This is a genomic window from Ornithinimicrobium avium (assembly GCF_003351765.1).
In the GTDB taxonomy this organism is placed as follows: Bacteria; Actinomycetota; Actinomycetes; order Actinomycetales; family Dermatophilaceae; genus Ornithinicoccus; species Ornithinicoccus avius.
In genome coordinates this window covers 680,959-736,418 of record NZ_CP031229.1, presented here as the reverse complement: position 1 = coordinate 736,418, position 55,460 = coordinate 680,959, and the positions used below count along the sequence as shown (strand labels likewise).

Annotated in this window: 56 protein-coding genes and 4 tRNA genes (2 of these 60 only partly in view); 38 read left to right on the top strand and 22 right to left on the bottom strand. The window is 73.1% G+C overall.

The features are described 5' to 3' along the window. On the bottom strand, window positions 1-248 hold the 5' end (the start) of the coding sequence (gene glgX, locus DV701_RS03530) for a glycogen debranching protein GlgX (RefSeq protein ID WP_114930700.1). 1,879 nt of this gene lie to the left of the window's left edge; the window shows 248 of its 2,127 coding nt (coding positions 1-248); its start codon is at window positions 246-248; its stop codon lies beyond the left edge, outside the window. Between the two features lie 190 nt (window positions 249-438). Here glgX and DV701_RS03525 point away from each other — a divergent pair. The 3 genes from DV701_RS03525 to DV701_RS03515 all read left to right on the top strand — a co-directional run bounded on the left by DV701_RS03525 (window position 439) and on the right by DV701_RS03515 (window position 713). Beyond that, a tRNA-Gly gene (locus tag DV701_RS03525) sits at window positions 439-511 on the top strand. 30 nt (window positions 512-541) lie between these two features. Further along, a tRNA-Cys gene (locus DV701_RS03520) sits at window positions 542-612 on the top strand. Between the two features lie 26 nt (window positions 613-638). Continuing rightward, window positions 639-713, top strand: a tRNA-Val gene (locus DV701_RS03515). Between the two features lie 372 nt (window positions 714-1,085). On the opposite strand, the gene DV701_RS03505 is transcribed toward DV701_RS03515, so the two are convergent. The 7 genes from DV701_RS03505 to DV701_RS03475 all read right to left on the bottom strand — a co-directional run bounded on the left by DV701_RS03505 (window position 1,086) and on the right by DV701_RS03475 (window position 6,612). Next, on the bottom strand, window positions 1,086-1,388 hold the full coding sequence (locus DV701_RS03505; RefSeq protein ID WP_114927092.1) for an alpha/beta hydrolase fold domain-containing protein: 303 nt from the start codon (window positions 1,386-1,388) through the stop codon (window positions 1,086-1,088). 72 nt (window positions 1,389-1,460) lie between these two features. Continuing rightward, window positions 1,461-2,201 (bottom strand): IclR family transcriptional regulator, encoded by a 741-nt coding sequence (locus tag DV701_RS03500; RefSeq protein WP_114927091.1) that lies wholly within the window; start codon window positions 2,199-2,201, stop codon window positions 1,461-1,463. A gap of 25 nt (window positions 2,202-2,226) precedes the next feature. Beyond that, entirely contained in the window at window positions 2,227-2,913 is a 687-nt protein-coding gene (locus DV701_RS03495; RefSeq protein ID WP_162802768.1) for a TMEM175 family protein, read from the bottom strand. 324 nt (window positions 2,914-3,237) lie between these two features. Then, window positions 3,238-3,798, bottom strand: a complete 561-nt coding sequence (locus DV701_RS03490) for a cob(I)yrinic acid a,c-diamide adenosyltransferase (protein ID WP_162802767.1) — start codon at window positions 3,796-3,798, stop codon at window positions 3,238-3,240. Then, entirely contained in the window at window positions 3,795-4,565 is a 771-nt protein-coding gene (locus DV701_RS03485) for a ferredoxin--NADP reductase (protein WP_162802766.1), read from the bottom strand. Before DV701_RS03485 ends, DV701_RS03490 begins: the two co-directional genes overlap by 4 nt. A 14-nt stretch (window positions 4,566-4,579) precedes the next feature. Continuing rightward, window positions 4,580-5,413, bottom strand: a complete 834-nt coding sequence (locus DV701_RS03480; protein WP_114927087.1) for a DsbA family oxidoreductase — start codon at window positions 5,411-5,413, stop codon at window positions 4,580-4,582. Window positions 5,414-5,517: 104 nt separating this feature from the next. Beyond that, entirely contained in the window at window positions 5,518-6,612 is a 1,095-nt protein-coding gene (locus tag DV701_RS03475) for a hypothetical protein (protein ID WP_114927086.1), read from the bottom strand. Between the two features lie 107 nt (window positions 6,613-6,719). On the opposite strand from DV701_RS03475, the gene DV701_RS03470 reads away from it, so the two are divergent. The 3 genes from DV701_RS03470 to galK all read left to right on the top strand — a co-directional run bounded on the left by DV701_RS03470 (window position 6,720) and on the right by galK (window position 9,478). Further along, window positions 6,720-7,523, top strand: a complete 804-nt coding sequence (locus tag DV701_RS03470) for an isocitrate lyase/PEP mutase family protein (RefSeq protein ID WP_114927085.1) — start codon at window positions 6,720-6,722, stop codon at window positions 7,521-7,523. Between the two features lie 103 nt (window positions 7,524-7,626). Continuing rightward, window positions 7,627-8,112, top strand: coding sequence for a CinA family protein (locus tag DV701_RS03465; RefSeq protein WP_114927084.1), 486 nt, complete (start codon window positions 7,627-7,629; stop codon window positions 8,110-8,112). 166 nt (window positions 8,113-8,278) lie between these two features. Next, a complete protein-coding gene (gene galK, locus DV701_RS03460) occupies window positions 8,279-9,478 on the top strand; it encodes a galactokinase (protein WP_228255200.1) in 1,200 nt (399 codons plus the stop codon). 41 nt (window positions 9,479-9,519) lie between these two features. Here galK and DV701_RS03455 read toward each other — a convergent pair whose 3' ends face one another. Together DV701_RS03455 and pta are read right to left on the bottom strand one after the other, a co-directional pair. Further along, window positions 9,520-10,713 carry an acetate/propionate family kinase gene (locus DV701_RS03455; protein WP_114927082.1) on the bottom strand — a complete coding sequence of 398 codons (1,194 nt, stop codon included), beginning with the start codon at window positions 10,711-10,713 and terminating at the stop codon, window positions 9,520-9,522. A 5-nt stretch (window positions 10,714-10,718) separates the two neighbouring features. Next, window positions 10,719-12,836, bottom strand: a complete 2,118-nt coding sequence (gene pta / locus DV701_RS03450) for a phosphate acetyltransferase (protein ID WP_114927081.1) — start codon at window positions 12,834-12,836, stop codon at window positions 10,719-10,721. A gap of 66 nt (window positions 12,837-12,902) precedes the next feature. Between pta and DV701_RS03445 the strand changes: the two genes are divergently transcribed. The 3 genes from DV701_RS03445 (at window position 12,903) to DV701_RS03435 (ending at window position 14,812) form a co-directional block, all read left to right on the top strand. Next, the gene (locus DV701_RS03445) at window positions 12,903-13,838 is read left to right on the top strand and encodes an aminotransferase class IV (RefSeq protein ID WP_228255199.1); all 936 of its coding nucleotides are present in this window, start codon (window positions 12,903-12,905) and stop codon (window positions 13,836-13,838) included. Between the two features lie 77 nt (window positions 13,839-13,915). Further along, a complete protein-coding gene (locus tag DV701_RS03440) occupies window positions 13,916-14,662 on the top strand; it encodes a trypsin-like serine peptidase (RefSeq protein ID WP_228255198.1) in 747 nt (248 codons plus the stop codon). Between the two features lie 76 nt (window positions 14,663-14,738). Continuing rightward, a tRNA-Val gene (locus tag DV701_RS03435) sits at window positions 14,739-14,812 on the top strand. Between the two features lie 51 nt (window positions 14,813-14,863). On the opposite strand, the gene DV701_RS18090 is transcribed toward DV701_RS03435, so the two are convergent. The 8 genes from DV701_RS18090 to DV701_RS03400 form a co-directional block, all read right to left on the bottom strand. Then, window positions 14,864-15,019, bottom strand: coding sequence for a hypothetical protein (locus DV701_RS18090; RefSeq protein WP_162802722.1), 156 nt, complete (start codon window positions 15,017-15,019; stop codon window positions 14,864-14,866). Window positions 15,020-15,161: 142 nt separating this feature from the next. Then, complete coding sequence (locus tag DV701_RS03430) at window positions 15,162-16,265, bottom strand: enolase C-terminal domain-like protein (protein ID WP_202863618.1); 1,104 nt, start codon at window positions 16,263-16,265, stop codon at window positions 15,162-15,164. Between the two features lie 7 nt (window positions 16,266-16,272). Continuing rightward, window positions 16,273-18,093: a thiamine pyrophosphate-requiring protein gene (locus DV701_RS03425; protein WP_114927080.1), complete on the bottom strand. Its 1,821-nt coding sequence runs from the start codon at window positions 18,091-18,093 to the stop codon at window positions 16,273-16,275. Continuing rightward, a complete protein-coding gene (locus DV701_RS03420) occupies window positions 18,090-19,859 on the bottom strand; it encodes a GMC family oxidoreductase (RefSeq protein WP_114927079.1) in 1,770 nt (589 codons plus the stop codon). The genes DV701_RS03425 and DV701_RS03420 overlap by 4 nt, the downstream gene beginning before the upstream one ends. Further along, window positions 19,856-20,629 (bottom strand): gluconate 2-dehydrogenase subunit 3 family protein, encoded by a 774-nt coding sequence (locus DV701_RS03415; RefSeq protein WP_114927078.1) that lies wholly within the window; start codon window positions 20,627-20,629, stop codon window positions 19,856-19,858. Before DV701_RS03415 ends, DV701_RS03420 begins: the two co-directional genes overlap by 4 nt. Beyond that, the gene (locus DV701_RS03410) at window positions 20,629-21,093 is read right to left on the bottom strand and encodes a hypothetical protein (RefSeq protein WP_114927077.1); all 465 of its coding nucleotides are present in this window, start codon (window positions 21,091-21,093) and stop codon (window positions 20,629-20,631) included. Before DV701_RS03410 ends, DV701_RS03415 begins: the two co-directional genes overlap by 1 nt. A 168-nt stretch (window positions 21,094-21,261) precedes the next feature. Continuing rightward, window positions 21,262-22,686 carry an MFS transporter gene (locus DV701_RS03405; RefSeq protein ID WP_228255197.1) on the bottom strand — a complete coding sequence of 475 codons (1,425 nt, stop codon included), beginning with the start codon at window positions 22,684-22,686 and terminating at the stop codon, window positions 21,262-21,264. Beyond that, window positions 22,683-23,240, bottom strand: a complete 558-nt coding sequence (locus DV701_RS03400; protein WP_202863617.1) for an NUDIX hydrolase — start codon at window positions 23,238-23,240, stop codon at window positions 22,683-22,685. The genes DV701_RS03405 and DV701_RS03400 overlap by 4 nt, the downstream gene beginning before the upstream one ends. A gap of 96 nt (window positions 23,241-23,336) precedes the next feature. Between DV701_RS03400 and thrS the strand changes: the two genes are divergently transcribed. The 3 genes from thrS to DV701_RS03385 are packed head-to-tail and all read left to right on the top strand — an operon-like array spanning window position 23,337 to window position 26,960. Next, on the top strand, window positions 23,337-25,322 hold the full coding sequence (gene thrS, locus DV701_RS03395; protein WP_114927076.1) for a threonine--tRNA ligase: 1,986 nt from the start codon (window positions 23,337-23,339) through the stop codon (window positions 25,320-25,322). Window positions 25,323-25,324: 2 nt separating this feature from the next. Next, window positions 25,325-25,795, top strand: a complete 471-nt coding sequence (locus DV701_RS03390) for a hypothetical protein (RefSeq protein WP_114927075.1) — start codon at window positions 25,325-25,327, stop codon at window positions 25,793-25,795. Between the two features lie 22 nt (window positions 25,796-25,817). Beyond that, the gene (locus DV701_RS03385) at window positions 25,818-26,960 is read left to right on the top strand and encodes an alpha/beta hydrolase (RefSeq protein ID WP_114927074.1); all 1,143 of its coding nucleotides are present in this window, start codon (window positions 25,818-25,820) and stop codon (window positions 26,958-26,960) included. 15 nt (window positions 26,961-26,975) lie between these two features. On the opposite strand, the gene DV701_RS03380 is transcribed toward DV701_RS03385, so the two are convergent. Then, window positions 26,976-27,422 (bottom strand): nitroreductase family deazaflavin-dependent oxidoreductase, encoded by a 447-nt coding sequence (locus DV701_RS03380; RefSeq protein WP_228255196.1) that lies wholly within the window; start codon window positions 27,420-27,422, stop codon window positions 26,976-26,978. A gap of 65 nt (window positions 27,423-27,487) precedes the next feature. Between DV701_RS03380 and DV701_RS03375 the strand changes: the two genes are divergently transcribed. The 15 genes from DV701_RS03375 to DV701_RS03305 all read left to right on the top strand — a co-directional run bounded on the left by DV701_RS03375 (window position 27,488) and on the right by DV701_RS03305 (window position 42,246). Beyond that, window positions 27,488-28,045, top strand: a complete 558-nt coding sequence (locus DV701_RS03375) for an HIT family protein (protein WP_114927072.1) — start codon at window positions 27,488-27,490, stop codon at window positions 28,043-28,045. Window positions 28,046-28,053: 8 nt separating this feature from the next. Next, window positions 28,054-28,662 carry a phosphatidylinositol phosphate synthase gene (gene pgsA / locus DV701_RS03370; protein ID WP_114927071.1) on the top strand — a complete coding sequence of 203 codons (609 nt, stop codon included), beginning with the start codon at window positions 28,054-28,056 and terminating at the stop codon, window positions 28,660-28,662. Continuing rightward, a complete protein-coding gene (locus DV701_RS03365; RefSeq protein ID WP_162802765.1) occupies window positions 28,659-29,450 on the top strand; it encodes an LpxL/LpxP family acyltransferase in 792 nt (263 codons plus the stop codon). The genes pgsA and DV701_RS03365 overlap by 4 nt, the downstream gene beginning before the upstream one ends. Beyond that, window positions 29,450-30,559: a glycosyltransferase family 4 protein gene (locus DV701_RS03360; protein ID WP_114927069.1), complete on the top strand. Its 1,110-nt coding sequence runs from the start codon at window positions 29,450-29,452 to the stop codon at window positions 30,557-30,559. Before DV701_RS03365 ends, DV701_RS03360 begins: the two co-directional genes overlap by 1 nt. Before the next feature lie 110 nt (window positions 30,560-30,669). Beyond that, window positions 30,670-31,569 carry a pyridoxal 5'-phosphate synthase lyase subunit PdxS gene (gene pdxS, locus DV701_RS03355; protein WP_114927068.1) on the top strand — a complete coding sequence of 300 codons (900 nt, stop codon included), beginning with the start codon at window positions 30,670-30,672 and terminating at the stop codon, window positions 31,567-31,569. Continuing rightward, window positions 31,563-32,201, top strand: a complete 639-nt coding sequence (gene pdxT / locus DV701_RS03350; RefSeq protein WP_114927067.1) for a pyridoxal 5'-phosphate synthase glutaminase subunit PdxT — start codon at window positions 31,563-31,565, stop codon at window positions 32,199-32,201. The genes pdxS and pdxT overlap by 7 nt, the downstream gene beginning before the upstream one ends. 59 nt (window positions 32,202-32,260) lie before the next feature. Further along, on the top strand, window positions 32,261-33,028 hold the full coding sequence (locus DV701_RS03345) for a YebC/PmpR family DNA-binding transcriptional regulator (RefSeq protein ID WP_114927066.1): 768 nt from the start codon (window positions 32,261-32,263) through the stop codon (window positions 33,026-33,028). A 137-nt stretch (window positions 33,029-33,165) separates the two neighbouring features. Then, window positions 33,166-33,822, top strand: a complete 657-nt coding sequence (gene ruvC, locus DV701_RS03340; protein WP_114927065.1) for a crossover junction endodeoxyribonuclease RuvC — start codon at window positions 33,166-33,168, stop codon at window positions 33,820-33,822. Then, entirely contained in the window at window positions 33,819-34,427 is a 609-nt protein-coding gene (gene ruvA, locus DV701_RS03335; protein WP_114927064.1) for a Holliday junction branch migration protein RuvA, read from the top strand. Before ruvC ends, ruvA begins: the two co-directional genes overlap by 4 nt. A gap of 41 nt (window positions 34,428-34,468) precedes the next feature. After that, window positions 34,469-35,608 (top strand): Holliday junction branch migration DNA helicase RuvB, encoded by a 1,140-nt coding sequence (ruvB, locus tag DV701_RS03330; protein ID WP_114930687.1) that lies wholly within the window; start codon window positions 34,469-34,471, stop codon window positions 35,606-35,608. A gap of 148 nt (window positions 35,609-35,756) precedes the next feature. Continuing rightward, a complete protein-coding gene (gene yajC, locus DV701_RS03325; RefSeq protein WP_114927063.1) occupies window positions 35,757-36,083 on the top strand; it encodes a preprotein translocase subunit YajC in 327 nt (108 codons plus the stop codon). Beyond that, complete coding sequence (gene secD, locus DV701_RS03320; RefSeq protein ID WP_114927062.1) at window positions 36,083-38,026, top strand: protein translocase subunit SecD; 1,944 nt, start codon at window positions 36,083-36,085, stop codon at window positions 38,024-38,026. The genes yajC and secD overlap by 1 nt, the downstream gene beginning before the upstream one ends. Further along, window positions 38,026-39,243, top strand: a complete 1,218-nt coding sequence (gene secF, locus DV701_RS03315; protein WP_114927061.1) for a protein translocase subunit SecF — start codon at window positions 38,026-38,028, stop codon at window positions 39,241-39,243. Before secD ends, secF begins: the two co-directional genes overlap by 1 nt. A gap of 17 nt (window positions 39,244-39,260) precedes the next feature. Then, on the top strand, window positions 39,261-39,827 hold the full coding sequence (locus tag DV701_RS03310) for an adenine phosphoribosyltransferase (RefSeq protein WP_114927060.1): 567 nt from the start codon (window positions 39,261-39,263) through the stop codon (window positions 39,825-39,827). Window positions 39,828-39,888: 61 nt separating this feature from the next. Continuing rightward, a complete protein-coding gene (locus DV701_RS03305) occupies window positions 39,889-42,246 on the top strand; it encodes a RelA/SpoT family protein (protein WP_114927059.1) in 2,358 nt (785 codons plus the stop codon). Between the two features lie 63 nt (window positions 42,247-42,309). Here DV701_RS03305 and DV701_RS03300 read toward each other — a convergent pair whose 3' ends face one another. Both DV701_RS03300 and DV701_RS03295 read right to left on the bottom strand, forming a co-directional pair. Then, complete coding sequence (locus tag DV701_RS03300) at window positions 42,310-43,638, bottom strand: M18 family aminopeptidase (protein ID WP_114927058.1); 1,329 nt, start codon at window positions 43,636-43,638, stop codon at window positions 42,310-42,312. Then, a complete protein-coding gene (locus DV701_RS03295; protein ID WP_228255195.1) occupies window positions 43,635-44,918 on the bottom strand; it encodes a DUF349 domain-containing protein in 1,284 nt (427 codons plus the stop codon). Before DV701_RS03295 ends, DV701_RS03300 begins: the two co-directional genes overlap by 4 nt. 264 nt (window positions 44,919-45,182) lie before the next feature. Between DV701_RS03295 and DV701_RS03290 the strand changes: the two genes are divergently transcribed. Next, entirely contained in the window at window positions 45,183-45,875 is a 693-nt protein-coding gene (locus DV701_RS03290) for an MBL fold metallo-hydrolase (RefSeq protein ID WP_114927057.1), read from the top strand. 29 nt (window positions 45,876-45,904) lie between these two features. Further along, window positions 45,905-47,323 carry a histidine--tRNA ligase gene (gene hisS, locus DV701_RS03285; protein WP_114927056.1) on the top strand — a complete coding sequence of 473 codons (1,419 nt, stop codon included), beginning with the start codon at window positions 45,905-45,907 and terminating at the stop codon, window positions 47,321-47,323. 10 nt (window positions 47,324-47,333) lie between these two features. On the opposite strand, the gene DV701_RS03280 is transcribed toward hisS, so the two are convergent. Next, complete coding sequence (locus DV701_RS03280) at window positions 47,334-48,041, bottom strand: peptidylprolyl isomerase (protein ID WP_114927055.1); 708 nt, start codon at window positions 48,039-48,041, stop codon at window positions 47,334-47,336. A gap of 120 nt (window positions 48,042-48,161) precedes the next feature. Here DV701_RS03280 and DV701_RS03275 point away from each other — a divergent pair, with 120 nt between their 5' ends. The 9 genes in view from DV701_RS03275 to hisIE are tightly spaced (at most 47 nt apart) and all read left to right on the top strand, a layout consistent with a single transcriptional unit that may run on beyond the window. Continuing rightward, window positions 48,162-48,479 carry a YerC/YecD family TrpR-related protein gene (locus tag DV701_RS03275; RefSeq protein ID WP_228255194.1) on the top strand — a complete coding sequence of 106 codons (318 nt, stop codon included), beginning with the start codon at window positions 48,162-48,164 and terminating at the stop codon, window positions 48,477-48,479. Between the two features lie 47 nt (window positions 48,480-48,526). Further along, the gene (gene hisG, locus DV701_RS03270) at window positions 48,527-49,435 is read left to right on the top strand and encodes an ATP phosphoribosyltransferase (protein WP_114927053.1); all 909 of its coding nucleotides are present in this window, start codon (window positions 48,527-48,529) and stop codon (window positions 49,433-49,435) included. After that, window positions 49,432-50,745, top strand: a complete 1,314-nt coding sequence (gene hisD / locus DV701_RS03265; protein WP_114927052.1) for a histidinol dehydrogenase — start codon at window positions 49,432-49,434, stop codon at window positions 50,743-50,745. Before hisG ends, hisD begins: the two co-directional genes overlap by 4 nt. After that, a complete protein-coding gene (gene hisC / locus DV701_RS03260; RefSeq protein WP_114927051.1) occupies window positions 50,742-51,827 on the top strand; it encodes a histidinol-phosphate transaminase in 1,086 nt (361 codons plus the stop codon). Before hisD ends, hisC begins: the two co-directional genes overlap by 4 nt. Then, on the top strand, window positions 51,824-52,924 hold the full coding sequence (hisB, locus tag DV701_RS03255; protein WP_114927050.1) for a bifunctional histidinol-phosphatase/imidazoleglycerol-phosphate dehydratase HisB: 1,101 nt from the start codon (window positions 51,824-51,826) through the stop codon (window positions 52,922-52,924). The genes hisC and hisB overlap by 4 nt, the downstream gene beginning before the upstream one ends. Window positions 52,925-52,946: 22 nt before the next feature. Further along, complete coding sequence (gene hisH, locus DV701_RS03250; protein ID WP_114927049.1) at window positions 52,947-53,561, top strand: imidazole glycerol phosphate synthase subunit HisH; 615 nt, start codon at window positions 52,947-52,949, stop codon at window positions 53,559-53,561. Between the two features lie 45 nt (window positions 53,562-53,606). Beyond that, the gene (locus DV701_RS03245; RefSeq protein WP_114927048.1) at window positions 53,607-54,365 is read left to right on the top strand and encodes a 1-(5-phosphoribosyl)-5-[(5-phosphoribosylamino)methylideneamino]imidazole-4-carboxamide isomerase; all 759 of its coding nucleotides are present in this window, start codon (window positions 53,607-53,609) and stop codon (window positions 54,363-54,365) included. Then, window positions 54,362-55,153 carry an imidazole glycerol phosphate synthase subunit HisF gene (hisF, locus tag DV701_RS03240; RefSeq protein ID WP_114927047.1) on the top strand — a complete coding sequence of 264 codons (792 nt, stop codon included), beginning with the start codon at window positions 54,362-54,364 and terminating at the stop codon, window positions 55,151-55,153. The genes DV701_RS03245 and hisF overlap by 4 nt, the downstream gene beginning before the upstream one ends. Next, window positions 55,150-55,460: the start of a bifunctional phosphoribosyl-AMP cyclohydrolase/phosphoribosyl-ATP diphosphatase HisIE gene (gene hisIE / locus DV701_RS03235; protein WP_114927046.1), read on the top strand. The gene runs 313 nt beyond the window's last position; 311 of the gene's 624 nt are visible here — the first part of the coding sequence; it begins with the start codon at window positions 55,150-55,152; its stop codon lies off the right edge, out of view. The genes hisF and hisIE overlap by 4 nt, the downstream gene beginning before the upstream one ends.

The following is a 55,460-nucleotide window of genomic DNA, read 5'->3' as shown; positions in this document are numbered from 1 at the left end:
TGGCCGCGGTGGGGGTCGTAGGGGCCGTGGACGCGGTAGCCGTAGCGCTGGCCCGGCTGGCAGTTGGGGATGTAGCCGTGCCAGACGTAGCCGTCGACCTCGGTGAGGGGGACGCGCACCTCCTTGGCGCGCTCTCCGACGAGGCACAGCTCGACGGCGGTGGCGTGCTCGGAGAAGATCGCGAAGTTGACGCCGCTGCCGTCGTAGGTCGCGCCGAGCGGATAGGCGTTGCCGGGCCATAGGTCCATCAGGTGGTGTGCCTCCGAGTCGGGACGGGATGAACGGTGGTCGACCCCGTCGTCGTGCTCCATTGTGGGGCAGAACCGTAGGGTCGCGGGCCTCCGGGATGGGCCCACGGCGCGTCGGAGGGCCGGATTTGGCGGTGGCCGGTACGTCGGCTAGTGTTTTCTCTCGCGCCACCGGAGACGGTGGAGCAGCGCGGACGTAGCTCAGTTGGTAGAGCGCAACCTTGCCAAGGTTGAGGTCGCCGGTTCGAGGCCGGTCGTCCGCTCGGAGGCACCACCACCTTGTTGCCTCATCTGGTGGCGTGGCCGAGAGGCGAGGCAACGGCCTGCAAAGCCGTCCACACGGGTTCAAATCCCGTCGCCACCTCGCAGCAGTGCAGACGTCACGACCGAGGGCGATTGGCGCAGCGGTAGCGCGCTTCCTTGACACGGAAGAGGTCACTGGTTCGATCCCAGTATCGCCCACCAGCAGCAAACAGCCCCTGATCAGCGGAAACGCGGTCAGGGGCTTCGTCGTCTCCGGCGTCGATCACCAGGTATTCACCCGGGGACCAGGACGCCGGCCGGCGGGTCCGGCCGTGCTCGGCCGCCAGGCCTTCGCCTCCTGAGCTACCAGGCGGCGGAAGTTGCGGCCCGAGCCGGTGTACCGGCCGCGCGGGCCAACGGCAGCAGTCGCTTGGCGCTGATGCGGCCCCGCGTGTCCTCCACGTCCCGGGCCACGAGTGCGCGCACGCCTCGTAGTTGGCCGGGCGCGGGTCCCGGGGGACTGCCGGCCCCTTGCCGTGAGTGGCCGCCAATTGCAGCCGAGGCCGACGGGTGGCGGCCCGAAGGGTGGGAGGCTCAGGCAAGCCCTCTCTTGAGCGCGTCGATCCGCATCGCCCAAATCCGCTGAGAGAGCGCTGCTTCAGGTGCGAATGTCTCCGACGCGTGGTAACTGCCCGGGTTGATGTGCAGCTCGGTAGGGACGCCGGCCTGCATCAGGCGCTGGGCGAAGGCGATGTCTTCGTCGCGAAACAAGTCCACGGTGCCGACATCGATGAAGGCAGGCGGCAGACCGGATAGGTCTTCCGCGCGGCTAGGAGCCGCGTACTGATCCGGTTGCTGCCCGCCGAGGTACCACGCCCAGGCCTCGAGCGCATCCATGCGCTGCCGGAGGCTCTGGTGCCGGGACAGGAAGATGTCGCAGCGGTGTTCCGCTACTGACCGCCCTCGCGCTCAGCCCAGCTTGTGCAGGGCCCGGCCCAGCCGCTCGGCCTGGTCGAGCACGAGGGCGCCGATCTCGTCCAGCTGGCTCTCCAGCCGGAATGTCGGTCCGGAGACGCCGATCGCGGCCACGACCACGTCGTCGGCGCCGAGCACCGGCGCCGCCACCGCGTCCAGTCCTTCCTCGAACTCCTCGGACGCCACCGCGAACCCGGCATCGCGCGCCCGGGCCAGCTCTGCCTGCATCTGGTCCGGGTCCACGACGGTCCGCGACGTGCAGCGCTCCAGCTGCCCGACGGGCAGCTGGAGCGCGCCGGCGGCGTAGAGCGCCTTGCCCAGCGCCGAGCAGTGCGGCGGCACGTCGATGCCCATCCAGCTGGTTGCTCCCACGACGAAACGCGAGTCGATCTGGGCAGCGTGCACCACCGAGTCGCCGCGGGGCACACCGAGGTTGACGGTCTCCCCGGTGCGATCGGCGATCCGCTCCAGGTAGGGCTGGGCGACCGTGACAAGCGCCTCGGTCCGGTCGAAACGGGTCGCATAGTGGGCGAACAGCGCGCCGCCCCGGAAGGCACCCTCCGGGTCCCGCTCCAGCAGCCCGTTGCGCTCCAGCGCCATGAGCAGACGGGACACCGTGGAGCGGGCCAGGCCACTGCTCTCCATCAGTTCGCCGGCGGTGACCGGCTCGGGCGCATGGATGACGAGCGACAGCAGGCTCGCGGCCCGGTCCACGGCCTGTGCTCCCTGACTCACGCCTCCGACCCTATAGGCGGGCCCCCTACCCCTCGGTGCTCGGGCTCGTCGGGCGCGCCTCCGCCTCCCCGCTCGACCGTGGAGCGAGGAGGTAGAAGGTGCCCAGCAGCGCGCAGACGGCCAGGGTGAGGTACGGCGTCACCAGGCCTGCGGCGCCGGCGACCAGGTAGGCGGGAGGCGCGAGCCCGGCCCGGAACAGGATTGCGCGGACCTGGGCACGGGAAAGGGGCTCGCGCAGCAGGTGCGGCCGCCGCACCAGCAGGTGCCGCTCGAGCGCCAGGAAGACCGCGGAGATCACCAGCAACGACCCTGCGTAGACGGCGGCGGCGACGTGTCCGCCGCTCGGCGCGACCAGGTAGGTCGACATCAGCGCGGTCGTGAAGGGGAGGACCACGATGCTCATCAGGAGGAGCAGGTTGAGCACGTGGACGGAGTGGTCCACGGCCGCCAGCCGGTGCACCATCGCGTGGTGGTTGATCCACATGATGCCGATCGCCGCTAAGGAGACGACGTAGGCCACGGCATGGGGCCACAGTGCCACCAGCGCGTGCCCCAGGCCCGCGGCGCCGCCGGGCTCGGGCACGCGCAGGTCGAGGACCAGCAGGGTGATCGCGACGGCCAGGACGCCGTCGGAGAAGGCCTCCATCCTGCCGGGGGAGGCGGGGACGTCCCCGCCGACGACGCGGCTGTGGCCGTCCCCGGGCCGCCTCACGGACACGGCCACCTCTCAGGACTCGCTTCCGCACGCGAGGGGGACGGCGACCAGCAAGCCGTGCTCCGAGCACGAGCCGCCGGACCGTCCGAGCCGGGGGAGCCGGGCAGGTGAGCGTTCACCACGGCATACCCCCGGGCGAGGACGCGGGGCAGCGCTCCCGGACGGTGCCAGGGCCGGTCCAGGACCGGGCGGACACGTCGCGACCCATGCGACTCCTCCATGCCTAGAGCGCCACTCAAGTGCTCTGGAGCGTCACTCTAGACCTGGCTCCAGGAGCTTTTCGCCGAGCGCGGCCACCACGCCGCATCGCCGCAGGCCCGATCAGCCGGCGGCGTCGTGGCTGAGCGGCTCGTCCGCCGGCGCGGCCCGTCTGGCCAGCACGTAGAGCAGGTCGGAGGCGCGGTTGAGGTAGACGAGCGCCGGCCCGGGAACCCCGTCGTCCCGCCACCGGCCCACGCTCACCAGCCGTCGTTCCGCACGGCGCACGGCGGTCCGGGCCAGGTCGAGGGTGGCCGAGGCGAGGTTCTCACCGGGCACGACGAAGGCCGGGCGCAGCGGGCGCTCCGCCGTGAGGGTGTCGATGGCGCTCTCGAGCTCGGCGACCATGTCGGCGGTGACGACGGAGACGCCCGGCTCGAGCCGGTCCCGTGCACCCGGGGCGCTCACCACGTCGGCACCGACCACGAACAGCCCCCGCTGCAGGGCCAGGAGGTATGACGCGAGCCGCTCGTCGCCATCGTTGAGGGCACGGGCCACGCCGAGGGCGGACACGGCCTCGTCCACGGCCCCCATCAGCTCGACCACGGGGTCGTCCTTGCCCACCCGGCCACCGAGGAGCGTGCCGGTGCTGCCGTCGTCGCCCAGGCCCGTCCAGATCCTCACGCGGCACCGTCCGCGACACCCTGGGCGAGCACGCGCCCTGCCGGTCGGGGCGCCGGGTCGGCGAAGAACTCCTCGGTCCGCACCATCGCGGGTGCGGCGCCGAGGGCCAGGGCCGCGGCCCGGCAGTCACGCACGAACCCCTCCCGCCCGGCGACGAAGACCTCCCAGCCGGCCAGCCGGCCGACGAGGTCGCCGAGCATCGCGGGCAGCCTGCCGTGCAACGGGGCGTCCGGCTCGCGGGTCAGGACGCACAGGTAGCGCAGCTGCCAGTGCGCGCCGGCGAGCTCCTCGAGCCGGTCGCCGTCCAGCGCGTCCGCACGGGTGCGCCCGGCGAAGCACAGCACGACCGGCCGGTGCGGCTGCTCGGTGACCAGGGTCTGGGCCAGCGCCTCGAGCGGAGCGAGCCCCGAGCCGGCGGCCAGGAGCAGGACGGGACCCTCCTGGCGGGCTCCCAGGGTCATCGTGCCGAACGGCCCGGTCAGCGAGGCCTGGTCGCCCTCCCGCATGCCGTCGTGCACCCAGCCGCTGGTCGGGCCGGCCGGGTAGCGGGTGACGAGCAGCCGCACCCGGCCGTCGCGCCGCGGCGCGTCGGCCAGGGAGTAGGCGCGCTCTGGCGCCCAGGGCTGCTGGACGTCGAGCATCACGTACTGCCCCGACCGGTAGGGCATGGGCCGCCGGGTCGGGGTGAGGACCAGCTCGTGCACGACCGGGCTGACGGCCCGCAGCCGCTCGACCCGGTGGTCGTAGGTGTCCCAGGAGGCCCTCATGCCGCCCCGGCCGTTCACGCTGCGTGCAGGGGCGGCGCGGACGGGCCGGCGGGCAGCGCCGCGGCACCGGTCCGGGTCCCGGCTGCCTCGACGAGCGCCAGCGGCTCGGGACGGCCCAGCTCGTCCCAGCGCTGCTGCCACCGACGCAGCAGGTGGTAGGCGGCGTCCGAGAGCGGCTCGCGGGCGGGAGTGACGACATACCCGAACTCGCGGCGCGGGTCCCCGTCGCAGATGTGGTCGTCGGCGACCAGGACGGGGGGCAGGATCCGGCGGAGCACCTCGGGGTCGCCGATGTCACGTCCCTCCACCCAGTAGGCGTGCAGGAGGGCGGCGCGCACCTGCGGGCCGCGCCCGAGGTCGACGCCCTCGGCATAGGCCGCCGCGACGGCGCGGGGGTGGGGCAGGACGGGGGGTATGTCGTGCGGCAGCTCCTCCCCGTCCAGCGCGAGGGCGCGGACGGCCGCGAGCTCCTCCCGGACCCGGTCCTGCTCGGGCCCGGGGCCCCGCAGGCCGGCGACCGGGCGCCCGTGGTCGGTCTGGACGGCGCACCAGCGGGCGGCGACGTCCGGGCCGGTTCCCTGCAGCCGCAGGTGCGCCAGGTAGGCCCAGGGCGAGGTGAGGTCGACGTAGAGCTCGGGCAGGTCCTCGGCGGGGCCAGCACCCGCCCGCAGCATCTCGCGGTCGGCCCGCACCAGGCCCCCGAGCCCCGCGACGAGGGCGAGGTCGCCCCCGCGACCGCTGCCGCGCGGGCGGGCCGGCGTCAGGAAGCGGGGGAACGTGTTGTGGCGGCGGTAGAACGCCTGCGGCGTGCCGACCTCGGTGGGCCGGTCCAGGGATGTCGTGGTCATGTGGTCCTCCTCCCTTCTATTCCTACTAGACAAGTTGGAGAAATGGAAGAGGGTGTGACGTGTTCCACCTGCACCGGTGCTGACCGTGCGGGACCGCTGCGCCCTCAGGCCGGGTCCGGGTCCGGGTCGATCACCGCGACCCGACTGGTGAAGACCTCGACGCTGTCGCGGACGGTCAGCGCGAGAGCACCGAGGAGCAGCCCGTCCGGACCGTCGCCGGCGTGCGGGGAGCGGGCGCGCCGCAGGGTGTCCTCGACCGCGTCCTGGACCTGGTCCACCAGCGCGGGGTCCGTGCGGAGGAGCCCGGGGTCCTCGAAGATGTCCGCCGCCGTGCGCAGCACCCGGACGGCCGAGCGCCGGGTCTGCCCCTCCTCCTCCTGGGGCCCCGGCGCCGACTGCCCGATGACGACCCCGACCGCCAGGAGGGTGGCCGCGCACCTCTCCGTCGCTCGCGCCCGATCGAGGGCGTCCTGCTCGGCGCGTCGCACCGCCCACGCACGGGGGTTACCCCGACGTGCCCGCGCGGCCCTCTCCACCTCCTCGCTCAGGCGCGCGCGGGCGTGCGCCATGTCCGACTCGTTGGCACGCACGAGCTCGTCGCGCTCCACGGCGTCCGGCGGGTCGTCCCCGTCGACGCGGCCCAGCAGGTCGGCATAGCTGCGCATCTGCTCGACCATCAGCTGGTGGACGCGCGTGGTCGCGCCGTGCAGCTCGGTGCTGCCCAGCGGGGGCAGCACCAGCAGGTTGACCACGACACCCACGAGGGCCCCGAGCGGGAGCTGGAACAGATACCCCAGGACCATCGGCTCGGGGTCCGGTCCGCCGGCCGCGAGCACGAACAGCGCCGCCAGGGGGGCCCAGGTGCGCTGGTCGCCGAGCAGGGGCAGCGCCATCAGCAGGGACCCGACCAGGACCGCGACCCCGACGGTCAGGAAGTTGGTCCAGGAGATGCTCTGCACGAGCAGCGCGACGACGACGCCGATGACCACGGCTCCGAAGACGCGCAGCGACTCCTTGAGCGAGTCGACGACGACCAGGCCGACGACGGTGAAGGCACCCAGCGCGGCGTAGTACTTGTAGTCGTCCACCGGCGCAGGAAGCAGCGAACCGAGGTAGAAGGCCAGGCCGCAGGCGACACCGGCCTTGACGGCGACGACCACGTCGTCGCGGCTGAGAAAGCGGGACAGGAGCCGGCGCACCCGTCCACGGTACGTGCGCACCGGGGCTCCGGCGCTCCGGACAGCTCCGCGCTGCGCCCCCCGAGGGCGTGCGCGGTGCCTGGCTGCGTAGGTCTACCGTCGGGTCCATGACCACTGCCACCACCTTCCTCTCGCTGCACCGCCCCGGGGACCCGCTCCTGCTGCCGAACGCGTGGGACCGCGGGTCGGTGCGTCTCTTCGCCGGGATGGGCTTCCGGGCGATCGCCACCACGAGCAGCGGGTATGCCGCCTCCCGCGGCCTGCTCGACGGCCACGTCGGCCGGGACGAGACGCTCGCGCACGCCGCCGACCTCGTGGCCGCCACCGGGCTGCCGGTCAGCGCCGACCTCGAGGACTGCTACGCGCCGGACTCCGACGGCGTGGCCGAGACCGTGCGGCTCGCGGCCGCGACCGGCCTGGCCGGGGGCTCGGTGGAGGACTGGGCCTCCGGCCCGGGCGGTCGCATCTATCCCTTCGAGGAGGCGCTCGAGCGGGTCGTGGCCGCCGTGGGCGCCGCCCGCTCCGCCCCGGACGGGTTCGTCCTGACCGCGCGCGCCGAGAACCACATCCGCGGGGTCGACGACCTGGAGGACACCCTGCGCCGCCTGCGCGCCTACGCCGAGGCGGGCGCGGACGTGGTCTACGCGCCGGGGCTGACCGATCTCGACCAGATCCGCCGGGTGGTGCAGGAGGTCGGCGTGCCGGTCAACGTCCTGGCCCGCCGGGGCGGACCGGGCGTGGCCGAGCTGGCCGGCGCCGGCGTCGCCCGCATCTCGGTCGGGGGCTCCTTCGCCTTCGCCGGTCTCGCCGCCGTGGGGCAGGCCGCGCGCGAGCTGCTTGAGGACGGCACGGTCGGGTATGCCGAAGAGGCCGCTGCAGGTAGCCAGCTCGCCGGCCGCTACTTCTGCTGACCCGGTGTCCGGATCCACGCCGGACACCGAGGGGGTTCCGGGTGCGCAGCGCGGCCGCCGGCGCGACGATGTCTGGACGGTCGGACTATCGAGGAGGTGGGTCATGACGCGCACGCAGGACCTGGCGAGCCGGGTCGGGGCCAGCGCGAGGAGGTCGGGACTGACCGTGGGGACCGCGGAGTCGCTGACCGGGGGAACCGTGGCGACCGCGCTGGCCGCCGCCCCGCAGGCGAGCGAGTGGTTTCAGGGGTCGGTCGTGGCCTACTCGCCACGCGTCAAGCAGGATGTGCTGGGGGTCACGCCGGGTCCCGTCCTCACCGAACGCTGTGCCCTGGAGATGGCGCGTGGCGCCGCCCGGCTGCTGGAGGTGGACGCGGCGGTGTCCGCGACCGGCGTGGGCGGGCCGGACCCGGAGGAGGGGGAGCCGCCGGGAACGGTCTGGGTCGCGGTCGTCGCCCCGGCCGGTGAGACCTGCCACCGGCTCGCGCTGCGGGGATCCCCGGCAGAGGTCGTCGAGCTGGCCGCCGAGCATGCCCTGGAGCTGCTGCTCGGGTCGCTGGCCGTGGAGGACGGCTTTTCCGAGGAGTGACCGGCGGACCGTCCGGCGACGATGCTGGTGGTGGGCCCTCTGGTCCGGGGGTCGCTGGTCGCGCGGTGGCGACACGGGGCCGGGGTCGTGCTCGCCGGGCACGGGCTCCCTATGCTTTCCCTGCTGCCCGGTCACGGGCACCTCGTGCACGCCCAGGAGGTATGACGTGGAGCAACCGGTCTGGTCGGCGCCCGCCGACGACGCGGCGACCGCCGCCGCGCTGCAGGACCGCTTCGCGGCGCTGCTCGGCCAGGAGCCTGACGGGGTCTGGGCCGCGCCGGGGCGGGTCAACGTGATCGGCGAGCACACCGACTACAACGGCGGCTTCGCGCTGCCGATGGCCCTGCCGCACCGGACCTACGCAGCCGTCCGCCGTCGGGAGGACGGGGTGCTGCGCCTGGCCTCGGCGCAGCGCCGCGGCCTGTGGGAGGGACGGGTCGAGGACGTGCGCAGGGACGGCGTGTGCGGGTGGCCGGCCTACGTCGCCGGCGTGGCGGCCGTGCTGGCCGAGCGGGTCGGGGCGGAGGCGGTCGGGGTGGACGTGCTCGTCGACGGGCACGTCCCGGTCGGAGCGGGTCTGAGCTCCTCGGCGGCGCTCTCCTGCTCGCTGGCGGTGGCGCTGCGCGATCTCGTGCCGGGGCTGTCGCAGATGTCCGTGGAGGATCTCGTCACCGCCTGCGTGCGCGCCGAGAACGAGGTCGCGGGTGCGGCCACCGGCGGGATGGACCAGACCGTCTCGCTGCGGGCCGTCGACGGCCACCTGCTGCTGCTCGACGCGCGCGACTTCACCGTCGTGCCCGTCGCGTGGACCCTGCCGCAGCACGAGGTGCTCGTCGTCGACACCCGCGCCCATCACTCCCTGGCCGACGGACAGTACGAGCGCCGCCGGCGCACCTGCGAGGCCGCCGCGGCAGCGCTTCGGCTGACGAGCCTGCGCGAGCTCAGCGCCGACCGGCTCGACGACGCGGACGTGCGGTCCGTGCTCGCGGGCATCCCGGACGCGCCAGCCCGGGTCCGGCACGTCGTCACCGAGAACGACCGGGTCCTCGACCTGGTCGCAGGTCTGCGCGAGCAGGACGCCTCCCGCGTCGGCGCGCTGATGACGGCTTCGCACGTGTCGCTGCGGGACGACTACGAGGTCTCCGCCGTCGAGCTCGACGTGGCGGTCGAGGCCGCTCTCGGGGCCGGGGCGGAGGGTGCACGGATGACCGGGGGAGGCTTCGGCGGGTCGGCGATCGCGCTGGTCCGCAGGGAGGAGGTGGACGTCGTCGCCGCCGCCGTGCTGGCGGCGTTCGTCACGGCGGGCCTGACCCCGCCGGTGTTCCTCGAGGCGGCCCCGAGCCGCCCGGCGGGGCGCGTGCTCTAACGCCGGCCGCGCCCACACCTCACGAGGACCCGAGCCCTCCCTCAGCCCCCGCTGACGACCTGGGCGACCTGGCGGGCGATCTCCCACTCCTCGTTGGTGGGGACGACGAGCACCGCCACCCGGCTGGCGGCCGTGCTGATCCGGCGTTCCCCGGAGCCCTCGGTGTTGGCGGCGGGGTCCAGCTCGAGGCCGAAGCCGCCCAGCCGTGCGACCACGGCCTCCCGCAGCTCGGCGTCGTTCTCCCCGATCCCGGCGGTGAAGACGAGGGCGTCGAGGCGACCCAGCACGGCGGCATACGCGCCGACATAGTGCAGGAGGCGGTGGACCACCACCTCGAGGGCGAGCGCGGCGTCCGGGTCCCCCGCGGCGCGCAGCTCCTGGACCTGACGCATGTCCGCGGAGCCGGCGAGCGCGAGCAGGCCGCTCTCCTTGGACAGGGCCCGGTCGAAGTCCTCCGCCGACAGGCCGGCGCGGTCGGCCAGGTGCCCCGCGAGACCGGGGTCCACGTCGCCGGGGCGGGTGCCCATCACCAGGCCCTCGAGCGGGGTCAGACCCATCGAGGTGTCGACCGAGCGCCCACCGTCGACGGCCGTCGCGCTGGCACCGTTGCCCAGGTGCAGGATGACGCTGGCCACCTCCTCCAGGGGGCGTCCGAGCAGCGCCGCGGCCCGTCGGGAGACGTAGGCGTGGGACGTCCCGTGGAAGCCGTAGCGGCGGACCTTGTGCTCCTCGCGCCAGGATCGCGGCACCGCGTACGTGGACGCGGCCGGCGGCATCGTCTGGTGGAAGGCCGTGTCGAACACCGCGACCTGCGGCACGTCGGGAAACTGCTCCTGGGTGGCCCGGATGCCCTGGAGGTTGCCCGGGTTGTGCAGCGGTGCGAGAGGGACCAGCCGCTCCACGGCGGCGAGGACCTCCTGGGTGATCAGCGCGGGGTCGGCGAAGTCGTCGCCGCCGTGCACCACGCGGTGGCCGACGGCGAGCAGGTCGACACCGCCCAGGTCCGGCCCGTGGGTCGCGAAGGCCCGGCTCACGAGGGCGACCGCCGTCGTGTGGTCGGGCACGTCGACCTGCCGGTCGTGGGTGGTGCCGTCGACCGTGTGGTGCAGCAGACCCCCGTCCAGCCCGATGCGCTCGACGAAGCCCCTGGCGTAGGAGTGCCCGGTGCCGGGGTCGACGAGCTGGTACTTGACCGAGGAGGACCCGGCGTTGATGACGAGGACGGCGGGCTCCATACCCCTCAGCCCCTCGCCTGGATCGCGGTGATGGCCACGGTGTTGACGATGTCGCGCACGGTCGCTCCTCGGGACAGGTCGTTGACGGGGGCGTTGAGACCCTGGAGCACGGGGCCGACGGCGACGGCTCCGGCGCTGCGCTGCACCGCCTTGTAGGTGTTGTTGCCGGTGTTGAGGTCGGGGAAGATCAGGACCGTCGCCCGCCCCGCGACGGTGGAGTCCTTGAGCTTGGTGGCGGCGACGGCGGGGTCCACGGCTGCGTCGTACTGCAGCGGACCTTCGACCGGCAGCTGCGGGGCGCGCTCGCGGACCAGGGCGGTCGCGGCGCGGACCTTGTCGACGTCGGCGCCGGTGCCCGAGCCGCCGGTGGAGTAGGACAGCATCGCGACCCTGGGCTCGACCCCGAAGCGCTCGGCGGTCACGGCCGAGGAGATCGCGATGTCGGCCAGCTGCTCGGAGGTGGGGTCGGGATTGATCGCGCAGTCGCCGTAGACGAGGACGCGGTCGGCCAGGCACATGAAGAAGACGCTGGAGACGACCGAGACGCCCGGGGCGGTACGGATCACCTCCAGGGCCGGGCGCACCGTGTGCGCGGTGGAGGTGATCGCGCCGGACACCATGCCGTCGGCGTGGCCGAGGTGGACCATCAGCGTGCCGAAGTAGGCGGGGTCGGCCACGATGTCGCGCGCCTGCTCGGCGGTGACGCCCTTGTGGGCGCGCAGCCGGGCGTACTCGGTGGCGAAGTCCGCGCGCCGCACGTCGGTCTGCGGGTCGAGGACCTCCGCGGCGTCGAGGTGGAGGCCCAGGGTGGCCGCGCGGGCCCGGACCTGTCCCACGTCGCCGAGCAGCGTGAGCCGGGCGGTGCCGCGGGACAGGATCGTCTCGGCGGCGCGCAGGATCCGGTCCTCGGCGCCCTCGGGCAGCACGACGTGGGCGTCGGCGGTGCGCGCGCGGGCCGAGAGCTCGTGCTCGAACATCAGCGGTGTGACGACCCGGCCCCAGGGCGGAGGCTGGTGGTGCCCGGCGGCGGTCATCAGGACGTCCATGTCCAGGTGCTGGTGGACCAGCGCGCGGGCACGCTCGATCTTGCGGGTCGACCCCGGCCCGATGCGCGCCTGCACCCGTGAGATCGCCGCCGCGGTGTCCATCGTGCCGGTGTCGCAGCTGACGATCGGCAGCTCGACCCCCACACCCTCGACGAGGCGGAAGACCTGCTCGCCGGGCAGGAAGCCGCCGTTGAGCACAACACCGGACAGGGAGGGGAAGGTGGAGGCGCGGTGCGCCATCAGGCTGGCCAGCAGCACGTCCTCCCGGTCGCCCGCGCAGATCAGCGCACAGTCGTCGTGCAGGCGGTCGAGCACGTGCGGCATGGTCATGCCCGCCACCACCATGCCGGTGACCTCCCGGTCGAGCAGCTGCTCGTTCCCCAGGAGCAGGTGACCGTCGACGGCGTCCATCAGGTCGCGGACCGTAGGTGCGGCCAGGAGCGCGTCGGCCGGGACCGGGAAGACCGGGACCGGGCCGGACACCCTGCCCCGGCGCTTGCCGGTGGGCGTCGTGTCCGCCCTGAGCCGCTCGACGATGCCGGCGCTCAGCGCCTCGCCCTCACCGGCGGGCACACGGTTGGCCACGACGGCGGCGACGTCGGCGTGGCGGCTGCGCGCCTCGTCCACGATCAGCTGCGCCGCGGTGACGCTCTCCTCGACGGAGCGGTCGAAGCACGGCACGACCAGCACCATCGGTGCGCCGATGTGGGCCGCGATCGCGGCGTTGACGGAGAACTCGGTGGGGGCCGGCACTCCGGTGAAGTCGGAGCCGACGACCAGGACGCTGTCGTGCTCGGCGGCGTAGGCGTGGAAGCGCTCGACCGCGGTGCCGACCGCCGTGTCGTAGCGCCGGTGCACGTCGTCGTAGGTGACGCCGACCGCCTCCTCGATCCCCACCGGCGAGGTGGACAGGGGATGCAGCAGCTGCAGCAGCCGGTCCTGCGCGGTGTCGAGCACGATGGGCCGGAAGACGCCGACGCGCCCGCCGCGCCCGCACAGCTCGGCCAGCAGGCCGACGGCGAGGGCGGACTTGCCCGACTGGATCTCGGCCGAGGAGAGGTAGAGGCTCGTCGTCACACGACCCAGCGTAGTTGTGCAAGGTCCCGGTCTCGTCCACGACCTCCAGGTGGCACAGTGGGGCCCATGACGGACGGCACGGCGAGGAGCACGACCGGAGGTATGCCGCAGGTGCGGGTATGGGTGGACGGCCGCCTGGTGGGGGACGAGCCGTCCTTCAGCGCGCTCGACCACGGCATCACCGTCGGCGACGGGGTCTTCGAGACCGGCAAGGTGGAGGACGGGGTGCTCTTCGCCGCCGACCGCCACCACGAGCGGATGGACCGCTCGCTCGCGGGCCTGGGGCTGCCGCCGCTGGACCGGGCGAGGCTGCAGGAGGGGATCGACGCGGTCCTGTCGGTGGGGCCGATGCCGTTCGGGCGCCTGCGCTACACCGTCACCGCCGGCCCCGGACCCCTGGGGAGCGAGCGGGTGCCCGGCGCCACGACATACCTCGTCACCGCCCAGCAGCAGCAGCGGCCGGCGGCGACGACGGAGGTCGCGGTGGTCCCGTGGGCCCGCAACGACGTCGGTGCGCTGGCCGGGCTGAAGACGACCTCCTACGCCGACAACGTGGTGGCGCTGGCTGCGGCGAAGCAGGTGGGGGCGAGCGAGGCGATCCTGCCGAACACGGCCGGGCTGCTGTGCGAGGGGACCGGCTCCAACGTCTTCGTGGTGGTCGGCGGGGTGGTGCGCACGCCGTCGCTGCGCAGCGGTCCGCTGGCGGGGGTGACCCGTGCGCTGACGATCGAGTGGTTGCAGGCCGAAGGTCTTGAGGTGGTGGAGGAGGACCTGCCGATGTCGGTGCTCGACGAGGCCGAGGAGGTCTGGATCACCTCGAGCACCCGCGACGTGTGCGCGGTGGGCAGGCTGCACGTCACCGGCCCTGCGACCACGCTCGGCGGCCGTGAGCTGGCGGCCCCGCCGGTGAGGCCGCGGTCGCTCGGGGAAGGGCCCGGACCGGTCGGCCGCCTCGCCCGGGAGGTCTTCGCCCGGCGGGCTGCCGCGGACCCGAACCCGTAGCGGCGGACTGCACGGTCGGGGACGATTCTTTACCGAACCCATACGAGGCGGCGAGGACCAAGGCCGAGCGGGCGGCCGTGCGCGCCTACTGGACGACCGAGCGGATGGAGGCGGCCATCCCGATGGAGCTGGGCGGGCCTCGTGCGACCAAGGGCAAGCCGGGCAGCGGAGGCGGCTCGGCCAAGGCGGTCAAGGTGGACGAGCAACCGCAGTTCGGCAAGGTGTTCTTCACCATGGGCGGGTCGAACTACGTCTGCTCGGGGACGGCCACGACCAGCAGCAACCAGGACGTGGTGACCACGGCCGACCACTGCGTCAACGAGGGGCCGGGCGGCTTCGCCACCAACTTCGCCTTCGTGCCGGCCTACGACCACGGCGCGGCTCCCTACGGCACGTGGGTCGCCGAGAGCCTCTTCACGACCGGCGCCTGGGCGAACGGGGGAGACTTCAACCACGACGTGGGCTTCGCGGTGATGGCGGAGCAGGGTGGGCAGAGCCTGACGGACGTGACCGGGTGCTACCCGATCGCCTTCAACCAGGGCTACGGGCTGACGTTCGACGCCTACGGCTACCCGGCGGCCAAGCCCTACGACGGCCAGGACCTGTGGAGGTGCTCCGGGGTCGCCGGCAGGGACACCCGCGGCACCACCGACCACCGGCTGCCGTGCTCGATGACCGGCGGCTCCAGCGGCGGCGGCTGGATCACCGGCGGCAGGCTCAACTCGGTCAACTCCTTCGGCTACCGCGGCGAGAAGGACGTCATGTACGGCCCGTACTTCGGCACGACCGAGCAGTCGGTCTACTCCACGGCGGCCAGCAGCTGACCCGACGCGCGGCGCCGATTTCGTCCGGCGGGTGCGCACCGGCTAAAGTGTGTCCTCGCGCCCGTCGGGCGTGTCCGGACGTGTAGCTCAGTTGGTTAGAGCGTTCGCTTCACACGCGAGAGGTCAGGGGTTCGAGTCCCTTCACGTCCACCCTCATCGATCGCGGCGTGTCGATGTCCCGAGACTTCTCACCCGTGCGCATCATTTCTCTGCAGAGGTGCCCTCCGCCTGGGGCGCAGGCGCCGTCTCCTCGTCCACGGGCGGACGGTCGGCGTCGGCGATGGCCTCTTCGGGGCGCGGCGGGACGGTCTGGTCCTCCTCGAGGACCTCGAGCTCATGGTCGGGCTGAACAGTCATGGCTGCCTCCTGTGCAGAGTTTAAGGGATCCCCTCACGGCTATGTGATCTTCCGCATCAGCAGATTCGGCCAGCGGTGGGACCGGCTCCCCACATCCGAACAGGCGCCACGGCGCTCCGAGCGCGTGCCTCGCGGTGCCAGCTCAGCCCAGGAGGTGGTCGGCGATGTCGGCCTCGCGCACGGTCAGTCCCATCCCGGGACGGGAGCGGTCCGGGACCAGCCGGCCCGAGGTGGGAACGAGCACCCCGTCGAAGACCTTTGCCTCGATGCGGACGTGGTCGTGGAAGTACTCCAGGTGGCGCAGGTGCCAGACCGCCGCCGCTACGTGCGCCCCGGCCTGCGGCGCGCAGTGCAGGGACAGATCCATGCTGCGGGCGTCGCAGAGCGCCGCGACGCGCAACAGGCCGCTGACGCCCAGTGCCCGGGTCACGTCCGCCTGCAGGCAGTCGACCGCCCCGGCGGTCAGCATGCGGTGGAAGTAGGGCAGGTCGAAGCCGTACTCGCCGGCGGCGACGTCCAACCACCCCGGCCCGCGGTCGCGCAGCAGGCGCAGGCCCTCCAGGTCCTCGGAGCTGACCGGCTCCTCGAACCAGCGCACCCCGAGGTCGGCGTACACCCCGGCCCAGCCCAGCGCCTGCTTGCGCGAGTAGGCGCCGTTGGCGTCGACGAAGAGCTCGGTCCCGGGCCCGACCGCCTCACGAGCCACCTGCACCCGGTGCCGGTCCCGGTCCGGGTCCCGGCCGACCTTCATCTTCACCCGGGGGATGCCTTCGCCGACCCAGCCGGACAGCTGGTCGCCCAGCTGCTGGTCGTCGTAGGAGGTGAACCCGCCGGAGCCGTAGACCGGCACGCTCTCGCGGACCGCCCCGACCGCTAGCGACAGCGGCTGGTCGGTGAGCCGGGCCGACAGGTCCCACAGGGCGATGTCCACCGCCGAGACGGCCTGGGCCACGAGACCCGGTCTGCCGAGGTTGCGCACGGCGTGCTGCATCGCGGCCCAGGACGCGGTCGGGGTCAGGGCGTCGCGGCCCTGCACGACCTGGGACAGCGTCTCGTTGACGACGGCCGCCGCAGGAGCTCCGCAGTAGGTGTAACCCACCCCGGTCCTGCCCCCGGCAGAGGCCCGGACCAGGATCATCGTCGTGGAGTCCCAGCTCAGGGTCCCGTCGGACTCGGGGGCGTCGGTCGGGAACCGGTATGCCGCCGCCTCCACCCGCTGCACCGGGACCGTGCTGTCGGTGAGCACCAGGACCCTACTTCCCCTCGTCGCTGCTCAGCCTGCTCCGGGCGCCCGCGAACAGCTCGGCGCCCACCGCCCGCAGCGAGTTGGCGATGACCCGGACCTCCGCCGGGTCACCCTTGAGCAGCGTCTTCAGCACGCCCTTGGCCTCCTCGTAGGACACGTGGGCGGGCAGGGGCGGGACGTTGCGGTCGGTGCGGACGTCGAGGATGACCGGCCGGTCCGCGGCGAACGCGGCGTCCCAGGCGTCCGCCACCTGGTCCGGCCGCTCCACCCGGATGCCGCGCAGCCCGAGCAGCTCGCCGTAGGCCGCGTAGTCCATGTCCTCCACCAGCTGGGAGGTGTCGTAGCGCGGGTCGCCGGCCTCCCTCATCTCCCAGGAGACCTGGTTGAGGTCGTCGTTGTGCAGCACCAGCACGATGAACCGCGGGTCAGCCCACTCCTGCCAGTGCCGCTTGACGGTGAGGATCTCGTTCATGCCCAGCATCTGGAAGGCGCCGTCGCCGATCGTGCAGATCACCGGACGGTCCGGGTGGGCGAACTTGGCGGCCACCGCATACGGCATGGCCGCGAGCATCGAGGCCAGTCGTCCGGAGAGGTTGCCGCTCATGCCGCGGCCGAGCTTGAGGTGGTGGCCGTACCAGTCGGCGGTCGAGCCGGCGTCGGCGGTGACGATGCTGTTGTGCGGCAACCGCTCGTTGAGCAGCTGGTAGACCAGGCGCGGGTTGATGGGGTCGGCCTCGGTGCGGGCCTCCTGCTCCAGGACCGCGTCCCAGTCCTGCATGCCGCTGATCACCCCTTCCTGCCAGCTGCGGTCGGTCTGCTCCTCCAGCAGCGGCAGCAGGGCGGCCAGGGTGGCTCTGGCGTCCCCGGCCAGGTTGACCTCCATCGGGTAGCGCAGGCTCAGGTGGGCCGAGGACAGGTCGATCTGCACGCCGCGGGCCTGGCCCGTCGCGGGCAGGAACTCGGCGTACGGGTAGTTGCTGCCCACGACCAGCAGCGTGTCGCAGTCCTGCATCATGTCGTAGCTGGGGCGCGACCCGAGCAGGCCCAGCTGCTGGGTGTGGTAGGGCAGGTCCCCGGGCACGACGTCCTTGCCCAGCAGCGCGGTGACGATGCCCGCGCCCAGCCGGTCGGCCACCGCGATGACCTCGTCGGTCGCGCCGCGGGCGCCCTCGCCGACGAGCATCGCCACCTTCCTGCCGGCGTTGAGCACCTCCGCCGCGCGGCGCAGCTCGTCCCGGGGCGGGGTCAGCGCGGTCGAGGCGTGCCCCACCCCCGTGCGGGAGACCCAGTGCTCCACCTGCGGTGCCTCCATCGGCAGGTTCTGGACGTCGGCCGGCAGGATGACCACGGCGGGACAGCGCCAGGCGTGGGCGATCCGCACCGCGCGGTCGACGACCATCTGGGCCTGCATCGGCGTCGTCACCGTCTGGACGAAGCCGGCGACGTCGGCGAAGAGCCGTTCGAGGTTCATCTCCTGCTGGGCCTCGCTGCCCAGGGAGACCCGGCCCTGCTGCCCCACGACGGCGACCACCGGCTGGTTGTCCATCTTCGCGTCGTACAGGCCGTTGAGCAGGTGCACCGCCCCGGGTCCCGAGGTCGCGATGCAGACGCCGACCTGACCGGTGAACTTGGCGTGGGCGCAGGCCATGAACGCCGCGATCTCCTCATGGGTGGGCCTGATGTAGCGGAAGTTCTTGCCAGCACGCTCGGCGCGCTCCAGGGCGCCGTCGAACCCGCCGATGCCGTCGCCGGGGAAGCCGTACCACTGGTGCAGGTCCCATTCGATCAACCGGTCGATCACGAAGTCGCTGACGGTCTCGTTGCTCATCTGTTCGTCCCTTTCCGTGGTCCTCGTGCGGCGGGCCCGGGAGCTCGTGCGCGCTGTGCGCGACCGACCGGCGTGCTGCCGGCGCGAGCCTGGGGGTCCTCGTCCATGGCGCTGCCGTCCGCCATCCGCTCGGCGAGCCGGGAGGCCAGCGCCATGATGGTCAGCGCCGGGTTGGCGGCGCCCTGGGTGGGGCACACCGAGCCGTCGGCGATGAACAGGTTGGGCACCGCCCAGGCACGCTGGTTGGCGTCCACCACGCTGTGCTGCGGGGAGCTGCCCATCCGGGCGCCGCCGATGAGGTGCGCGTAGCGCTGGATCGTCAGGGTGTCCTGGGCGCCGGCAGCATCCAGCAGTCCGAGGATGACGTCGCCGGAGTAGGCGATGTTCGCCTTGTCGTTGTCGGTCAGCGTGTAGTCCATCCGAGCCACCGGCAGGCCGTACCGGTCCCGCTCCTCGGCCAGCGTGACCCGGTTGTCGGGGTGGGCGATCAGCTCGTTGAGCACCCCGACCGTGGCCCAGTGGTTGTAGTCGCGCATGTACTCCCGCAGCGCCTTGCCCCAGTGCCCGGCGGCCAGGACGTGCTCGGCCCAGCCGATGGGCAGCGGGGAGACCGTCTGGATGGAGAAACCGCGCTTGAACCCCCGCGAGTCGTCGGTCTCGTAGAAGTCCTCGCTGGACACCTCCGGCGGCGGCGCCTTATACATGCGCAGCTCCTCGGGCCAGCGGCCCGCGGTCTGGGTGGCCCCTTGCACCATGACGTAGCGGCCGACCTGGTCGTGGTCGTTGCACAGGCCGTGCGGGAACCGCTTGCTGGTGGAGTTCAGCAGCAGCCGGGGTGTCTCGATGGAGTAGCCCGCCACGGCCACGAAGGAGGCACGCTGCAGGTGCTCGGTCCCGTCCTGCTCACAGCGGTAGACGACCCCGCTCGCCTGACCGCGCTCGTCCAGCTCGATGCGCGTGGCCATCGAGCCGGACCGGATCTCCACGTCGTGCGCCAGAGCGTCGGGCAGGTGGGTGACGTAGGGGCTGGCCTTGGCGTTGACCTTGCACCCCTGCAGGCAGTAGCCGCGGTAGATGCAGTGCGGCCGGTTGCCGAACGTCCCGTTGACGATGCCGACCGGCCCCACCCGCATCCCGATCCCCTGCGCGAGCGCACCGCGCCAGATCTTGCCGGCGGCCTCGGAGACCGGGTGCGGGCTGAACGGGTAGCTGTGCGGGTACCCCCAGGGCCAGTCCTGGCCGGCGACCGGCAGCTCGGCCTCGACGCGCTCGTAGTGCGGCAGCAGGTCGCGGTAGCGGATCGGCCAGTCCGCGCCGACGCCGTCGCGGGTCCAGGTCTCGAAGTCGGAGGGGTGGAACCGCGGGGTGTAGCCCGCGTAGTGCACCATCGAGCCACCCACGCCACGGCCGGAGTTGTTCTTGCCCAGCTCGATCGGGTCCTGCCCGCCGATGATCCGCTTCTGCGTCCAGTACAACGCGTGGGACCCGGCCTCGTCGGAGACCCAGTCCTCGTCGGGGTCCCAGAACGGCCCGGCCTCGATGATGACCACCCGCCAGCCGTGCCGGGCCAGCCGCTGGGCCAGCACCGAGCCGCCGGCGCCGGCGCCGACGACCACCAGGTCGACCGTGTCGCCCTCGTCGTAGCGGCGCATCGTCGCCCGTCCGGGCAGGGCACGGGAGTGCACGTCCAGGAGGAAGCGGGAGTCGTTGTCCGCAGGGCCCACCGAGCCCTTCGCCAGCGTGCGCACACGGTCACCGAGGGTCATCCGGGGAACTCCTGCGGGTGCTCCTCGACCGCCCTTCCGGGCCGTTCGGAGGTGGCCCCCGGCCGTTCGAACGGCTCCAGGGTGCTGAGCGGGCCGATCCGCATGTACCCGCGCGGGTAGGCCGGGCCACCGAACCCGATCTCGTTCCACGCCCAGGGGTGGGCGTAGAAGCAGGACAGGACCGCCCGCATGCACACCGACCAGGCGCGAGCGACGTTGAGATCCTCCCAGCCGCCGCCGGCGAGGCTGCCCCGGGACAGGTCTTCGACGATCGACTCCTGCTGCTGCGGCGTGCAGCCGGCGAAGACGGCCCCGTGCCGCTCCCGGCCGGTGCGGTCCAGACCGGCGAGCACCCTGACCCACACCTGCTCGTCCGGCGGCATGTCGGCGTACTGGAACCCGTCCAGCATCCCGTCCGCCAGCTTGGCGTCCACCATCTCGGCCACCGGCACCCGCGGCTCCCGGTCCTGCCCGGTGCACACGTCGCAGAACGCCCGCAGGGCGGGCTCCTGCTCGGCGGTGAAGAACCGCAACGGCCCGGGCGTGTCCAACCGGCGCAGCACGACCCTGCGGGTCGCCTCGTCCCAGGTGTCGGCCTGGCTCAGCACGTCGTAGTCCGGGTAGCGACCGATCATCTGCGGCGTCGTGCCGACCCGCTGCCGCGGCAGCCAGGAGGGGTCGGGGGGCCGACCGTCGGCGCGCAGCTGCGGCAGGTGCTCGCCGCGGTCCTTGTCGGGCTGCTCGGGGCGGACAGGGTCGCCGCGCGGCATCACTTCTCCCGCCGCAGCAGCGCGGCGAGCAGGCCCATCCCGCCGACGACGCACATCAGGCCGGGTGCCGCGATCGGCGGCCCCATCGGCACGTTGTACGTCGCCAGCGACCAGCCGCCCGGTTTGCGGGCCACCCCCCGGGCGTGGAAGTACTCACCGGCCAGACCGTCGAGGGCGTAGATGCCGGCGGCGACCGGCAGGACGGTCTTGGCCCAGCGCCGGCTGAAGACGCCGGCGATCCCGGCCACCACGACCGGCGGGGTGACCAGGATCGGGGACCACATCCACTTGTTGCCGAAGCTGGCCTTGTAGTGCTCGAAGTACACCTCTGCGGTGGTGATCACCGCAGCCACAGCGGTCAGCCCCGACAGCGAGCGCTCGAAGCGGCCATGCTCGATGTTGGCGACCATCCGGTCCAGGACGTGGTCGTCGGGCCGGCTCGGAGACCTCCGCGGAAGGAACATGGAAGCACTGCCTTTCTTCGTCACGGACCAGCACCCTGGACGGGCTGAAGGGGGTGGCCGACCCGGTGGGTACCTTCACGTTCCACACCTACTCCTGTTGTCCGCCCGGCGCCACTCGAAGCTCGGGTACGGCAGTGGCCACCGCGGCGCCCGCCCGGCGAGCGCCGGTCAGGCAGGACGGTCCGGGTCCCCCGGCGGCTCGCCGGGCGGGCCTTCCGGCGGTGCCGACGGGTCCTGCGGGGCTGCCGGGGGGAACGACAGCCCGGGCAGGAGCGCCTGGCCGCCGCGCAGCGCCTCGAGCGCGCCGGGGTGCTCGGCGATCATGGCGCGCCCCTTGGTGCGGTAGCGGAGCAGTTGGAGCACGCCGACCGCCCAGAACGGGAACTGCACCGACATCGCGATGCGGAAGTCGGTGAGGGTGTAGGTCCCCGGCCCCCCGGGCGCCAGCTGGTCCAGGACCAGTCCGATGAGCCCGATCGTCATCAGGGAGGCGAGGAAGCCGCCGATGTTGATCATGCCGTTGGCCCGGCCGTAGCGCTCCGAGGGGTGGAAGGTGCGGGCCAGGTCGAAGCTCACCATCGACCCCGGACCGCCGACGGCGGTGATCATCACCATCACCACCAGCAGCCAGAAGGGTGCCGGCCCGGGCCACAGCAGCACGACGGCCCACACCCCCGCGATGGTCGTGACCAGGACGAGGACCAGCGTCGAGCGGTGGTAGGGGATCCGGCTGGTCAGCAGGCCCACCACAGGTCCGGCGGCGATCGCGGTCACCGTCATCACGATGAGCATCCCGCTGGCGGCCGTCGAGGACAGACCCTCGGCCATGAGGAAGGGGTAGCCCCACAGCATGGTGAAGACGGTCGGCCCGAACTGGGAGGAGAAGTGGACCCACAGGCCGAGCCGCGTGCCGGGGTTGCCCCAGACCTCGGCCATCGTCCTGGCCAGCGCGCGGATCTTGATCCGCTCCACGACCTCGCCGGTGTAGGGCGAGTCGCGCACGAGGACGAGAAGCGCGACGCCCAGGACGATCCCGGAACCGGCCGCGACGCCGTAGGACCACTCCCAGCCGAACCGCGCGAGCGCCGCGGCCAGGGGAGTGGCAGCCGCCACCGCGCCGAGCTGGCCGACCATGCTGGTCAGCTGGGTGACCATCGGCGCCTGCTTGACGTGGAACCACAGCGCGATGAGGCGGAGCAGGCTGGTGAAGATCATCGCGTCGCCGACGCCCAGCAGGACGCGCGAGACGACGCCGGCCTCGAAGGTGCCGGCGAAGGCGAAGCCGAACTGGCCGATCGTCATCAGCGTCAGGCCGACGAGCATCAGCCGCTTGGAGCCGTAGCGGTCGAGCAGCACCCCCACCGGGATCTGCATCGCCGCGTAGACGCTGAGCTGGAGGACCGTGAAGATCGAGAGCTGCCCGGCCGAGATGTCGAAGCGCTCGGCGGCGATGATGCCCGCGACCGCCAGGGAGGTGCGGTGAAAGACGGCGAGGGTGTAGACGGACAGGCCGACCAGCCAGATGATCCACGCCCGGCGCCGCCCGATGTTGTGCACCTGGCGCCGAGGCTCAAGACCCGTGCGTGCCGTCAACAGCGGTCCCTTCCCATCCCGTGCACTCGCCGGTGCCCCGACCTCTTGTGCTGGATCCGGCGCGGCACCTCCCTCAGCGCCAGCCGGGCCCACGTCCTTACCTCCTCGGTCACCGTCCGGGTGCGCAGGCCCTCCTCGTCGACCCACTCCATACCCTCCTCCTGGCCACGGGGGCGGGGGAGCGGGCGGTCGCCCGGGTGCCCTTCGGGCACGGCGAAGTAGATGAGGTCGATGTGCTGGTGCGGCGGGTCCTTGGAGATGTCCTCGACCTGCACGCCCTCGGGCCGGAGGAGCTGACGGGGGGAGCCGTCGGCGTCGTGGTCGATCCCGGGGGAGCCCACGAGCCGCACCGCCAGCCCGGTCTCCTCGAGCGTCTCCCGCCTGGCCGCGTCGTCGGGCAGCTCGTGCGGCTCGATGTGCCCGCCCGGCGGCAGCCACAGGCCGAGCTTGCGGTGCGGGTGCAGCAGCACGTGCCCGCGGTGCACCACGAACGTGGCGACGGTGAAGTGCTTGGTGATGCCGTCCGGCGGCTCCCGGTCCTCGACGTGTCCCACGCGGGCGACGATAACCGGGCGGGTATGCGGTGCCGCGGACGGTAGGGTTGGGCGGCACCACCGATGCCAGAGCCACGCACCCCGAGGAGCACGCACGTGTCCAGCCAGATCACCGTCCACGTCGCAGGCAGCGAGCGAACGGTGGACCAGGGCACGACCGCGGCCGCCCTCTTCGCCGAGGACCGCCGGGTGGTGGTCGCCCGGGTCGGCGGGGAGCTGGTCGACCTGGCCCACGTCCTGCAGGAGGGCGAGTCCGTCGAGCCGGTGCTGATCACCGAGGACGAGGGGCTGGCCGTGCTGCGGCACTCCTGCGCGCACGTGCTGGCGCAGGCGGTCCAGCAGGCCTTCCCGGACGCCAGGCTGGGGATCGGCCCGCCCATCCGCGACGGCTTCTACTACGACTTCGACGTCGAGGAGCCGTTCACCCCGGAGGACCTGAAGCGCCTGGAGAAGGCGATGCAGAAGATCGTCAACCAGGGTCAGACCTTCCGCCGCCGGGCGGTCTCCGACGACGAGGCGCGCCACGAGCTGGCCGCCGAGCCCTACAAGCTCGAGCTGATCGGCCTCAAGGGCGGCTCTGCGGAGGACGCCGCCGAGGGTGCGTCGGTCGAGGTCGGTGGCTCGCAGCTGACGGTCTACGACAACCTCGACCGCACCGGCCAGGTGGTCTGGGGCGACCTGTGCCGCGGCCCGCACGTGCCGACCACCAAGCTCATCGCCAACGGCTTCAAGCTCATGCGCAGCGCGGCGGCCTACTGGCGCGGCTCGGAGAAGAACCCCCAGCTGCAGCGCATCTACGGCACGGCGTGGGCGAGCAAGGAGGACCTGAAGGCCTACCTGGACCGGCTGGCCGAGGCAGAGCGGCGCGACCACCGCAGGCTGGGCGCGGAGTTGGACCTCTACTCCTTCCCGGAGGAGGTAGGTCCCGGCCTGCCGGTCTTCCACCCCAAGGGCGCCATCCTTCGACGGACCATGGAGGACTACGTCTGGCAGCGGCACGTCGACTCAGGCTTCTCCTACGTCACCACGCCGCACCTGGCCAAGGAGGGGCTCTTCCACACCTCCGGGCACCTGCCCTACTACGCCGAGGGCATGATGCCCCCGCTGGACGACGACGGCCAGCTCTACCGCGTCAAGGCGATGAACTGCCCGATGCACAATCTCATCTACCGCTCCCAGCAGCGTTCCTACCGCGAGCTTCCGCTGCGCTACTTCGAGTTCGGGACGGTCTACCGCAACGAGAAGTCCGGGGTGCTCCAGGGCCTGACCCGGGTGCGGATGATCACCCAGGACGACAGCCACTCCTACGTGACCAAGGAGCAGGCGCCCGCCGAGATCAAGCACCTGCTCGACTTCGTCCTGGGGCTGCTGCGCGACTTCGGACTGGACGACTACTACCTGGAGCTGTCCACCCGCGAGGAGGCCGGGGAGAAGAAGGACAAGTTCATCGGCTCCGAGGAGCAGTGGGCCGAGGCGACCGCGATCCTGGAGCAGGTGGCGGTGGAGTCCGGCCTGGAGCTCGTGGCCGACCCGGGCGGCGCCGCCTACTACGGCCCGAAGATCTCGGTGCAGGCCCGCGACGCCATCGGCCGGACCTGGCAGATGTCGACGATCCAGTACGACTTCAACCAGCCCGAGCGCTTCGGCCTGGAGTACTCCGCGGCCGACGGCACGCGTCAGCAGCCGGTGATGATCCACTCGGCCAAGTTCGGCTCGATCGAGCGCTTCATCGGGGTGCTCGTGGAGCACTACGCCGGGATGTTCCCGCCGTGGCTGGCGCCGGTCCAGGTGGTGGGCGTGCCGGTCGCCGAGGACTTCGACGGCTACCTGCGGGAGGTGGCCGACCAGCTGCGCGCGGCGGGCATCCGGGTCGAGCTGGACCTCTCGGACGACCGGTTCCCCAAGAAGATCCGCAACGCCAGCAGGAGCAAGGCGCCGTTCATCCTCATCGCCGGCGGCGAGGACCGCGACGCCGGGGCGGTGTCCTTCCGCTACCGCGACGGCTCCCAGAAGAACGGCGTGCCGGTGGCCGAGGCGGTCGCCGAGATCACCACCGCCGTGCGGGACCGCGTCCAGGTCTGAGCGTGCCTTCCTCCCTGGGTGAGCGCGCCGCGCGCGTCCGCGTGCGCCGGCTCGCCCGGGACGAGACCTTCCTGCTCGCGGCGCTGCACCTGCAGGGCCTGCGCCGCCGCGCGGTGGAAGCGCCCGACCACGTGCAGCGGCTGGGACAGGCCTGGCACCGCCGGGCGGAGGACCACCCCGCCTGGGTCGCCGAGTGCGACGAGGAGCACGTGGGTATGGCGATCTGCCGGGTCCCGGTCCTCCCTCAGGTCGGCAGCGGCGTGCCGGTGCTCCTCGCGCTGGAGGCACTCGGAGAGCCGGGCCCGGAGGCGGTGACGCTGGCACTCGTGCGGACCATCGTTGACTGGGCCGGGTGCGATGGACATCCGGGAGTGGACGTGGACGGTGCGGTGACCCTTCCTGGCCCCGTCCTCGACGCCGTCCGAGCCGACGTGCGCGTGCGGCGACACCTGCGGCTGCCGACCGGTCCGTGAGGGCGACGGGTGAGGAGAGGACATGGTCGGAGCACTGTCCACGACCTTGCTGGTCGCCCTCTTCGCGGTGACTGCGCTGCACCCGCATCGACCAGCTCGCAGCACGCCGTTCAACTTGCAGTTCGCGATCTCGTGGTGGATCAACGAGGCGCCTGTCATCGCCCTGTGGTGGTTGGCGCTGGGCACTGGGGTGACCCTGGTGGGTCCGCGGGACAGTCCCTGGTGGTGGGTGGTCGTGGGACTCGTCGTCGCCGACGTCGTGCTCCTGGTCTGGCTGCTGCTGCGTGCCCGCGCGGCGCGGCCCGCCCTGGGTGCGGCGCTCATCGAGGAGTATGGCGCCCGGGGCCGGCCTGGGCGCACGCCGACGCCGTGGTGGCGGATCCTGGTGCTCCCGGTCATGTCGTGGCGGCCCGACGTCCGGCGCATCCGTGACCGTCGCTACGGGCCGGCGGGACGCGCGCACCTGCTGGACGTCTACGTCTCCCGGCGGAGCCCTACGACAGGGGGCCCGGTGCTGGTGTATCTGCACGGGGGTGGCTTCGTCATGGGGTCCAAGAGGCTCGGAGGTCGCCCTCTGCTCGAACGGCTGGCGTCCCGCGGCTGGGTGTGCGTCAGCGCCAACTACCGGCTACGAGGCGCGTCCTACGCCGAACGGCTCGACGACACCCGCGCCGCGCTGGACTGGGTACGCGGCCACGCCGAGGACCTCGGGGGTGAGCCTGCCGCCGTCTTTCTGGCCGGTGGCTCGGCGGGCGCGCACCTGGCCGCGACGACCGCGCTGGTGGGCAAGGAGGTGCGCGGCGTGGCGATCGTAGGAGTGGTGGGGATGTACGGCTTCTACGGTCAGGTCGACAACTCCCTGCCGGGCGGCACTGTCGTGGCGGACCATGCCCGTCCGGACGCACCGCCGTTCCTGATCCTGCACGGCGCCCTCGACACGCTCGTGCGGCGCGAAGACGTACGGGAGACCGCCCAGCGCCTGGCCGCGGTCTCCCGGTCCCCTGTCGTGCACGTCGAGATGCCCTGGGCCAACCACAACTTCGACTTCTTCCCCTCGCTGCGCCTCGGCGCGGTGTGCGACGCGGTGATCCGGTTCGCCGAGCTCACGCTGGATCGCCCGGGCCGGGGTGTCGGACCGACGGGCCCAGAAGCAGGATCCGGATGAGCGGGTGGGGACGTCTCAGCCTGTGCGCTCGAGGATGAAGACCGGGATCTGGCGGTCGGTCTTCTCCTGGTAGTCGGCGTAGGACGGGAAGGCCTCCACGGCCCGGCTCCACCAGGCGTCACGCTCGGCGCCGTCCTCGAGCAGCCGGGCGCGACGCACCTGCTGGTCGGTGCCGTCCTGCACCAGGACCTCGCTGTCGGCGCGCAGGTTGTGCACCCACACCGGGTCCTTCGGGGAGCCGCCCTTGCTGGCGACGGCCAGGTAGGTGCCCTCGTGCTCGACCCGCATCAGCGGGACCCTGCGCAGCTGGCCGGAGCGCGCCCCCCGCATGGTCACCACGACGACGGGCCGACCCTGCACGGACACGGCCCCGGTGTCGCCGGCCGCGTCGATGCTCGCCAGCTGGCGGGCGACCCATCCGCTCTTCTCGGTCATGTAGCTCTCCCGTGTCGTGTCTGTCATGTCCGGTCCAACCACGACGGCGCGGGGCCTCTTCCCGCGTGCAGCCACGACGTAGGATCCGGAGCATGACCGAGGGACCCATCACGACCCCGGACGACGACGGCCTGCCCGGTGTGGCCGACGGCTTCCAGCGGCTCTGGACGCCCCACCGGATGGTCTACGTGGCGGGGGACCGGCCCAGCCCGCACCGGGGGAGCGGGTGCCCCTTCTGCGCCGCGCCCGGGCTGCCGGACGAGGACTCGCTCGTCGTGCACCGCGGCACGACCTGCTACGCGGTGCTCAACCTGTTCCCCTACAACCCGGGCCACCTGCTGATCTGCCCCTACCGGCACGTGCCGCTCTACCTGGACCTGACGGCTGAGGAGACGGCCGAGTTCAGCGCGCTGACCAAGGCCTCGATCCGCGCGGTGGACGCCGCCAGCGGCGGACCCTCCGGCTACAACATCGGGATGAACCAGGGTGAGGCCGCCGGCGCCGGCGTCGCCGCGCACCTGCACCAGCACGTCGTCCCGCGCTGGGAGGGCGACGCCAACTTCCTGCCGATCGTGGGGCAGACCAAGGCTCTCCCGCAGCTGCTCGACGACACCCGCCGGCAGCTGGTCGCAGCCTGGCCCGAGGACTGATCCGGCCGATGCTGATGCGCCGCGGACGCGGGGCGGCCACCACGGTCCTCGCCCCGGTAGCCGCTGTCCTGCTCCGCCTGGGTGTGCGGCCCGACGCCGTGACCGTGGTGGGCACCGTCGGTGTCGTCGCCGGCGCCCTCCTCCTCTTCCCCCGCGGCGAGCTGTGGTGGGGCTCGGTGGTCGTCGGCCTCTTCGCGCTCTGCGACGTGGTGGACGGGGTGATGGCCCGCCTGTCCGGCACCGCCGGTCCCTGGGGCGGCTACCTCGACTCGACCCTGGACCGCGTCGCCGACGGCGCCGTCCTCGGCGGGCTCGCGGTGTGGTTCCTCGGCACCGGCGGCCGGCCGCTGGACGGCTACCTCGCACTGGGCTGCCTCGTCGTCGGCTCCGTGGTCTCCTACGCCAGGGCGCGCGCCGGTTCCTTCGGCTGGGAGGTGACGGGGGGGTTGGCCGAGCGCGCCGACCGGCTGGTGTGGGTGCTGGTGGCCACCGGCCTGACGGGACTTTTCCTCCCCGCCTGGGTGCTCACCGCCGTCCTGGCGCTCGTGCTGGCGGCCTCGACCGTCACCGTGGCCCAGCGGATGACCGCCGCGCGCCGTCAGGCCCTCCTCGGGTGATCCTGCGCGACCTCGGCCGGACCTACCGCGCGGTCCGCCCCGACCTCCGCGGGCCCGCGCTCCTGGGTCTGACCGTCCGTGGCACCCTCGCCTACGGCGCCTACTGGGCACGCCTGGGCACCCTGCCGTGGCTGGGGCGGGCGCAGATCGACCGGCTCGTGCACGGGGTCGGCCTGGATGACGTCCTGGAGGGTATGGCGTCGCGCCGCGGCCAGGTGCTCGTCCTCCTCCACCTGGGTCACTTCGAGCTGGCCGGCGCCTGGGCGGCCCCGCGTCTGGGCGGGCTGACGACGGTGGCCGAGGAGCTGCCCCCCGGCCCGGCCGCGGTCCTGACCGCCCGGGCCCGCGCCGCGGCCGGGCTCGAGGTGGTGCCCGCCGGGTCCGGCAGCGCCGGCGCGCGAAGGCTCCTGTCGGTGCTGCACGCGGGCGGGGCTGTGGCCCTCCTCGTGGACCGCGACCTGGCCGACCGCGGCATGCGGTCGCGACGGGTCCCGGTGCAGATCGGCGGCCTCGCGACGACCTTCGCCGCCGGCCCCGCCGAGCTCGCCCTGGCGACCGGCGCCGACCTGCGCCCGGTGAGCGTCACGACCTCCGGGCGAGGCGCACCCCGGCATCAGGTGCGTTTCGGAGCTGCTGTCCCCGTCGGGTCCGGGCCGCGAGCGGAGCAGGTGGAGCAGATGACCAGGGCCTGCGCGGAGGTGCTCGGGGAGGCGGTGCTCCGGCGCACCCAGGACTGGCACCTGACGAGACTGCCCGCGGTGGCGCCACCGGCCGGGGTGAGGCCCTGATGCGGGTCGGGCTGGTCTGCCCCTACGACCTCGGCCACCCCGGCGGTGTCCAGGGGCAGGTGCTCGGGCTCGCCGGCCACCTGGCGGAGCGGGGCCACACGGTCTCGGTGATGGCGCCGGGCCGGCCGGCCACCGGGACGCTGCCGGGCGCAGCGGTCCGCAGCGCGGGGCGCGGCCATCCGGTCCCGGCCAACGGCTCCGTGGCCCGGCTCGCCCTGGGTCCCGCCGTGACCGCCCGGGTCGCCGCCTGGCTCGAGCTGCTGTCGCCCGACGTGCTGCACGTCCACGAGCCCGGCACGCCGGGGCTGGGCACGTCCGCGGTGCGCCGGGCGCGACAGGCGGGCGTCCCGACGGTCACGACCTTCCACGCGGCGCGTCCCGGGTGCGGCGCGGACCGCGTGCTCGGGCCGGTCCTGCGCCGCAGGCTCGGGCCGCTTCCGGTCACCACCGCCGTCTCCGAGTCCGCGGCGCAGCTGGCGAGGTCGCTCTACGGGGTCGACCCGGAGGTGCTGCCCAACGCGATCGACGTCGCCGCCCACGCCCGCGCCGACGCCCTCCTCCCACGACCGCCGGGGATGGTCGCCGGAGCACCGACCGTCCTGTTCCTCGGTCGTCGGGACGAGCCGCGCAAAGGCCTCGACGTGCTCGCGGCTGCCCTGCCGCTGCTGCGGCAGCTGGTCCCCGGGGTCCAGGTCGTGCTGGCCGGTCCGGGCCGCACCCGCGTGGACGGCACCGTCGACCTGGGGGAGGTGGACGGCCCCACCAGGCTGGCGCTGCTGCATACCTGTGAGGTGCTGGTGGCCCCGCACACCGGGCGCGAGAGCTTCGGGATCGTGCTGGCCGAGGCGATGGCGGCGGGGACCCCGGTCGTGGCCTCCTCGCTGCCTGCCTTCGCCGAGGTGGTCGGGGACGCCGGACTGCTGGTCCCCGTCGGCGACCCCGACGTCCTGGCACGTGCGGTGGCGACGGTCCTGACCGACAGGCGCCTCGCGCTCGAGCTGGGGGAGCGGGGCGCGGCCCGCGCCCGACGCTGGGACTGGGCAGAGGTGGTCGAGCGGTGGGAGCAGGTCTACGACCGCGCGTGCGGAGCAGGGGGCCCGGCCTCGTAGAATGGTGCGGTGCCGCCTGCGCGGCCACCCCGACCCACCCGGCACCGAGCCGCCCACCCCTCGCCGTGCGCCACCGCGAGGTGCGTGGGCACCGTCCTTGAGAGGCAACGATGAGCGAGCCCACCACGTCCAGCACCGGCACCACCCGCGTCAAGCGCGGCATGGCCGACATGCTCAAGGGCGGCGTCATCATGGACGTCGTCACCGCCGAGCAGGCGAAGATCGCCGAGGACGCCGGCGCGGTCGCGGTCATGGCGCTGGAGCGCGTGCCCGCCGACATCCGGGCCCAGGGCGGGGTGTCGCGGATGAGCGACCCCGACATGATCGACAGCATCATCGAGGCCGTCTCCATCCCGGTCATGGCCAAGGCTCGGATCGGTCACTTCGTCGAGGCCCAGGTCCTGCAGAGCCTCGGCGTGGACTACGTGGACGAGTCCGAGGTGCTGACCCCGGCCGACTACGCCAACCACATCGACAAGTGGGCCTTCACCGTCCCCTTCGTCTGCGGCGCGACCAACCTGGGCGAGGCGCTGCGGCGGATCACCGAGGGCGCGGCGATGATCCGCTCCAAGGGCGAGGCCGGCACCGGTGACGTGTCCAACGCGACCACGCACATGCGCTCCATCCGTGGCGAGATCCAGCGGCTCACCTCGATGGCCGAGGACGAGCTCTACGTCGCGGCCAAGGAGCTGCAGGCGCCCGTCGAGCTGGTCAAGGAGGTCGCCCGGAGCGGCAGGCTGCCCGTGGTGCTCTTCACCGCGGGCGGCATCGCCACGCCGGCGGACGCCGCGATGATGATGCAGCTGGGCGCCGAGGGCGTCTTCGTCGGCTCCGGCATCTTCAAGTCCGGCAACCCGGCCCAGCGCGCCGCCGCCATCGTCAAGGCCACCACCTTCCACGACGACCCCGACACGATCGCGCAGGTCTCCCGCGGCCTGGGCGAGGCGATGGTCGGGATCAACGTGGACGACATCCCGCAGCCGCACCGCCTCGCCGAGCGGGGCTGGTGACCACGGCCCCGGTCCTCGTGGGCGTCCTGGCCGTCCAGGGCGACGTGCGCGAGCACGTCGCGGCCCTGGAGCGGTCCGGGGCGGCGGTGCGCAGGGTACGTCGCCCGGAGGAGCTCGAGGGCCTGGACGGTCTCGTCGTGCCGGGCGGGGAGTCGACCACGATCGACCGGCTCGCCCGCATCTTCGGGCTGCACGAGCCGGTGCGCGCCCTCGTGCGTGCGGGCCTGCCCGTCTACGGGTCCTGCGCGGGCATGATCCAGCTCGCCGACCAGATCCTGGACGGCCACGCGGAGCAGCAGACCTTCGGCGGCATCGACATGACCGTTCGGCGCAACGCCTTCGGGCGGCAGGTCGACTCCTTCGAGGCCGGTCTGGTGGTGCCGGCGCTGCTGGAGCCGGAGCGGCCCTTCCCCGCCGTGTTCATCCGGGCACCGCGGGTCGAGCACCACGGCCCCGGGGTCCAGGTCCTGGCACGCGTCGACGACGCTGTGGTCGCGGTGCGCCAGGGCAACCTGCTGGCGACCTCCTTCCACCCCGAGGTCAGCGGCGACGACCGCGTGCACCAGCTCTTCGTGCGCATCTGCTGCGCGCACCACGCGGCCGTGCGTCCCACGGTCGCTACCGCGTCCTGACCCGCGCCTAGTAGCATCGTGGGTTGTTCACGTCAGCTGCGGCGAGCGAAGGAGAGCGGATGAGCGGCCACTCCAAGTGGGCGACGACGAAGCACAAGAAGGCGGTCATCGACGCCAAGCGGGGCAAGCTCTTCGCCAAGCTGATCAAGAACGTCGAGGTCGCGGCCCGGATGGGCGGCGGCGACCCGGCCGGCAACCCGACGCTGTTCGACGCCATCCAGAAGGCGAAGAAGTCCTCGGTGCCCAACGACAACATCGACCGCGCCGTCAAGCGCGGGTCCGGCGCGGAGGCCGGTGGGGCGAGCTACGAGGCGCTGACCTACGAGGGCTACGCGCCCGGCGGCGTGGCGCTCTACATCGAGTGCCTGACCGACAACAAGAACCGTGCGGTCATGGAGGTGCGCACCGCCCTGACGCGCAACGGCGGCACGATGGCCGACAGCGGCTCGGTGGCCTACCTGTTCAACCGCAAGGGCCAGGTCGTGGTCCCCAAGGAGCAGGACTCCGGGGAGCTCACCGAGGACACCCTGCTGGAGTCCGTGCTCGAGGCCGGCGTCGAGGAGGTCTCCGACCTCGACGACGTCTTCGAGGTCATCAGCGACGCGGCCGACGTGGTGCAGGTGCGGACCGCGCTGCAGGAGGCCGGCCTGGACTACGACTCCGCCGAGGTGACCTTCGTGCCCAGCATGGAGGTCACGATGGACGCAGACGGCGCGCGCAAGGTGATGCGGGTGATCGACGCCCTGGAGGACTGCGACGACGTGCAGAACGTCTACTCCAACGCGGACATCCCCGACGTGGTCCTCGAGGCGCTCGAGGAGGACTGACCGCCCCGGGAGCGTGTCGCGGTCCCGCGGCGGCGCCACCGTGGACTAGCGTGGGGTGCGAACACCTGTCCGCACCGCGCGCCGCGCGGGTCGCGTCCTCACGAGGGTCGTGGCGACACCGAACCAGGAGGTCGATCGTGCGCGTGCTCGGAGTCGACCCCGGGCTGACCCGGTGCGGGATCGGCGTCGTCGAGGGCCTGCCCGGCCGTCGGCTGCGGATGGTCGCGGTCGGGGTCGTCCGCACCCCCGTGGACCAGGAGCCGCAGGACCGGCTCCTGTCGGTCCAGACCGAGATCGACCAGTGGATCGCCGACTGGGCGCCGGACGCCGTGGCGGTGGAGCGGGTCTTCGCCAAGGCGAACATCAAGGGGATCATGGGCACCGCCCAGGCCTCGGCGATCCCGATGCTCGCGGCCGCGCGGCTCGGCCTGGCCCTGGGCATGCATACGCCCTCGGAGGTCAAGGCGGCCGTCACCGGCAACGGTCGCGCCGACAAGGCGCAGGTGACGAACATGGTGACCCGGATCCTGGGGCTGCAGGTCGCCCCGCGACCGGCGGACGCCGCCGACGCCCTGGCCCTGGCCATCTGCCACCTGTGGCGCAGCGGGGCCGACGAGCGCCTGGTGGGCGGCACCGAGGCCGGCAACCTCATCCAGCAGGCAGAGCTGCGTGCCCAGGACGCCGCGCCCAACCGGCTGGCGCAGCTGCACGCCCAGCACCGGGCCGCCACCCGGTCGGCGTCCGCCCGCTCGGGCGCCCGAACGTCCCTGACCACCAGGAGGATCGTCCCGTGATCGCTTCCGTGCGCGGAGCCGTCCGCCACGTCGGCCTGGACCACGTCGTCGTCGAGGTCGGCGGCGTCGGGCTGCTCGTCCACACCACGCCCGCCACCGCGGCCGACCACCGCCCCGGGCAGGAGGCCGACCTGGAGACCAGCCTGGTCGTGCGCGAGGAGTCCCTGACGCTCTACGGCTTCGCCGGGGCCGACGCCAAGGCCCTCTTCCAGCAGCTGCAGACGGTCTCGGGGGTCGGGCCGCGCCTCGCCCTGGCGATGCTGGCGGTGCACGCCCCCGACGAGGTCCGGCGGGCACTGGCCCAGGGTGACCTGGCGGCGCTGACCAAGGTGCCGGGCATCGGGCGCAAGTCGGCCGAGCGGCTCGTGCTCGAGCTCAAGGACAAGATCCTCGCCACCGGCGCGGGAGCGGCCGACCTCACGGCCCGGCCCGCGGCCGCCGGTGCGGGCGGGGCCGTGCACGGCCAGGTCAGGGAGGCGCTCGAGGGCCTGGGCTGGTCCGCCAAGCAGTCCACCGACGCCGTGACGACCGTCACGCGCGGCGCCGACGCACCCACCGAGGTCTCCGAGATCCTGCGTGCCGCCCTCAGGGAGCTGGGCCGGTGAGCCTGGAGGACTCCCCCGGCTGGGCCGACGGCTCGCGGGAGATCGGCGTCGACGACGGTGGGGAAGCGGTCGCCGGCCGGGTCGTGGACGTCGGCTCCAACGAGGAGGAGCGGCGTGTCGAGGCGGCGCTGCGCCCGCGCCGGCTCGCGGACTTCCCCGGCCAGCACCGGGTGCGCGACCAGCTGGGCCTGGTCCTGGAGGCGGCGCGGCGGCGCGGCTCGCCGCCCGACCACGTGCTGCTCTCCGGACCGCCCGGTCTGGGCAAGACGACGCTGGCCCTGATCGTCGCCGCCGAGATGGAGCAGCCGATCCGCATCACCTCCGGCCCGGCCATCCAGCACGCCGGCGACCTGGCGGCCGTCCTGTCCTCGCTCGTCGAGGGGGAGGTGCTCTTCCTCGACGAGATCCACCGGATGTCGCGGCCGGCCGAGGAGATGCTCTACCTGGCGATGGAGGACTTCCGGGTCGACGTCATCGTCGGCAAGGGCCCCGGCGCCACCGCGATCCCGCTCGAGCTGCCACCCTTCACCGTCGTCGGTGCCACGACCCGGGCGGGGCTGCTCCCCGCACCGCTGCGCGACCGCTTCGGCTTCACCGGCCACCTGGACTACTACGCCACCAGGGACCTGGTGACGATCCTCACCCGCAACGCCGAGCTGCTGGGCATCGAGGCGGACGTGCCCGGCATCGAGGAGATCGCCTCCCGTTCCCGCGGCACGCCCCGGATCGCCAACCGGCTGCTGCGCCGCGTGCGCGACTGGGCGCAGGTGCACGGCGACGCCCGGGTCGACGACGCCGCGGCGCACGCCGCGCTGAAGCTCTTCGACGTCGACGAGCTCGGCCTGGACCGGTTGGACAGGGCCGTGCTGGAAGCGCTGTGCACCCGGTTCGGCGGCGGACCCGTCGGGCTGTCCACGCTCGCTGTCGCGGTCGGGGAGGAGCCGGACACGGTGGAGACGGTGGCCGAGCCCTACCTGGTGCGCGAAGGCTTCATGGTGCGCACGCCGCGAGGACGGGCGGCCAGCCCCGCCGCCTGGCGGCACCTGGGGCTGAGCGCCCCTCGCGACGCCGCTACCTTCGCTCCCGGGGCCGCCGGTGGCGGCCGGCTCGCCGACGGTCAGGACCTGCTGCCGCTGGAGACCGACGAGACCGCCGGAGCCGACGACGGGGCGGACCGCTGACCCCCGCTGCCCCGGACCCGGACACGGCACCCCGGGTCTTTGGTGCCGTCAGGAGCCTCACCTAGACTGCCCCGGGTGCCTGCGTCGTCGACGGCACAGGCCGGTGCCCCACGGGCACACGTCGCGCTCCACACGTAAAGGGTCCCTCATGACGCCACTGATCGCCGCTGCTCCCGCCACGGGAGGAGGGACGGGCACGCTGCTGCTCCTCGCGCTCCCGTTCGGGCTGCTGATCTTCCTCATGTTCTCCCAGCGGCGGCGCGCCAAGGCCGTGGCCACCGCGCAGGCCGAGCTGGCGGTCGGCCAGCAGGTGATGGCCGCGGCCGGCATCTACGGCACCATCTCTGCGCTGGACGGCGACGTCGTGCACCTCGAGATCGCCCCGGGCGTCAGGATCCGTGTCGCTCGCCGGGCCATCGTCCCCGACCCCCAGGACCAGCAGAGCACCCACCGGCCCGCGGAGGACGACGCCTGATGTCGTTCACGACCCGAGGCTCGCGCCGTGAGGAGGACCTCCCGGGGCTGGGCAGCACCACCTCCCGCCGGCAGCGCTCCGGCGGCAGCCGGCGGCGGCGGCGCCCGCCGCGACGCAACGCGCGCACCCGTGGCCCCTTCCGCACCCTGATCAGCCTGCTCGTCGTGACCCTCGCTCTCTTCGCCGGCCTCGGCGCCGCCCACCTGTGGGGCAGCCCCCCGGCCCAGCTCTCCCCGCAGCTCGGCCTGGACCTCGCCGGCGGACGTCAGGTCGTCCTGGCGCCCAAGATCGAGGGGGGCGGGTCGGTGGGCACCCAGCAGCTGGAGCAGGCCATCGACATCATCCGCCGCCGCGTCGACGCGTCCGGCACCGCGGAGGCCGAGGTCTCCCGCCTCGGGCAGAACATCTCCGTGGCCATCCCCGGCAACCCGACCCCGGACCAGCTCGAGGCGCTGAGCCGCTCCTCGCAGATGTTCTTCCGGCCGGTCCTCGTGGCCCAACCGGTCATGCCGGCCGGCGAGCAGCCGCAGGCCCCGCGCGAGCTGCCGCTGCCCTCCGAGCAGCGCCAGGACATGGTCCAGCAGCTCGCGCCCCCGCAGACGCCGGCCCCCAGCGAGGACCAGGCCACCTCGACCGAGGAGAACCGCGGCGGCGAGCGGCTCTCGGCGCAGGGCACCGACGACGCCGCGCAGAGCGCCCCGGCCGGTGCCGACGACGCGGAGCAGACCACGGCGCCCGGGCAGGAGGCACCCCCGGCGAGCAACCCCTCCGACCTCTCCCAGATCACCCCCGAGCTGCAGCAGCAGTTCCTCGGGGCGACCTGCACCCAGGAGCTGTCCGACGCCGCGGCCAACGCCCCCCAGGGGCAGCCGCTGGTCGTCTGCAACAGCGAGGGCACCGAGAAGTACATCCTCGGCCCGGCCGAGATCTCCGGCGCCGAGCTGACCGACGCCACAGCCGGTATGGAACAGGTGCAGGGCGGGGCGGTCACCGGCCGCTGGCAGGTCTCCCTGACCTTCGACGACGAGGGCGCCCGGCAGTTCGCGGCGGTCACCTCCCGGCTGATGGGCTATCCGCAGAACTCGGCGCAGAACCGTTTCGCGATGGTGCTGGACGGAGAGGTCATCTCCGCTCCGACCGTCAACAGCGTCATCCCCAACGGTCAGGCGCAGATCACCGGCGACTTCACCGTGGAGGAGGCCCAGACGCTGGCCAACCAGCTCAAGTTCGGCGCTCTCCCGCTGAGCTTCGAGGTGCAGACCTCCGAGCAGATCAGCCCCACCCTCGGTGGTGAGCAGCTGCGCTGGGGTCTGATCGCCGGTGCGATCGGTCTGCTGCTGGTGTTCGTCTACATGCTGCTCCAGTACCACGCCCTGGGCTTCGTGGCCATCGCCTCCCTCGTCGTGGCCGGGCTCCTCGCGTACGGTTCGGTCACCCTGCTGGGCTGGGCGATCAACTTCCGCCTGACGATGGCCGGCGTGACCGGGCTGATCGTGGCCATCGGTGTGACCGCGGACAGCTTCATCGTCTACTTCGAACGCATCCGGGACGAGGTGCGCGACGGCAGGCCGCTGAGGTATGCGGTGGACACCGGCTGGGCGCGCGCGCGGCAGACGATCATCATCTCCGACGTGGTCAACCTCATCGCCGCAGGAGTGCTGTACATGCTCTCCGAGGCCGGCGTGAAGGCCTTCGCATTCACGCTCGGGCTGACCACGGTCATGGACCTCGTGGTGGTCATCATGTTCACCCACCCCCTCGTCAGCATCCTGGCCAACACCTCCTTCTTCGGCCAGGGCCGCAAGTGGTCCGGCATGGAGCCCGAGCGCCTGGGCGCCAAGCGGTCCACCTACCTGGGGCGCGGCCAGATCCGCGAACCGGCCCCGGTGGGCCCGGGGAGCAGGCGCCATACCCGCGAGGAACTGGAAGGCGGTGTGGTCTGATGTCACGCTTCAGCCAGTTCGGCAACGACCTGTACTCCGGCAAGAGGTCGTTCGACGTCGTCCGACGCCGCAACGTCCTCTACCTGATCTCCGTCGTGCTGCTCGTGCTCGCCGCCATCGGCGTCCTGGGCCGGGGCCTCAACTTCGGCATCGAGTTCCGCGGCGGCACCGAGCTGCGCGTGAGCGCGGTCCAGGACATCTCCGGCTACGAGCAGCGCGCCCGCTCGGTGGTCGAGGACGCGGTGCCCGGGGAGAACACCTCGGTGACGCTCATCGGTGACGACACGGTCCGGGTCCAGACCGGCCAGATGGGCCCGCAGGAGGCCGAGGCGCTGCGCGCCGGCCTCGGCGAGGAGTTCGACGTGCCGACGGCGTCGGTCACCAGCTCGCTGGTCGGGCCCTCGTGGGGCAAGACGGTGACCCAGCGGGCGATCATCGCCCTCGGCGTCTTCCTGGCGCTGGTGACCGTGGTGCTCAGCCTCTACTTCCGGACCTGGAAGATGGCGCTCGCGGCCCTCGTCGCGCTCATCCACGACGTCGTCTTCACCATCGGCGCCTACGCGCTGCTCGGCATCGAGATCTCACCCGCCTCGGTCATCGGCTTCCTGACGATCCTGGGCTACTCGATCTACGACACGATCGTCGTCTTCGACAAGGTCCGGGAGAACACCGAGCAGGCCTTCGACACGCGGCGCCTGACCTACGCAGGGGCCGCCAACCTTGCGGTCAACCAGACCTTCGTGCGCTCGATCAACACCTCGATCGTGGCTCTCCTGCCCGTCGCGGTGATCCTGCTGGTCGGCATCACGATCATCGGGCCCGGCACCCTGGTCGACCTGGCCTGGGCGCTGTTCATCGGCATGGCGGTCGGCACCTACTCCTCGATCTTCATCGCCACCCCGCTGCTGGTCCACCTGCGCGAGCGGGAGCCGGGCGTGCGCAAGCACGACGCCTCCGTGCAGCGCCGCGCCGGACGGGTGGCCCGCCGCTCCGGCCAGCAGGACGAGACCCTGGCCGAGGACGGCGCGGACACCGACGGCGCGGCCGTCGACGTCGAGGACGAGGACGGCGTGCCGGTGACGGTGACCGCGCCCGGGTCACCGGGCGGACCCGCGGACCGGGGCGCCGACGAGGGTGGCCGTGCGCCGGGTCGCCAGCTGCACCCCTACGCCCAGCGGGGACCGCGCAACCAGCCCCGGCGCAAGCGCCGCCGCTGAGCCGGAGGAGAGAACAGATGACGACCAGCGACCAGGACCGGCCGGCCCGGGACCTGCTGGACCCCGATCTCGGGGCCGACGTGCTGGCCGGCCTGCGCGACATCGCCGACTTCCCGATCAACGGAGTGGTCTTCAAGGACTTCACCCCGCTCCTGCTCGACGCGGCGTTGCGTGACCGCATCGTGGAGGACACGGTGGCACGGCGGCGGGGCACGGTGGACGTGGTGGCCGGCATCGAGGCCCGCGGCTTCATCATCGGCGCGATGATCGCCCACGCGCTCGGCGTCGGCTTCGTCCCGGTGCGCAAGGAGGGCAAGCTGCCCTCGGCGGTGCACCGCCTGTCCTACGCCCTCGAGTACGGCACGGCGACCCTGGAGATCCACCAGGACGCGGTCTCCAACGGCGAGCGGGTCCTCGTCGTCGACGACGTGCTGGCCACCGGCGGGACGCTGGCCGCCACCTGCGAGCTGATCGAACGGTGCGGCGCCAGCGTCGAGGCGATCGAGCTGGTGCTCGAGATCGCCGCCCTCGAGGGTCGCAGCAAGCTGGAGGGGCAGGAGGTCTTCTCGATCGTCACGGTCTGACGCTGCGGCGATCCTTGGCCCACGAATCGGTCAGCGGCCTGACAGCGCCTATGATCTCGACATGAACGACCCGGCCGCGCCGACACCGCAGCACGCCCGTGCGGGCGGCGGCCTGCGCCCGCGGTGGGCACGGCTGGGCGGCATCCGCTCCTCCTCGACCGCCAACCCGGCGCTCGAGCCGCTGCTGCGCTCGGTGCGGGCCACCCACCCCAGGGCCGACCTGGGCCTGATCGAGCGCGCCTACGCGGTCGCCGCCAAGGCCCACGAGGGCCAGCGCCGCAAGAGCGGCGACGCCTACATCACCCACCCGCTCGCGGTCGCGACCATCCTCGCCGAGCTGGGGATGACCCCCTCGACCATCGCGGCGGCGCTGCTGCACGACACGGTGGAGGACACCGCATACTCCCTGAAGGCGCTGCGCGAGGAGTTCGGCGAGGAGATCGCGATGCTCGTCGACGGCGTCACCAAGCTGGACAAGATGACCTACGGCGACGCCGCGCAGGCCGAGACCGTCCGCAAGATGGTCGTGGCGATGGCGCGCGACATCCGGGTGCTGGTCATCAAGCTGGCCGACCGGCTGCACAACGCGCGGACCTGGCGCTACGTCTCGGCCGAGTCGGCGGCGCGCAAGGCGGGGGAGACCCTGGAGATCTACGCGCCGCTGGCCCACCGGCTGGGGATGAACACGATCAAGTGGGAGCTGGAGGACCTCTCCTTCGCCCAGCTCTACCCCAAGGTCTACGACGAGATCGTCCGGATGGTCGCCCAGCGCGCCCCGGCCCGCGAGGAGCTGCTGGCCCGGATCCGCGCCGACATCAGCGAGGAGCTCAAGACCAACAAGGTGCGGGCCACCGTCACCGGCCGTCCGAAGCACTACTACTCCGTCTACCAGAAGATGATCGTGCGGGGGCACGACTTCGACAAGATCTACGACCTGGTCGGGGTGCGGGTGCTGGTCGACTCGATCCAGGACTGCTACGCCGTGCTCGGCGCGCTGCACAGCCGGTGGAACCCGGTGCCGGGGCGGTTCAAGGACTACATCGCGATGCCCAAGTTCAACATGTACCAGTCCCTGCACACGACCGTCATCGGTCCCGAGGGCAAGCCGGTCGAGGTGCAGATCCGCACCCACCAGATGCACCGTCGCGCCGAGTACGGCGTCGCCGCGCACTGGAAGTACAAGGAGCAGGGTCCTGACGGCACCAAGGCGGTCGCCGGCGCCGACGGCGGTCCCGGGGCGCTGGAGGGTATGCAGTGGCTGCGCCAGCTCATCGACTGGCAGCGGGAGACGGCCGACCCGGGGGAGTTCCTCGACTCGCTGCGCTTCGAGATCGCCTCGGCCGAGGTCTACGTCTTCACCCCGGGCGGCGACGTGATGGCGCTGCCCGCGGACGCCACCCCGGTGGACTTCGCCTACGCGGTGCACACCGAGGTCGGGCACCGCTGCGTGGGCGGGCGGGTCAACGGCAAGCTGGTCCCGCTCGACTCGACGCTGTCCAACGGCGACGTCGTGGAGATCATCACCAGCAAGGCCGTCGACGCCGGCCCGAGCCGTGACTGGCTGGCCTTCGTCAAGAGCGGGCGCGCCCGGACCAAGATCCGGCAGTGGTTCACCCGCGAGCGGCGCGAGGAGATGGTCGAGTCCGGCAAGGACCAGATCGCCCGCGTCCTGCGCAAGCAGAACGCCCCGCTGCAGCGCCTGATGTCCCACGAGACCCTCGCCGCGGTCGCCGACGACCTCCACTACAAGGACCTCGAGGGGCTCTTCGCCGCTGTCGGCGAGAACAACGTGTCGGCCCAGCACGTCGTCCGCCAGCTCGTCTCCACGCTCGGCGGCGAGGACAGCGCGGAGGAGGACCTCGCCGAGGCGGTCTCGCCACCGCGGCGCGGACGCATGCCGCACACCGACCCCGGGGTCACGGTCGTGGGCACCGACGACGTGTGGGTCAAGCTGGCCAAGTGCTGCACGCCGGTGCCCGGCGACCCGATCATGGGTTTCGTCACGCACGGCCGGGGCGTGTCGGTGCACCGCACCGACTGCACCAACGCCGAGCAGCTCAAGAAGCACCCCGAGCGCATCATCGCGGTCGCGTGGGCGCCGACCGCCTCCAGCCTGTTCATGGTCAACCTGCAGGTCGAGGCGCTGGACCGGCCGCGGCTGCTCTCGGACATCACCCAGGTGCTCTCCGACCAGCACGTCAACATCCTCTCGGCCTCCGTGCAGACCAGCCGGGACCGGGTCGCGCTGAGCAAGTTCACCTTCGAGATGGCCGACCCCTCGCACCTGGAGTCGGTCCTGGGCGCGGTGCGCCGGGTGCCGGCCGTGCTGGACGCCTACCGGGTGACGGGGACCGCGAGCACGGACCCGCACCGGCGCAGCCAGCTGCGGCCCCGCGAGGAGGGGTCCCGGACGGCCTGAGGGGCATGGCCGTCCGCAGCGCCCGACCCGATCAGTGGTCGGCGCCGGGGGGAAGGGAGCAGGTCAGGCCGGCGCCAGGAAGGCCGCGAGCGCCGCGGCGTAGGCCGCCTGGTCCAGCGTCCCGCAGATCTCCCGCGTCGAGTGCATCGAGAGCACCGGGGCGCCGAAGTCGACGGTGGTGGCCCCGGTGAGCGCGGAGGTCGTCGGTCCGACCGTCGAGCCGCACGGCAGGTCGGAGCGGGTGACGAACGTCTGCATCGGCACGCCGGCCTGCTCGCAGGCCAGGGCGAAGGCCGCGGCCCCGACGGAGTCGGTGGCGTAGCGCAGGTTGGCGTTGACCTTGAGCACCGGTCCGCCGTTCATCAGGATCGGGTGCTCCGGCTCGTGCCGTTCGGCGTAGTTGGGGTGGGTGGCGTGGGCCATGTCCCCGGAGGCGACCACCGAGCCGGCCAGCGACCGCAGGTAGTCCTCCCGCCCACCGCCGGCGGCGAGCACGACCCTCTCCAGCCAGGCCGGGAGGAAGGTCGACTGGGCGCCCCGCTCGGAGGTGCTGCCGACCTCCTCGTGGTCGAAGAGCACGATCACCGGGATCCACGGCTGCGGCGACGGTGCGGAGACCGCCTCGAGCAGCGCGCGCACCGCGGCGTAGCTGGTGGCCAGGTTGTCCAGCCTCCCGGAGGCGATGAGCTCGCCGTCGGCGCCGATCCGGCGGGCCGGGGTCAGGTCGTGGGTCATCGCGTCCCAGGCGAGCAGGTCCTGCGGGTCGACCCCGGTCAGGTCCGCGAGCCAGCCCCGGAAGGAGCGGGGCTCCGGCCCGAGCCCCCAGTGCGGGGCCAGGTGCTGCTGGTCGTTGAGCTGCAGGCCCTCGGTGCGCACCGAACGGTCCAGGTGGATCGCCAGCTGGGAGACGCGCAGCACGGGGTCGTCGGTCCGGAACAGCCGCTGCCCCACGCCTCCGGGCGCCGAGGCGTCCCGCACCGCCACCCGGCCGGACAGGCCCAGGTCACGGTCGAGCCAGGAGTTGGTCAGCGCCCCGCCGTAGACCTCCACGCCGAGCATCTGCCAGCCCGCGTGCGCCCGGTCGGGGCGCGGCTTGATCCGCAGGTTGGGGGAGTCGGTGTGCGCACCCACCACCCGGAACGGGGTATGGGAGGCACGCTCGCCGACGACGTCGCTCGCCCACGCGACCAGCGAACCGCCGCGGCGCACGAGGTAGCGGCCGGGATCGACCGGCGTGGCGTCGGTCTCGGCGAGCTCGGTGAAGCCGGCCTCGGTCAGCAGGGCGGCCGCGGTGTCGACGGCGTGGAAGGGCGAGGGCGAGGCGTCCAGGTAGGAGCACAGGCCCTCGGCGACCTGGGTGGCCCGCGCGGAGAGGGCGGGGGTCTGGTTCACGACAGGTTGCCCCGGGCCGAGTCCAGCCACATGCGCTTGGCGGCCAGCTCGGACTCGAGGTCGGCGGCCGCCCTGTCGTCGCCCGCGGCCCGGGCGGCGGCAAGGTCGGACTCCAGGCCCTGCACGGCGCGCTCGAGCTGGTCGGCCATGGACTGCGCGCGGGCGGTCAGCTCGGGGTCCGAGCGCTGCCACTGGCGCTCCTCGACGTCGCGCACCTTCTGCTCGACGGTGCGCAGCCGGCCCTCGACGCGGCGGATGTCGGCACGCGGCACCTTGCCGGCGGCTTCCCACCGGTCCTGGATGCGTCGCAGCTCCGACTTGACCGACTCCAGGTGCTCCTCGTCGACGGTGAGCGCCTCGGCCTCGGCGAGCAGGCCCTCCTTGACGACGAGGTTCTGCGCGTACTCCGCCTCCTCGGCAGCGACCACCGCGTCCTTGGCGTCGAAGAAGGAGTCCTGGGCCGCCTTGAAGCGGGCCCACAGGGCGTCGTCCTCGGTGCGGGAGGCGCGACCGGCGCGTTTCCAGTCCTGCATGAGGCGCTTGAACGCCCCGGCGGTGGGGCCCCAGTCCTTGCTCGTCGCGAGCTGCTCGGCCTCGCGGACCAGCTTCTCCTTGACGGCCTTGGCCTCGCCGTGCTGCTCGTCGAGCTGGGCGAACCAGGACTTGCGCATCTTGTCGAAGGAGGTGCGGGCGTGGCTGAACCGCTTCCACAGGCCGTTCTCGACGTCCTTGTCCAGGCGGGGGCCGGAGCGCTGGTGGTTCTTCCACTCCTCGAGCAGCTCGCGCACCCGGGCGCTGGCCTGCTTCCACTGGACCTTGGCCGGGTCGGTGGCGGCCAGCCCCTCGGCCTCGGCGACCAGCTCCTCGCGCCGGGCGGCGGCCTGCGCCTTGGCCGCCGCGCGCTGCTCGGCCTCGGCCTGGGAGCGGGCCTTGACGGTCTGGTCCAGGGCGGCCACCGTGGCCTCGAGGGCAGCCAGGTCGCCGACCACGTGGGCCTCACCGATCTGCTCCTTGAGGTGGGCCAGCGACTGCCGGGCGTCGTGCGCGGACACGTCGGCGTGCGCCAGGCGCTGGGTGAGCAGGTCGGCGGAGGCGGCCAGCTCGTCGTACTTGCGCGCGAAGTAGGCCAGGGCATCCTCCGCGGTGGCCTCGGGGTAGGACCCGACCTCCCGCTCGGTCCCGTCGGCGAGGACGACCAGGACCGTGCCGTCCTCGGCCACCCTGCCGTGCTTCATCGACTCGCTGGGGTCGACCGGGGTCGCCGTCGGCGGAGCGGGCACCGCCGGGCCATCCGTGGGAGCGCTCGACGCGAGGGGGGCCGGCGCGCTCGGTCGCCGGCCTGCGAGCATCGCCGGGGACGGCGGCACGGGGACGGGCTTGGGGGTCTGCTCGGACACGGGATGGCCTCTCTCGACCGCGAGCGCGACCATCCGGGTCGCCTCGACAGGGCATGAACACGCCGAGCCTATCGCGAGCCTGCCCGCCGTCCCCGGGGTGCGGTTCGGGCGCCCCGTGGACGGGACGGGGGCGGGTAGGGTCGGACCATGTTCGTGCGGAGCATCGTGGCCGACGCCTTCGGGACCAACTGCTACGTGGTGGCGCCGGAGGCGGGGGAGGAGTGCCTGATCGTCGACCCCGGCGTCGGGGTGAGCGAACGGGTGGCCGAGGTCCTCGCCGAGCACCGCCTGCGCCCCGCCGCCGTCCTGCTGACCCACGGGCACCTGGACCACGTCTACTCGGTGACGCCGGTCTGCGCCGGGACCACCGCCGCCTACATCCACAGCCAGGACCGCTACCGCCTCGAGGACCCGCTGAGCCTGCTGGGCCCGGGGCTGCGCGCCGCCCTCGAGCAGCAGTTCGGGCGCAGCGTCCGGTGGGCCGAGCCGGAGCAGGTCGTGGAGATCACCGACCGGCAGACGCTGGAGCTGGCGGGGATGCGCGTGGAGGTGGCGCACGCTCCCGGTCACACCGAGGGCTCGGTGCTCTTCAGCGTCCCCGGCCTGCCCGAGGGGATCCCCGCGGCCGACCTGGACCGCACCGTCCTGTCCGGCGACGTCCTCTTCGCCGGCTCCATCGGACGCACCGACCTGCCGGGCGGCGACCACGCCGCGATGGAGCGCTCGCTGCGCGACGTCGTCCTCCCCCTGGCCGACTCGACCCTGGTGCTGCCCGGGCACGGGCCTGCCACGACGATCGCCCAGGAGCGGCGCACCAACCCCTACCTCCAGGGGCTGTAGGGACCGGGTGCCCCCGTAGACTCCTGGCCGTGATCACGCCCCGCACGCCGTCCGGAACCCTCGAGCTGCTGCCCCACGACCAGATCGCCTTCCAGCGGATGCTGGACGCCATCCGCGCCGGCTACGAGCGCTTCGGCTTCCTGCCGGTGCAGACCCCGGTCTTCGAGCGCTCCGAGGTGCTCCTGACCAAGACCGGCGGCGAGACCGAGCGCCAGGTCTACTTCGTCCAGTCCACCGGGGCCCTGGAGAAGACCCGCGGCGCCGCCGGGGAGGGCGCCGACGACGGCGAGCACGCGGCATACCCCGAACTGGCGCTGCGCTTCGACCTGACCGTGCCGCTCGCGCGCTACGTCGCCGAGCACGAGAACGAGCTGACCTTCCCCTTCCGGCGCTACCAGATGCAGCGGGTCTACCGGGGGGAGCGGCCGCAGCGGGGCCGGTTCCGCGAGTTCTACCAGTGCGACGTCGACATCATCGGCAAGGACCAGCTCTCGGTGCGTCACGACGCCGAGTGCCCGGCGATCATCCACGCGATCTTCACCGACCTGGCGATCGGGCCCTTCACCATCCAGATCAACAACCGCAAGCTGCTGCGCGGCTTCTACGAGGACCTCGGGATCGTCGACGGCGACCACCAGGCGGGCGTCCTGCGCGAGGTCGACAAGCTGGACAAGCGCGGCGAGGACTACCTGCGCACGACGCTGACCGGAGAGGGCTTCGGGCTGGCGCCGGACGTGGTCGAGCGGATCCTGGAGTTCGTCCAGGTGCGCTCCACCGGCCACGACGACGCGCTGGCCCGGCTGGCGGCCGTCGAGGCGGCCTCCTCCGGCAGCGCCGCGCTGGCCGAGGGCGTCGCCGAGCTGCGCGAGGTGCTCGAGCTGGTGCGGGCGCTCGGGGTCCCGGAGAGCGACTACTGCCTCAACTTCTCCATCGCGCGGGGGCTGGACTACTACACCGGCACCGTCTACGAGACGACGCTGGACGAGCACCCGGAGATCGGGTCGATCTGCTCCGGCGGCCGCTACGACAACCTCGCCGGGCAGTACACCCGGTCCAGGCTGCCCGGTGTCGGCATCTCGATCGGCCTGTCGCGGCTCTTCTGGCAGCTGCGCGATGCGGGGTTGCTGGACGCCTCGACGTCGTCCTCCACCGTGCAGGTGCTGGTCCCGCAGGTCGACGCCGAGCTGCTCGGCGACCAGCTCGCGCTCGCCTCCCAGCTGCGCCAGGGCGGCATCAACACCGAGGTCGTGCTCGACGGCGGCAAGCTGGGCAAGCAGCTGCGCTACGCCGACCGCGCCGGGATCCGCTTCGTGGCGATCCTCGGGCGTCAGGAGGCGGCGGACGGGACGGTGACGCTGAAGGACCTGCGCCGCGAAGACCAGTTCACGGTGCCCCGCGCCGAGGTCGTCTCCGCGCTGCGGGTCGAGCTGGCCCAGCCGCTGGTCTGAGGGCCGTGGCTCAGCCGACGTCGACCGACAGGATGCTGATCGGCTGTGCCGGCGCGCTGCCGTTGGGGTCCTCGCTCCGACCGCCCTGCGCGGCGACCGCCTGGACGATGTCGAGGCCCTGGGTGACCCGGCCGAAGATGCTGTAGCCGCCGCCCTGCACCGGAAGCTGGGTGTCCTCGTAGACGATGAAGAACTGTCCGCCGTTGCTGCCCGGGTCCTGGGTCCGGGCCATCGCCAGGGTGCCCGCCGGGTAGCGGCCGTCGGCCGGGGCGTTCTCGATGCCGTAGCCGTAGCCCGGGTTGCCGCGGCCGGTCCCCGTCGGGTCGCCGCACTGGAGCACGAAGATGCCCTGGGTCGTCAGCCGGTGGCAGGCGCTGTGGTCCCAGTAGCCCTGCCCCGCGAGGAACTCGAAGCTGGCGACCGTCTGCGGGGCCTTCGCGGCGTCGAGCTCCAGGACGATGTCGCCGCAGTTGGTCTCCAGCGTGGCGGTCAGGGTCGTAGGGTCGCCGGACAGCGGCTCGGGCAGGTCGTCCTGGCTGAAGGTCGGCACGTCGGAGGGGGCGGTCGGCGGATCCTCGCAGGTCAGTGCCGGTGCCGCCGCGCCACCGGCGGAGGTCTGCGTGCCCCCGGAGCCCGGGAAGGTCGCGTCGCCGGAGCCGCACGCGGACAGGACGAGGGCCAGGGAGCCGAGGGCCACGGGGGCGAGGAGACGACGCATGGCAGGGGAGTGTACGGAGTCCCCGGTCGGGCGTCGTGCGGCTGCCCAGGATGTGTTAACGTGATAGCGCGTTATGACATGCACACCACGCCGACGGCCGGACGACACGAGGAGACACGGGTGAAGCAGCGGGACAGCGACGCCGCACGGGCCCTCGACGCCCGGCAGCAGCTGACCCGGGTGCTCGCCGCGCTGCGCGACCCCGACCGGGTGGACGCCTTCCTCGACGACCTGTGCACGCCGGCCGAGATCGAGGCGCTGGCCGACCGCTGGTCGGTGGTGCCGCTGCTGGAGGCGGGGATGCCCTACCGCCAGATCCACGAGGTCACCGGGGTGAGCGTGACGACCGTGGGGCGGATAGCGCGGGCGATGGAGCACGGCTCGGGCGGCTACCGCGCCGCGCTCGAGCATCGCGCCGCGCTCGAGCATCACGCCTGAGCCAGCCCCGGCCCCGCACCGCACACCACCCTGCCCGGAAGGTCCTCATGACCCCGCCCTCCCAGCCGCGCGAGCGGCTCCGTGTCGCCATCCAGAAGAGCGGCCGCCTCGGCGACCCGGCCCGCGAGCTCCTCGCCTCCTGCGGCCTGACCTGGCGCGAGAGCAGGGACCGCCTCTTCCTCTACGGCGAGAGCCTGCCCGTGGACGTCCTCCTCGTGCGCGACGACGACATCCCGGCCCTCATCGCCGACGGCGTGTGCGACCTGGGGATCGTCGGGCGCAACGTCCTCGTCGAGCACGGGCTGGAGCGCGCCGCCACCGGGCGGGACGGCCGCCTCACCGAGTGGCGCCGGCTGGGCTGGGGCGCGTGCCGCCTGGACGTGGCCATCCCCGACGACCAGGAGTGGACCGGCCCGGAGCAGCTGGCCGGGCTGCGGATCGCCACCTCCTACCCGCGGACCCTGGCCCGCTGGCTGGAGGAGCAGGGCGTCGACGCGCAGCCGGTGCTGCTCAACGGCTCGGTCGAGATCGCCCCCCGTCTGGGACAGGCCGACGTCGTGGCCGACCTCGTCTCCAGCGGCGGCACGCTGCGCGCCAACCAGCTCGAGCCGGTGACCACGATCCTGGAGTCCGAGGCCGTCGTGGCCGGCCCCGACCACGCCCTCGACGACGGACGCCAGGAGATCGCCGACCTGCTGCTGCGCCGCCTCGACGGGGCGGTCCGGCTCAAGGAGGCACGGCTGCTGATGCTGCGCACCGGCCGGTCCGAGCTCGGCGCGGTCCTGGCGCTGATGCCCGCGGGCCACGAGCCGACCGTCATGCAGGTCGACGGGCGCGAGGAGGTCTCGGTCCAGGCGCTCGTGCACGGGTCCGTCTCGTGGTCCCGCCTCGAGGAGCTCAAGCGCGCCGGCGCGCACAACCTCATGGTCCTGCCGGTGGAGGGGATGCTGGCATGAACGTCCTGACCTGGACCGACCTCTCCGAGGCCGAGCGCGTCGAGGCCCTGCGCCGCGGCACCGCCGCCGCCGGCCCCGAGGTGACCGCGGGGGTGGCCGACATCCTCGGGCAGGTGCGCACCGGCGGGGACGAGGCCCTGCGCGAGCTGACCGCGCGCCTCGACGGCGCCACGGTGGACGTCCTGCAGGTCCCGGTCGCCGAGCGCGACCGCGCCGCCGCCTCGCTCGACCCCGCGCTGCGGTCCGCGATCACCGAGGCCGCCGGGCGCATCCGCACCTTCCACGAGGCCGGCATGCGCACCGGGTATGCGGTGCAGACCGCCCCCGGCGTCGTCTGCGAGAAGGTGGTGCGTCCGGTCCGGCGGGTCGGGCTCTACGTGCCGGCGGGCTCGGCGCCGCTGCCCTCCACCGCGCTCATGCTCGGCGTGCCCGCGCAGCTGGCGGGCTGCCCCGAGGTCGTGCTGTGCACCCCGCCCCGCCCCGACGGCAGCGCAGACCCGGCCGTGCTCGCCGCAGCAGCGGAGTGCGGTATCACGCGGGTCTTCACCCTCGGCGGTGCCCAGGCGGTCGCTGCGATGGCCTACGGGACCGCGTCGGTGCCCGCCTGCGACAAGATCTTCGGCCCCGGCAACGCCTGGGTCACCGAGGCCAAGCGGCAGGTCTCCACCGCCGAGGGCGGCCCGGGCATCGACCTGCCCGCCGGCCCCTCGGAGGTGCTGGTCATCGCGGACGCCGGCGCCGACGCGGAGTTCGTCGCCGCGGACCTGCTCAGCCAGGCCGAGCACGGGCCGGACAGCCAGGTCGTCCTGCTCACCGACTCACGGGAGCTGGCCGAGGCGGTGGCCACCCAGGTCGAGGAGCAGGTCGAGACCCTCCCGCGGGCCGACATCGCCCGCAAGGCCCTGGCCGCCAGCCGCCTCGTCCTCACCCCGGACCTGGACACCGCCGTGGACGTCTCCAACGGCTACGCCCCCGAGCACCTCATCCTCGCCGTCCGCGACCCGCGGACCCTGCTGGACCGTGTCGACCGGGCCGGTTCGGTCTTCCTCGGCGACCACACCCCGGAGACCCTCGGCGACTACTGCTCCGGCACCAACCACGTCCTGCCGACCGCCGGCGCCGCCCGCTTCACCGGCGGCGTGGACGTCGCCTCCTTCCAGGTGGCGATGAGCGTCCAGCACGCCACCCCCGAGGGCCTGGCGGCCGTCGGTCCGTGCGCGGTCGTCCTCGCCGGCGCCGAGCAGCTGCACGCCCACCAGCGCGCCGTCACCCGCCGGCTGGACCGGGCCGGGGCGGGGCGGGCGTCGTGACCGGCTTCCCCTCCCACCTGCTCCGCCAGGACCTGCGCGGCTTCGCCGGCTACTCCTCGGCCCGCACCAGCGCGCCCGGGGCCGCGGCCCAGGTCTGGCTCAACGCCAACGAGTCCGGGCTGCCGAGCAGCGTCGACCCCGGTGGCGCCGCACGCCGCTACCCGGACCCGCAGCCGGCCGACCTCGTCGACGCCTTCGCCGACCTGTGCGCCGCCGCCCCCGACCAGGTCGTCGTCGGCCGCGGCAGCGACGAGCTCATCGAGCTGCTCGTCCGCGCCCTGTGCCTGCCCGGCGGAGACGGCATCCTCATCAGCTCCCCGACGTTCGGGATGTATGCCGTCAGCGCCGCCCTCCACGGCGTACCGGTGACCGACGTCCCCCAGACCGAGGACGGCCTGCGCTGGCAGGTGGACACCGCGGCCCTCGCCGCCGCCGCCCGCCGCACCGGCGCCCGCCTCGTCTTCGTCGCCTCGCCGGGCAACCCCACCGGCTCCCTGGTGCCGCTGCGCGAGCTCGCGGCGCTCGCCGAGCAGCTGGCCGACCAGGCGGTCGTGGTCGTCGACGAGGCCTACGGCGAGTTCGCCGCCCAGCGCTCGGCCACCAGCCTGCTCGCCGAGCACCCCACGCTGGTGGTGCTGCGCACCCTGTCCAAGGCCCACGGCCTGGCCGGCGCGCGGATCGGCGCCGGGCTGGCCCACCCCGACCTCGCCGCCGTCCTGCGCCGCGTCCAGGCGCCCTACCCGGTGCCGGTCCCGGTCGCCCGGATGGGCGTGGCCGCCCTCGCCCCGGCCGCCCTCGCCGAGACCCGTCGCCGGGTGATGCAGACCCTCCGGCTGCGCGACGCGCTCGGCCGCCGGCTGCGCGCCCTGGACGGCGTGCGCGCCGTCTACGCCAGCGAGGCCAACTTCCTGCTGGTGCGGTGCGAGGACCCGGACGCGCTGCTGCATACCCTGGCCTCCGCCGGGATCGTGGTGCGCGACGTGCGCCACCACCCCGCACTGGAGGACGCCCTCCGCATCTCGATCGGCTCCGCCGAGGAGATGTCCGCCCTCGAGAACGCCCTGGGAGAGACCACCGCATGAGCGCCCGACCCATCTGCTTCGTCGACCGCGACGGGACCATCGTCCACGAGCCCGAGGACCACCAGGTCGACAGTCCGGCCAAGGTCGCCTTCGTCGACGGCGTGATCCCCGCGCTGCTGCGCATCCAGGACGCCGGCTTCGACCTCGTCATGGTGACCAACCAGGACGGCCTGGGCACCGACTCCTTCCCGCAGGAGGACTTCGACCGCGCGCACGGCCTGGTCATGCAGGTGCTGACGAGCCAGGGCGTGCGCTTCCGCGAGGTCGTGATCGACCCGCACCACGGCGGCCCCGACGCGCCGTGGACCCGCAAGCCCGGGATCGGGCGGGTCGTCCACCTCCTCAAGGACCGGGGTGTGGACTGGCAGCGGTCCTTCATGGTGGGGGACCGGCCCTCGGACAAGGAGTTCGGCGACAACCTGGGGATCCGCACCTACCTGCTGCCGGCGCGCGAGGAGCTCGCCGGCGACCTGGCGACGACCACGTGGCCGCAGATCGCGCACGAGGTCGTCGTCCGCCCCCGCACCGCGCACGTGGAGCGCAACACCTCCGAGACGCGGATCACCGTCGACGTGGACCTCGACGGGACGCCCGGCGGCGACGCCGAGACCGGCGTGGGCTTCTTCGACCACATGCTCGACCAGCTCGCCAAGCACGGAGGCTTCGCGATGACGGTCCGCTGCGACGGGGACCTGCACATCGACGAGCACCACACCGTGGAGGACGTGGCGCTCGCGATCGGCCAGGCCCTCCGCGAGGCGCTGGGGGACAAGCGCGGCATCGGCCGCTACGGGTTCACCGCGCCGATGGACGAGGCCCGGGCCTCCGCCGCGATCGACCTGTCCGGCCGGCCGTTCTTCCGCTACGAGGGCAGCTTCCAGCGGCCCAGCGTCGGGGAGTTCCCCACCGAGATGGTCGAGCACTTCTGGCGCTCCTTCGCCGACGCGCTGCGCTGCACCCTGCACCTGTCGGTGACCGGGGAGAACACCCACCACCAGATCGAGGTCGGCTTCAAGGCCGTCGCCCGCGCGCTGCGCCAGGCCCTGGCCCGGCAGGGCGACGCCACCGAGCTGCCCTCGACCAAGGGCGTCCTGTGAGGTCCGGGGCGGGGACGGGCTCGTGAGCCGCGCACGGAGGGTGGCGATCGTCGACTCCGGCGGCGCCAACATCGGCTCGGTCACCGCCGCCCTGGAACGGGTCGGCGCGACCGCGCGCCTCACCGCCGACCCCGGCGACATCCTGGCCGCCGACCGCGTCGTTCTCCCCGGCGTGGGCGCCGCCGCGGCGGCGATGCGGCGGCTGCGCGAGTCCGGGCTGGAGCAGGTCCTGCACGACGTGCAGGCCCCGCTGCTGGGCGTCTGCCTCGGGATGCAGCTGCTCCTGGAGCGCTCCGAGGAGGACGGCGGCGTGCCGATGCTGGGGCTCCTCCCGGGCGAGGTGCGCGCCATACCACCCTCCCCGGGCGTCCGGGTGCCGCACATGGGCTGGAACACCCTCGAGGACCTCGCCGACGACCCGCTGCTACGGGGCGTGGCGGCGGGGGAGCGGGCCTACTTCGTGCACTCCTACGCCGCCCCGACGGGTCCGACGACCATCGCCTCCACCACCCACGGCACCACCGTCAGCGCGGTCGTGCGCGCCGGGCTGCGGTGGGGCGCACAGTTCCACCCGGAGCGTTCGGGCGCCGTCGGTGCCAGGCTCCTGAGAAACTTCGTCGAGGAGGTCGGGCGATGAGGCCCGCCACCTCCCCGGACCCAGACCACGGGAAGTGATCCACGCGTGAGCAGCAACACCCCTTTCACCGTCTACCCCGCCATCGACGTGCGCTCCGGCGCCGTCGTCCGCCTCCTCAAGGGTGACTACGACCAGGAGACGCGCTACCCCGGCGACCCGGTGACGGTCGCCGAGGGCTACGCCCGGGCCGGCGCCCGCTGGCTGCACCTGGTCGACCTCGACGCCGCCCGCGAGGGCCGCTACACCCTCGATGCGACCCTGGAGCGGATCGTCGAGCGCACCGGCCTGATGGTGCAGACCGGCGGTGGGGTGCGCTGCGCCGACGACGTCCGGCGCGTCCTGGACGCCGGCGCCACCCGGGTGGTCGTGGGTTCCCTGGCCGTCCGCGAGCCGGACACCGTCATCGGCTGGCTGGACCGGTTCGGGCCGGACCGCATCACCGTCGCGCTCGACACCCGCATCCGCGCCGACGGCACCTGGCAGGTCGCGGTCGACGGGTGGACCGGCATGGACGGCAGCGGTGACCTGGTCAGCTGCCTGCACCGCTACCACGGGTCCGGGCTGGAGCACGTGCTCACCACCGACATCGGGCGGGACGGCACGCTCGGGGGGCCCAACTTCCACCTCTACACGATGCTCACCCGCTCCACCCCCGACCTGCAGCTGCAGGCCTCCGGCGGCGCCCGCAACGTCGACGACGTGCGCACCGCCCGGCGCACCGGGTGCGCCGGGATCATCCTGGGCAAGGCGCTCCTGGAGGGCCGGCTGTCCCTGACCGACGCCATCCACGAGGAGGGGCTGTGACCCTGGCCCGCCGCATCATCCCCTGCCTGGACGTGCGCGACGGGCGCGTGGTCAAGGGCACCCGCTTCCGCGACCACCGCGACATGGGCGACATCGTCGGGCTGGCCACGCGCTACGCCCGCGAGGGCGCCGACGAGCTGGTCTTCTACGACATCACCGCCAGCCCGCAGGGGCGCGCCGTGGACACCGCCTGGGTGACGCGGGTCGCCAGGGCGATCGACGTGCCGTTCTGCGTCGCGGGCGGCATCCGCTCGGTGGAGGCCGCGCGCGCGGTGCTGCACGCGGGCGCCGACAAGATCTCGGTCAACACCCCCGCGACCCAGCGGCCGGAGCTCGTCCGCGAGCTGGCCGACGCCTTCGGGGTGCAGTGCGTGGTCGTCGGGGTCGACTCGCTCCGCGACGACGACGGGGTCTGGCGGGTGCGCCAGCTGACCGGTGACCCCGACGCCACCCGCGCGCTGCCGGTCGGCACCCTGGAGTGGGTGCAGGAGGTCGTCCGCCTGGGCGCGGGTGAGGTGGTGCTCAACGCCATGGGCTCCGACGGCGTCCGCGAGGGGTATGACGTGGAGCAGCTCCGCGCCGTCCGCGCCGTCTGCGCGGTGCCGCTGGTGGCCAGCGGGGGTGCGGGCGCGCCGGAGCACTTCACCGAGGTCTTCCGCGAGGCGGACGTCGACGGAGCCCTCGCGGCGACCGTCTTCCACTCCGGCGTCATCGCCATCCCGGCGCTCAAGCGGGAGCTGGCCGAGGCGGGCGTGCTGGTGCGCGAGGTCGACGGGGTGCGCGCATGACCCGCCTGCTGCCCGAAGGCCTCGGCGTCGCCGACGTCGACTTCGCCAAGGCCGGCGGGCTGGTGCCCGGGGTGGTGCAGCACGCCCGGACCGGTCAGGTGCTCATGGTCGGCTTCCTCGACGAGGGCGCCCTGACGCGGACGCTGGAGACCGGCCTGGCGACGTTCTTCTCCCGCAGCCGCGGGCAGCGGTGGACCAAGGGGGAGACCAGCGGCAACACCCTGGCCGTCGAGACCGTCGAGCTGGACTGCGACCGCGACACCCTGCTGCTGCACGCCGTGCCCGCCGGTCCCACCTGCCACACGGG

What these genes read in the sequence shown, in the direction of transcription:
- DV701_RS03345 (WP_114927066.1), top strand. Translation starts at nt 32,261, where the DNA reads ATGAGCGGCCACTCCAAGTGGGCGACGACGAAGCACAAGAAGGCGGTC.
- DV701_RS03445 (WP_228255199.1), top strand. Translation starts at nt 12,903, where the DNA reads ATGACGGACGGCACGGCGAGGAGCACGACCGGAGGTATGCCGCAGGTG.
- DV701_RS03455 (WP_114927082.1), bottom strand. Translation starts at nt 10,713, where the DNA reads ATGGAGCCCGCCGTCCTCGTCATCAACGCCGGGTCCTCCTCGGTCAAG.
- DV701_RS03290 (WP_114927057.1), top strand. Translation starts at nt 45,183, where the DNA reads ATGTTCGTGCGGAGCATCGTGGCCGACGCCTTCGGGACCAACTGCTAC.
- DV701_RS03485 (WP_162802766.1), bottom strand. Translation starts at nt 4,565, where the DNA reads ATGAGGGCCTCCTGGGACACCTACGACCACCGGGTCGAGCGGCTGCGG.
- DV701_RS03310 (WP_114927060.1), top strand. Translation starts at nt 39,261, where the DNA reads ATGACGACCAGCGACCAGGACCGGCCGGCCCGGGACCTGCTGGACCCC.
- DV701_RS03280 (WP_114927055.1), bottom strand. Translation starts at nt 48,041, where the DNA reads ATGCGTCGTCTCCTCGCCCCCGTGGCCCTCGGCTCCCTGGCCCTCGTC.
- hisD (WP_114927052.1), top strand. Translation starts at nt 49,432, where the DNA reads ATGAACGTCCTGACCTGGACCGACCTCTCCGAGGCCGAGCGCGTCGAG.
- DV701_RS18090 (WP_162802722.1), bottom strand. Translation starts at nt 15,019, where the DNA reads ATGACTGTTCAGCCCGACCATGAGCTCGAGGTCCTCGAGGAGGACCAG.
- DV701_RS03415 (WP_114927078.1), bottom strand. Translation starts at nt 20,629, where the DNA reads ATGCCGCGCGGCGACCCTGTCCGCCCCGAGCAGCCCGACAAGGACCGC.
- DV701_RS03425 (WP_114927080.1), bottom strand. Translation starts at nt 18,093, where the DNA reads ATGAGCAACGAGACCGTCAGCGACTTCGTGATCGACCGGTTGATCGAA.
- hisB (WP_114927050.1), top strand. Translation starts at nt 51,824, where the DNA reads ATGAGCGCCCGACCCATCTGCTTCGTCGACCGCGACGGGACCATCGTC.
- DV701_RS03360 (WP_114927069.1), top strand. Translation starts at nt 29,450, where the DNA reads ATGCGGGTCGGGCTGGTCTGCCCCTACGACCTCGGCCACCCCGGCGGT.
- yajC (WP_114927063.1), top strand. Translation starts at nt 35,757, where the DNA reads ATGACGCCACTGATCGCCGCTGCTCCCGCCACGGGAGGAGGGACGGGC.
- DV701_RS03465 (WP_114927084.1), top strand. Translation starts at nt 7,627, where the DNA reads ATGACGCGCACGCAGGACCTGGCGAGCCGGGTCGGGGCCAGCGCGAGG.
- pgsA (WP_114927071.1), top strand. Translation starts at nt 28,054, where the DNA reads ATGCTGATGCGCCGCGGACGCGGGGCGGCCACCACGGTCCTCGCCCCG.
- pdxS (WP_114927068.1), top strand. Translation starts at nt 30,670, where the DNA reads ATGAGCGAGCCCACCACGTCCAGCACCGGCACCACCCGCGTCAAGCGC.
- DV701_RS03470 (WP_114927085.1), top strand. Translation starts at nt 6,720, where the DNA reads ATGACCACTGCCACCACCTTCCTCTCGCTGCACCGCCCCGGGGACCCG.
- DV701_RS03305 (WP_114927059.1), top strand. Translation starts at nt 39,889, where the DNA reads ATGAACGACCCGGCCGCGCCGACACCGCAGCACGCCCGTGCGGGCGGC.
- secD (WP_114927062.1), top strand. Translation starts at nt 36,083, where the DNA reads ATGTCGTTCACGACCCGAGGCTCGCGCCGTGAGGAGGACCTCCCGGGG.
- DV701_RS03375 (WP_114927072.1), top strand. Translation starts at nt 27,488, where the DNA reads ATGACCGAGGGACCCATCACGACCCCGGACGACGACGGCCTGCCCGGT.
- hisG (WP_114927053.1), top strand. Translation starts at nt 48,527, where the DNA reads ATGACCCCGCCCTCCCAGCCGCGCGAGCGGCTCCGTGTCGCCATCCAG.
- DV701_RS03420 (WP_114927079.1), bottom strand. Translation starts at nt 19,859, where the DNA reads ATGACCCTCGGTGACCGTGTGCGCACGCTGGCGAAGGGCTCGGTGGGC.
- secF (WP_114927061.1), top strand. Translation starts at nt 38,026, where the DNA reads ATGTCACGCTTCAGCCAGTTCGGCAACGACCTGTACTCCGGCAAGAGG.
- DV701_RS03505 (WP_114927092.1), bottom strand. Translation starts at nt 1,388, where the DNA reads ATGGATGCGCTCGAGGCCTGGGCGTGGTACCTCGGCGGGCAGCAACCG.
- DV701_RS03480 (WP_114927087.1), bottom strand. Translation starts at nt 5,413, where the DNA reads ATGACCACGACATCCCTGGACCGGCCCACCGAGGTCGGCACGCCGCAG.
- DV701_RS03410 (WP_114927077.1), bottom strand. Translation starts at nt 21,093, where the DNA reads ATGTTCCTTCCGCGGAGGTCTCCGAGCCGGCCCGACGACCACGTCCTG.
- DV701_RS03385 (WP_114927074.1), top strand. Translation starts at nt 25,818, where the DNA reads ATGGTCGGAGCACTGTCCACGACCTTGCTGGTCGCCCTCTTCGCGGTG.
- DV701_RS03380 (WP_228255196.1), bottom strand. Translation starts at nt 27,422, where the DNA reads ATGACAGACACGACACGGGAGAGCTACATGACCGAGAAGAGCGGATGG.